At 63.2% G+C, this 56467-nt stretch carries 51 protein-coding genes and 1 tRNA gene; 32 read left to right on the top strand and 20 right to left on the bottom strand.

The window, feature by feature from the left end; translation table 11 throughout:
* The first annotated feature begins 98 nt into the window (after positions 1-98).
* Both rpoD and DYZ14_RS19840 read left to right on the top strand, forming a co-directional pair.
* A complete protein-coding gene (gene rpoD / locus DYZ14_RS19845; RefSeq protein WP_115671689.1) occupies positions 99-2153 on the top strand; it encodes an RNA polymerase sigma factor RpoD in 2055 nt (684 codons plus the stop codon).
* A gap of 136 nt (positions 2154-2289) precedes the next feature.
* Positions 2290-3114 (top strand): hypothetical protein, encoded by an 825-nt coding sequence (locus DYZ14_RS19840; protein WP_195950048.1) that lies wholly within the window; start codon positions 2290-2292, stop codon positions 3112-3114.
* On the opposite strand, the gene DYZ14_RS19835 is transcribed toward DYZ14_RS19840, so the two are convergent.
* Positions 3061-3465 carry a very short patch repair endonuclease gene (locus tag DYZ14_RS19835; RefSeq protein ID WP_232365612.1) on the bottom strand — a complete coding sequence of 135 codons (405 nt, stop codon included), beginning with the start codon at positions 3463-3465 and terminating at the stop codon, positions 3061-3063. The two genes, DYZ14_RS19840 and DYZ14_RS19835, sit on opposite strands and share 54 nt — an antisense overlap.
* A 32-nt stretch (positions 3466-3497) precedes the next feature.
* Positions 3498-4670, bottom strand: a complete 1173-nt coding sequence (locus DYZ14_RS19830; RefSeq protein WP_154722295.1) for a DNA cytosine methyltransferase — start codon at positions 4668-4670, stop codon at positions 3498-3500.
* A gap of 239 nt (positions 4671-4909) precedes the next feature.
* On the opposite strand from DYZ14_RS19830, the gene DYZ14_RS19825 reads away from it, so the two are divergent.
* Positions 4910-6046: a DUF930 domain-containing protein gene (locus DYZ14_RS19825; protein ID WP_232365614.1), complete on the top strand. Its 1137-nt coding sequence runs from the start codon at positions 4910-4912 to the stop codon at positions 6044-6046.
* 17 nt (positions 6047-6063) lie between these two features.
* On the opposite strand, the gene DYZ14_RS19820 is transcribed toward DYZ14_RS19825, so the two are convergent.
* Positions 6064-7212 carry an amidohydrolase gene (locus tag DYZ14_RS19820; RefSeq protein WP_154722293.1) on the bottom strand — a complete coding sequence of 383 codons (1149 nt, stop codon included), beginning with the start codon at positions 7210-7212 and terminating at the stop codon, positions 6064-6066.
* Between the two features lie 80 nt (positions 7213-7292).
* Positions 7293-7898 (bottom strand): LysE/ArgO family amino acid transporter, encoded by a 606-nt coding sequence (locus tag DYZ14_RS19815; protein ID WP_154722292.1) that lies wholly within the window; start codon positions 7896-7898, stop codon positions 7293-7295.
* Positions 7899-7991: 93 nt separating this feature from the next.
* Between DYZ14_RS19815 and DYZ14_RS19810 the strand changes: the two genes are divergently transcribed.
* Both DYZ14_RS19810 and DYZ14_RS19805 read left to right on the top strand, forming a co-directional pair.
* Positions 7992-8882: a LysR family transcriptional regulator ArgP gene (locus tag DYZ14_RS19810; protein ID WP_154722291.1), complete on the top strand. Its 891-nt coding sequence runs from the start codon at positions 7992-7994 to the stop codon at positions 8880-8882.
* Positions 8883-8965: 83 nt separating this feature from the next.
* Entirely contained in the window at positions 8966-9340 is a 375-nt protein-coding gene (locus DYZ14_RS19805; protein ID WP_154722290.1) for a nuclear transport factor 2 family protein, read from the top strand.
* Between the two features lie 24 nt (positions 9341-9364).
* Here DYZ14_RS19805 and DYZ14_RS19800 read toward each other — a convergent pair whose 3' ends face one another.
* Positions 9365-9841, bottom strand: coding sequence for a heme-degrading domain-containing protein (locus DYZ14_RS19800; protein ID WP_154722289.1), 477 nt, complete (start codon positions 9839-9841; stop codon positions 9365-9367).
* A gap of 192 nt (positions 9842-10033) precedes the next feature.
* Here DYZ14_RS19800 and DYZ14_RS19795 point away from each other — a divergent pair, with 192 nt between their 5' ends.
* Together DYZ14_RS19795 and DYZ14_RS19790 are read left to right on the top strand one after the other, a co-directional pair.
* A complete protein-coding gene (locus tag DYZ14_RS19795) occupies positions 10034-10456 on the top strand; it encodes a secondary thiamine-phosphate synthase enzyme YjbQ (protein WP_154722288.1) in 423 nt (140 codons plus the stop codon).
* A gap of 157 nt (positions 10457-10613) precedes the next feature.
* Positions 10614-10976: a hypothetical protein gene (locus tag DYZ14_RS19790; RefSeq protein WP_154722287.1), complete on the top strand. Its 363-nt coding sequence runs from the start codon at positions 10614-10616 to the stop codon at positions 10974-10976.
* 108 nt (positions 10977-11084) lie between these two features.
* Here DYZ14_RS19790 and DYZ14_RS19785 read toward each other — a convergent pair whose 3' ends face one another.
* Positions 11085-11822, bottom strand: coding sequence for an SIMPL domain-containing protein (locus DYZ14_RS19785; protein ID WP_154722286.1), 738 nt, complete (start codon positions 11820-11822; stop codon positions 11085-11087).
* A gap of 158 nt (positions 11823-11980) precedes the next feature.
* On the opposite strand from DYZ14_RS19785, the gene DYZ14_RS19780 reads away from it, so the two are divergent.
* From DYZ14_RS19780 to DYZ14_RS19765, 4 genes are all read left to right on the top strand, one after another.
* A tRNA-Ile gene (locus tag DYZ14_RS19780) sits at positions 11981-12056 on the top strand.
* A gap of 147 nt (positions 12057-12203) precedes the next feature.
* On the top strand, positions 12204-13910 hold the full coding sequence (locus tag DYZ14_RS19775) for a type I secretion system permease/ATPase (protein ID WP_154722285.1): 1707 nt from the start codon (positions 12204-12206) through the stop codon (positions 13908-13910).
* A complete protein-coding gene (locus tag DYZ14_RS19770; protein WP_210209310.1) occupies positions 13907-15220 on the top strand; it encodes an HlyD family type I secretion periplasmic adaptor subunit in 1314 nt (437 codons plus the stop codon). Before DYZ14_RS19775 ends, DYZ14_RS19770 begins: the two co-directional genes overlap by 4 nt.
* 33 nt (positions 15221-15253) lie before the next feature.
* A complete protein-coding gene (locus tag DYZ14_RS19765) occupies positions 15254-15934 on the top strand; it encodes an acyltransferase (RefSeq protein ID WP_154722284.1) in 681 nt (226 codons plus the stop codon).
* Between the two features lie 84 nt (positions 15935-16018).
* Here DYZ14_RS19765 and DYZ14_RS19760 read toward each other — a convergent pair whose 3' ends face one another.
* Positions 16019-16390, bottom strand: a complete 372-nt coding sequence (locus DYZ14_RS19760; RefSeq protein WP_154722283.1) for a hypothetical protein — start codon at positions 16388-16390, stop codon at positions 16019-16021.
* 211 nt (positions 16391-16601) lie between these two features.
* Between DYZ14_RS19760 and DYZ14_RS19755 the strand changes: the two genes are divergently transcribed.
* The 4 genes from DYZ14_RS19755 (at position 16602) to DYZ14_RS19740 (ending at position 22113) form a co-directional block, all read left to right on the top strand.
* Complete coding sequence (locus tag DYZ14_RS19755; RefSeq protein WP_195950046.1) at positions 16602-17717, top strand: PAS domain-containing sensor histidine kinase; 1116 nt, start codon at positions 16602-16604, stop codon at positions 17715-17717.
* 113 nt (positions 17718-17830) lie between these two features.
* Positions 17831-18538 (top strand): ABC transporter ATP-binding protein, encoded by a 708-nt coding sequence (locus tag DYZ14_RS19750; protein ID WP_154722282.1) that lies wholly within the window; start codon positions 17831-17833, stop codon positions 18536-18538.
* A 4-nt stretch (positions 18539-18542) separates the two neighbouring features.
* The gene (locus DYZ14_RS19745; protein ID WP_154722281.1) at positions 18543-20906 is read left to right on the top strand and encodes an ABC transporter permease; all 2364 of its coding nucleotides are present in this window, start codon (positions 18543-18545) and stop codon (positions 20904-20906) included.
* A 4-nt stretch (positions 20907-20910) separates the two neighbouring features.
* Positions 20911-22113, top strand: a complete 1203-nt coding sequence (locus tag DYZ14_RS19740) for an efflux RND transporter periplasmic adaptor subunit (RefSeq protein WP_154722280.1) — start codon at positions 20911-20913, stop codon at positions 22111-22113.
* Positions 22114-22174: 61 nt separating this feature from the next.
* Here the strand turns inward: DYZ14_RS19740 and DYZ14_RS19735 are convergent, their stop codons facing one another.
* Positions 22175-23431: an AGE family epimerase/isomerase gene (locus DYZ14_RS19735; RefSeq protein WP_154722279.1), complete on the bottom strand. Its 1257-nt coding sequence runs from the start codon at positions 23429-23431 to the stop codon at positions 22175-22177.
* A 194-nt stretch (positions 23432-23625) separates the two neighbouring features.
* Between DYZ14_RS19735 and metH the strand changes: the two genes are divergently transcribed.
* Entirely contained in the window at positions 23626-27393 is a 3768-nt protein-coding gene (gene metH / locus DYZ14_RS19730) for a methionine synthase (RefSeq protein ID WP_154722278.1), read from the top strand.
* Positions 27394-27624: 231 nt separating this feature from the next.
* Here the strand turns inward: metH and DYZ14_RS19725 are convergent, their stop codons facing one another.
* From DYZ14_RS19725 to DYZ14_RS19700, 6 genes are all read right to left on the bottom strand, one after another.
* Positions 27625-28788 carry a polyamine ABC transporter substrate-binding protein gene (locus tag DYZ14_RS19725; RefSeq protein WP_154722277.1) on the bottom strand — a complete coding sequence of 388 codons (1164 nt, stop codon included), beginning with the start codon at positions 28786-28788 and terminating at the stop codon, positions 27625-27627.
* A 148-nt stretch (positions 28789-28936) separates the two neighbouring features.
* Complete coding sequence (locus DYZ14_RS19720; protein ID WP_154722276.1) at positions 28937-29995, bottom strand: ABC transporter ATP-binding protein; 1059 nt, start codon at positions 29993-29995, stop codon at positions 28937-28939.
* Between the two features lie 10 nt (positions 29996-30005).
* On the bottom strand, positions 30006-30797 hold the full coding sequence (locus DYZ14_RS19715) for an ABC transporter permease (protein WP_154722275.1): 792 nt from the start codon (positions 30795-30797) through the stop codon (positions 30006-30008).
* Complete coding sequence (locus DYZ14_RS19710) at positions 30794-31669, bottom strand: ABC transporter permease (RefSeq protein ID WP_154722274.1); 876 nt, start codon at positions 31667-31669, stop codon at positions 30794-30796. Before DYZ14_RS19710 ends, DYZ14_RS19715 begins: the two co-directional genes overlap by 4 nt.
* 117 nt (positions 31670-31786) lie before the next feature.
* Positions 31787-32872, bottom strand: a complete 1086-nt coding sequence (locus DYZ14_RS19705; RefSeq protein WP_419178273.1) for an ABC transporter substrate-binding protein — start codon at positions 32870-32872, stop codon at positions 31787-31789.
* Positions 32873-33054: 182 nt separating this feature from the next.
* The gene (locus tag DYZ14_RS19700; RefSeq protein ID WP_154722273.1) at positions 33055-33927 is read right to left on the bottom strand and encodes a MurR/RpiR family transcriptional regulator; all 873 of its coding nucleotides are present in this window, start codon (positions 33925-33927) and stop codon (positions 33055-33057) included.
* A 183-nt stretch (positions 33928-34110) separates the two neighbouring features.
* On the opposite strand from DYZ14_RS19700, the gene DYZ14_RS19695 reads away from it, so the two are divergent.
* The 10 genes from DYZ14_RS19695 to DYZ14_RS19650 all read left to right on the top strand — a co-directional run bounded on the left by DYZ14_RS19695 (position 34111) and on the right by DYZ14_RS19650 (position 43876).
* Positions 34111-34893 (top strand): N-formylglutamate amidohydrolase, encoded by a 783-nt coding sequence (locus DYZ14_RS19695; RefSeq protein WP_154722272.1) that lies wholly within the window; start codon positions 34111-34113, stop codon positions 34891-34893.
* A 116-nt stretch (positions 34894-35009) separates the two neighbouring features.
* Positions 35010-35519: a TRAP transporter small permease subunit gene (locus DYZ14_RS19690; RefSeq protein WP_154722271.1), complete on the top strand. Its 510-nt coding sequence runs from the start codon at positions 35010-35012 to the stop codon at positions 35517-35519.
* Positions 35516-36841, top strand: a complete 1326-nt coding sequence (locus DYZ14_RS19685; RefSeq protein WP_154722270.1) for a TRAP transporter large permease — start codon at positions 35516-35518, stop codon at positions 36839-36841. The genes DYZ14_RS19690 and DYZ14_RS19685 overlap by 4 nt, the downstream gene beginning before the upstream one ends.
* 108 nt (positions 36842-36949) lie before the next feature.
* The gene (locus tag DYZ14_RS19680) at positions 36950-37996 is read left to right on the top strand and encodes a TRAP transporter substrate-binding protein (protein ID WP_154722269.1); all 1047 of its coding nucleotides are present in this window, start codon (positions 36950-36952) and stop codon (positions 37994-37996) included.
* 102 nt (positions 37997-38098) lie between these two features.
* Positions 38099-39469: a glutamine synthetase family protein gene (locus DYZ14_RS19675; protein WP_154722268.1), complete on the top strand. Its 1371-nt coding sequence runs from the start codon at positions 38099-38101 to the stop codon at positions 39467-39469.
* A 66-nt stretch (positions 39470-39535) separates the two neighbouring features.
* Positions 39536-39967: a helix-turn-helix domain-containing protein gene (locus DYZ14_RS19670; protein WP_154722267.1), complete on the top strand. Its 432-nt coding sequence runs from the start codon at positions 39536-39538 to the stop codon at positions 39965-39967.
* The gene (locus tag DYZ14_RS19665; protein WP_232365611.1) at positions 39954-40376 is read left to right on the top strand and encodes a type II toxin-antitoxin system VapC family toxin; all 423 of its coding nucleotides are present in this window, start codon (positions 39954-39956) and stop codon (positions 40374-40376) included. The genes DYZ14_RS19670 and DYZ14_RS19665 overlap by 14 nt, the downstream gene beginning before the upstream one ends.
* An 18-nt stretch (positions 40377-40394) precedes the next feature.
* Entirely contained in the window at positions 40395-41780 is a 1386-nt protein-coding gene (locus DYZ14_RS19660) for an aldehyde dehydrogenase family protein (protein ID WP_154722266.1), read from the top strand.
* Positions 41777-42922 carry an iron-containing alcohol dehydrogenase gene (locus DYZ14_RS19655; RefSeq protein ID WP_115669096.1) on the top strand — a complete coding sequence of 382 codons (1146 nt, stop codon included), beginning with the start codon at positions 41777-41779 and terminating at the stop codon, positions 42920-42922. The genes DYZ14_RS19660 and DYZ14_RS19655 overlap by 4 nt, the downstream gene beginning before the upstream one ends.
* A gap of 234 nt (positions 42923-43156) precedes the next feature.
* Positions 43157-43876, top strand: a complete 720-nt coding sequence (locus tag DYZ14_RS19650; protein WP_154722265.1) for a ParA family protein — start codon at positions 43157-43159, stop codon at positions 43874-43876.
* 100 nt (positions 43877-43976) lie between these two features.
* Here DYZ14_RS19650 and DYZ14_RS19645 read toward each other — a convergent pair whose 3' ends face one another.
* Complete coding sequence (locus DYZ14_RS19645) at positions 43977-45308, bottom strand: L,D-transpeptidase (RefSeq protein ID WP_154722298.1); 1332 nt, start codon at positions 45306-45308, stop codon at positions 43977-43979.
* Positions 45309-45487: 179 nt separating this feature from the next.
* On the opposite strand from DYZ14_RS19645, the gene DYZ14_RS19640 reads away from it, so the two are divergent.
* From DYZ14_RS19640 to DYZ14_RS19625, 4 genes are all read left to right on the top strand, one after another.
* Positions 45488-45970: a MarR family winged helix-turn-helix transcriptional regulator gene (locus DYZ14_RS19640; protein WP_154722264.1), complete on the top strand. Its 483-nt coding sequence runs from the start codon at positions 45488-45490 to the stop codon at positions 45968-45970.
* A complete protein-coding gene (locus tag DYZ14_RS19635; RefSeq protein WP_154722263.1) occupies positions 45967-46797 on the top strand; it encodes a DUF4432 family protein in 831 nt (276 codons plus the stop codon). The genes DYZ14_RS19640 and DYZ14_RS19635 overlap by 4 nt, the downstream gene beginning before the upstream one ends.
* A 92-nt stretch (positions 46798-46889) precedes the next feature.
* The gene (locus DYZ14_RS19630; RefSeq protein ID WP_154722262.1) at positions 46890-47228 is read left to right on the top strand and encodes a TIGR01244 family sulfur transferase; all 339 of its coding nucleotides are present in this window, start codon (positions 46890-46892) and stop codon (positions 47226-47228) included.
* A 69-nt stretch (positions 47229-47297) separates the two neighbouring features.
* Complete coding sequence (locus tag DYZ14_RS19625; RefSeq protein ID WP_028735589.1) at positions 47298-47639, top strand: RidA family protein; 342 nt, start codon at positions 47298-47300, stop codon at positions 47637-47639.
* 73 nt (positions 47640-47712) lie between these two features.
* Here DYZ14_RS19625 and DYZ14_RS19620 read toward each other — a convergent pair whose 3' ends face one another.
* The 4 genes from DYZ14_RS19620 to DYZ14_RS19605 all read right to left on the bottom strand — a co-directional run bounded on the left by DYZ14_RS19620 (position 47713) and on the right by DYZ14_RS19605 (position 52641).
* Entirely contained in the window at positions 47713-49365 is a 1653-nt protein-coding gene (locus DYZ14_RS19620; RefSeq protein WP_154722261.1) for a thiamine pyrophosphate-binding protein, read from the bottom strand.
* Complete coding sequence (locus DYZ14_RS19615) at positions 49362-50564, bottom strand: CaiB/BaiF CoA transferase family protein (RefSeq protein ID WP_154722260.1); 1203 nt, start codon at positions 50562-50564, stop codon at positions 49362-49364. Before DYZ14_RS19615 ends, DYZ14_RS19620 begins: the two co-directional genes overlap by 4 nt.
* An 11-nt stretch (positions 50565-50575) precedes the next feature.
* Positions 50576-51538 (bottom strand): DMT family transporter, encoded by a 963-nt coding sequence (locus DYZ14_RS19610; RefSeq protein WP_154722259.1) that lies wholly within the window; start codon positions 51536-51538, stop codon positions 50576-50578.
* A 152-nt stretch (positions 51539-51690) separates the two neighbouring features.
* A complete protein-coding gene (locus tag DYZ14_RS19605) occupies positions 51691-52641 on the bottom strand; it encodes an alpha/beta hydrolase (protein ID WP_154722258.1) in 951 nt (316 codons plus the stop codon).
* A 110-nt stretch (positions 52642-52751) separates the two neighbouring features.
* Between DYZ14_RS19605 and DYZ14_RS19600 the strand changes: the two genes are divergently transcribed.
* Both DYZ14_RS19600 and ettA read left to right on the top strand, forming a co-directional pair.
* Complete coding sequence (locus DYZ14_RS19600) at positions 52752-54539, top strand: hypothetical protein (RefSeq protein ID WP_154722257.1); 1788 nt, start codon at positions 52752-52754, stop codon at positions 54537-54539.
* A gap of 122 nt (positions 54540-54661) precedes the next feature.
* Positions 54662-56311 (top strand): energy-dependent translational throttle protein EttA, encoded by a 1650-nt coding sequence (gene ettA / locus DYZ14_RS19595; RefSeq protein WP_115669106.1) that lies wholly within the window; start codon positions 54662-54664, stop codon positions 56309-56311.
* A gap of 57 nt (positions 56312-56368) precedes the next feature.
* On the opposite strand, the gene DYZ14_RS19590 is transcribed toward ettA, so the two are convergent.
* On the bottom strand, positions 56369-56467 hold a 99-nt coding region (locus tag DYZ14_RS19590; RefSeq protein WP_154721963.1), incomplete at its 5' end, for an IS3 family transposase.

The raw sequence follows: 56467 nt of genomic DNA, 5'->3' as shown, positions 1-56467 counted from the left end.
AGGTCATTGACAGAAATCGTAGCGGGCAGGGGCCTTGCGGCCACTCTCCGCTTTGCATCGTGCGGACAAGATCAGACGTCAGGAAAGCGACGAAATAGATGGCATCCAAAGTCAAAGAAAACGAAGAAGCAGACAGCGAACGCGACGGCGCTACCGACGGTCCGCTTCTCGACCTTTCGGATGACGCGGTCAAAAAAATGATCAAGGCCGCCAAGAAGCGCGGCTATGTCACCATGGACGAACTGAACTCGGTCCTGCCGTCGGAGGAAGTCACCTCCGAGCAGATCGAGGACACCATGGCCATGCTCTCCGACATGGGTATCAACGTCATCGAGGACGAGGACGCCGAAGAGGCGGCTCCGGCCGAAGACGGCGACGACGACAGCGACGGTGAGAGCGAGGGCGGCGAACTTGCGCCGTCTCAGGGCACCCAGCTCGCGACCGCCAAGAAGAAAGAGCCGACCGACCGCACGGACGACCCGGTGCGCATGTATCTGCGCGAAATGGGCTCGGTCGAACTTCTGTCGCGCGAAGGCGAAATCGCCATCGCCAAGCGCATCGAAGCTGGCCGCGAGACGATGATCTCCGGCCTGTGCGAAAGCCCGCTGACCTTCCAGGCGTTGATCATCTGGCGCGACGAACTGAACGAAGGCACGACGCTTTTGCGCGAGATCATCGATCTCGAAACCACCTATTCCGGTCCCGAGGCCAAGGCTGCCCCGCAGTTCCAGAGCCCGGAAAAGATCGAGGCCGATCGCAAGGCGGCCGAGGAGAAGGAAAAGACCCGGCGCGCCCGCTCTCCGAGCGGTGACGACGACATCACGGATGTCGGCGGCGATGGTGCTCCGCCGGAAGAGGAGGAAGAGGACGAGGACGAATCGAACCTGTCGCTCGCCGCCATGGAAGCGGAACTCAGACCGCAGGTCATGGAGACCCTCGACACGATCGCCGACACCTACAAGAAGCTGCGCAAGCTGCAGGACCAGCAGGTCGAGGCTCGTCTCGCCTGCACCGGCACGCTGTCGTCCGGTCAGGAGCGCCGCTACAAGGAGCTCAAGGATCAGTTGATCACGGCGGTGAAGTCGCTGTCGCTCAACCAGAACCGCATCGACAGCCTCGTCGAGCAGCTCTACGACATCAACAAGCGTCTCGTGCAGAACGAAGGCCGCCTTTTGCGTCTGGCCGAATCCTACGGCGTCAAGCGCGATAGTTTCCTCGAACAGTACCAGGGCGCTGAACTCGACCCGAACTGGATGAAGTCGATCGGCAACCTCTCGGCCCGTGGCTGGAAGGACTTTGCCCGCGAGGAAAACCAGACGATCCGCGACATCCGCGGCGAGATCCAGAACCTTGCGACCGAGACCGGTATTTCGGTGACGGAATTCCGCCGCATCGTGCACATGGTGCAGAAGGGCGAACGGGAAGCCCGCATCGCCAAGAAGGAAATGGTCGAGGCCAATCTGCGTCTCGTCATCTCGATCGCCAAGAAGTACACGAACCGCGGCCTGCAGTTCCTCGACCTCATCCAGGAAGGCAATATCGGCCTGATGAAGGCGGTCGACAAGTTCGAGTATCGCCGCGGCTACAAGTTCTCGACCTATGCGACCTGGTGGATCCGCCAGGCGATCACCCGCTCGATCGCCGACCAGGCCCGCACGATCCGTATCCCGGTGCACATGATCGAGACGATCAACAAGATCGTCCGCACCTCGCGCCAGATGCTGCACGAGATCGGCCGCGAGCCGACGCCTGAAGAACTGGCCGAAAAGCTCGCCATGCCGCTCGAAAAGGTCCGCAAGGTCCTGAAGATCGCAAAGGAACCGATCTCGCTCGAAACCCCGGTGGGCGACGAAGAGGACAGCCACCTCGGCGACTTCATCGAGGACAAGAACGCGCTTTTGCCGATCGACGCCGCCATCCAGGCGAATTTGCGCGAGACGACGACCAGGGTTCTGGCATCGCTCACCCCGCGCGAGGAACGCGTGCTGCGCATGCGCTTCGGCATCGGCATGAACACCGACCACACGCTTGAAGAAGTCGGCCAGCAGTTCTCGGTCACCCGCGAACGTATCCGCCAGATCGAGGCCAAGGCGCTGCGTAAGCTCAAGCACCCGAGCCGGAGCCGCAAGCTGCGCTCGTTCCTGGACAGCTGAGACGGGAGTCGATGTGGAATCAATAAAGGCGGCCGAGAGGCCGCCTTTATTGTGTAGCTAGTCATCGAGCCTTCACGATAGACTTTCTGCGAGTTCGATTCGTTTGGCGGTGAGAATGTTTGGGCCAGGAATTCTAGTGCGCACGCTGTCTAAACCCTCTCGGACAGATGAGTTCGGACGGGCTTGGCAGTACCATTCTCGTAGCGATCACCATTCGAAGGTGGCCTGTTGGGGAATCGTATTCGATCTTATGCGTACATGTCCGTTGTTGCGCCGACATGTCGAGGCTGGATCCGTCTTTTTTGGCATTAACCACGAAATGCGTGATTTCGTGCAGGATCGTAAGAAGAATCTCGATCTGGTCCTTTGTACGGCCGGGCGGGATGAAAGGAAGAAAAAGCCTCTTTCGCTTGATGCTATGATGGTGGACTTAGGGATAACACTGAACGACGAGGAGATGCGGGAACTCGCAGCGCTTCCCTCATTGTCGCGGGCTCCGGTAGGCAGCGTCTTGATGGCCCTTGAGGCCAAAGCGTGTATGACGGCTCATCAGAAGGCTCTTCCGCGTCTCTATGATGAATTGAACTCATCTCACGCGACTGTCCACGGCTCCAACGATCAGGCTATTGCCGCCGGGTTTGCGATGGTGAACATGGCGAACGAATACCTCAGCCCTGACAGAAACAAGGGCACAGGTATAGAGCTCAGATGGAGCCGCCATGTTCAGCCGCGGAGCGCCCAGATCACCGTAGACAAGTTGCGGCAGTTGCCGAAGCGTAGCCGTCCAGGCGAGGTCGGATATGACGCGTTCGCGATCGTCGTCGTTCAGTGTAAGAACGACGGATCTCCCTTGGAGGTCGTGACGGAGTCGCCAGCGCCGCTCTCTGGCGACATCTTCAGTTATGCGTCAATGATCGACCGGCTGGCTCATACCTATGCCACGCGCTTCAAAGACATCTAGAAGACGTTTCCTCAGTTCGGGTTCGTCACCTGTTTCGCACTCCCACACGACAATCGCCGTCATTCCCAATGCTCTCAAAGATCGAATTGCTTTTGCGTCTCTTTTTCTGTTGCGAGCCAACTTATCAAGCCAGAATTCCTTGTTCGTCTTCGGTATGGTCGCCCTCACACAGGCCGTGTGTCGGTGCCAGAAACAGCCGTTGACAAAGACCGCCCATTTCTTGGTCCTGTTGGCGAAATCGGGCGACCCGGGCAAGGTCCTGACATTCTTACGGTATCTCTGACCCAGACTCCGCAGTGCTCTTCCGACAGCAAGCTCGGCGGAAGTGCCCTCACGTCGTATGCTGCGCATTTGAGAGCTCTTCAAGCCTGTCGCTTGCTCCGTCATTCGGCCGCAACTGCGAATGTATTGATATCGGAGTATGTGCTGGATTCCATATGCAGCAAGTGAGCGCGAAGCAGTTCCAAAAAACCGGGTTTGAAGCGCAATTTTGCTCGCTCGGCCCTGGAAAGAAAGCCTCTTGTAGCTCTTGCAGACAGTGCTTTTCCGGGAAACTTCAAGAACTCATGCAGCGGCGCCCGCGGTTCCCACACGGGGTGTGAGCCGATTTCGACCACATGACGCGTAGTCCCGTCAAAACGAGCCGCTCTTGGCCAACGTTTTTGGCCGTCGAAGCTTTTGTCTCGACTTGAATCGAAGTTCCGCGGTTGCAACAAGGATTCTCCGAGCCAGCGGGCAACGGGAACAGTGACGGCGTTGCCGACCAATGACCACCGAAGCGAGGCGCGGCCTATCTCTTCTGCCGGTTGTGTCCAGTCGGCATCGAACCCCTGAAGACGTTCCGCATCTCTGATCTCGGGAGTAACGACCTTGCCGCATGGCAGAAGAATTGCGGGAGGGGATGCTATTCCGACGGTCGAACCGTTTTTAAGCGTTGGAATGGCGTTCTCTGCCCAACCCAGCCCCCGCACACCTTCCGTCCAGTAGAACCCGTGAGCAGCGGAGGAAAGCGGCTGAACTTCGATACGAGCACTTACGTCATCTGCCAAAAGAACGTCTGCAGGGTCTACGTCAGTGGTCGTTGCAACGAATAGTACCCGCTCTCGCCTCTGAGGCAAAAACGAAAGGGAGTTGACTATTCGATATGCCCAACGGTATCCGCGCGCTTCAAATTCTTCGACCAAGGTGCGCATGGCCGCCCCAGAATCAAGCTGTAGCATGAACGGTACGTTTTCAAGGATGACCCAGCTCTTGTGATCAAGGTCAAGCAATCGGAAGACATGTCCGACAAGCCCGGACCGCTTTCCCGTAATTCCCGCTGTTTTCCCGGCTTGGCTCAAATCCTGACATGGAAAGCCAGCGACTAGAACGTCGGCTTCTCCTGGAAGTCCGTCGAGAGTTTCGACGTCGCCATGCAGGTCTGCATCAGGAAATCGTTTTTTTAGCACGGCACTGGCCGGATTCCAGATTTCGCATAGCAATGTGGTTCTTAAGCCTGCAGCCTGCAAACCCGCCTCAAGTCCTCCGACCCCTGCGAACAAACCCACGGTCTTCATCGTCTTTTTTCCTACCGCAACTCAATTGGCGATGACATGATCCCGCCTGCCCTGTATGGACTGAACGTTCTCACATTGTTCCGGATAAGGAAAGGCCCGGTGGGTTACTTTGAACGTCAACATATAGTTTTCCTCTGACGGAAATGCCTGCGGTCGGGCAAGGATCTCGCATCTGTCCCTTGATGGCGCCGTCTTTTGGGACCACATCAGCCGGAACTTTGGAAAGCCTTTTGATCCGCATGGAAAAGACATCGGCAAGACGTTGGAGAAAGCTGGGTGGGGGCCTTGTCGTCTCGATCCTGCTGCACCTCATGATCTTTGCGGTGCTGTTCATCGACATGCCGGAGCCGATAACCCAGCCCGAGCCGGAAGAAAGCGTGGCCGTCGAGATCGTGCCACCGCCGGAGGAGCAAGAGCCGGAGCCACCAAAGGCGGAGGAGGCTCAGCCAGAGCAGGAAGAGCCTTCGAAGGAACAGCAGGCGGACGCGCCGCCGCCGCCTCCACCGGAGAGCGTGCCTGCACCGCCCGAGCGACCGGCTGAGCAGCCGCCGGTGGAGCAGCCCCCAGCCGAGCAGCCACCGGAAGAGGCGGCGGCCGATGAGCCGGCGCCGTCGCTGCCCTTGCTCCGGCCGGTGTTCGAGTTTGGTGAGAAGGACAGCGGTCCGCGGCAGGATACGAGCGGCAACGCCGCGGAGGAGGCCGCCAAGCCCGCCGAGATCGCGCCGCAGGAGAATGCTGTGCCAGCTGAAGAGCCGGAGCCGGAGCCGCCTGCGGAAGAGGCGGTCGAGGAAGCCGATCAGCCGCCGGCCACGCCGCTGCCCGACGATATCGCCGTTCCGGAAATCGATGCCGCTTCGGCCGGGGACGAAAGCGACGGGGCGCAGCCGGCGCAGCAGTCTGACGATACGACCGTCGCCCTGACCCAGGACAGACCTGCGGAGAAACCTGAGCAGCCGGTCGAAACGCCTCAGGCTCCAGATGCAGCGGCGGACGAAGCGGTGCAGGCGAAGACCGAGCTGGACGAGGTGACAAAACTCTATTCGACCAGCCTGACCGGAGACAGCGCCGCGATGACGGCGATGGGGGATATTCCACGTCCGGACCGGGCCGATCAGCTGTGCGTCACCGAATTGCGCGAGCAGTTGCGAAACGCTACGCCTGCCTACCGGCCCGAGCTCCTGCCATCTTTCCAGCTCAAGGACGGCGATGTCCTCACGGTCAACAAGGCGGCGTTTCGTGCCAATGGGCAGTGGTTCAATCTGCGCTTTCGCTGCGAGATCGACCCCAATGCCACCCGCGTCCTGTCGTTCGCCTTCGAGGTCGGTGCAGCCATCCCGAAGCGCGACTGGAAACGCTATGGGTTTCCGGAGTTCTAAAGCGGCGGCGATAAGGCCTAACCGAGCAAGTCCCGCACCACGCGCATGAATACCCGCGCACCGATGGCGATCAGTTCGTCGGGAAAGTCGTAGTCCGGATTGTGCAGGGCGGGGTGGTTTTCGCCCGATCCGAGAAAAAACATGGCGGAAGGCGCAACGGCGCGGAAGCGGCCGAAATCCTCTGATGCCCGCATCGGCAGACTGCCCTTGTCATGACCGACGCCCTCGGCGTCGAGCGCGCGGGCGAGGTGGGCGACGGCTTCCGGCGCGTTCTCACAATGCAGGAAGATGTCGTCGTAGGCGATGTCGAGGTCGAGCCCTTCGGCATCTGCCGCCCTTCGGGCGAGTGCTTCGGCCTCGGCGCAGAATTCGGCCATGCTGTCGTCGACGAGGGTGCGCAGCGTCACCCAGATCTCGCCGTCACCGGGGGCGATGCCGAAGGCCCGTTCGCCAAGCGCGGCATGGGTGACGGTCGCCAGGCGGAAGCCGCGGTCGGGCGGCGCGCTGCGGGACAGGGCAGTCAGCGCCGGCATCAGGCTTGCCATCGCCGCCATCGGCGAGAGCCCGGTTTCCGGCTGGGAGGCATGGGCTGTCTTGCCGGAGAGCTTGATCTTCATGCCGCGCGAGGCGCAGTTGACCGGGCCGTCCGTCAAAGCGACGCGCCCCAGCGCAAGACCCGGCAGGTTGTGGAGCGAAAAGGCGAAGTCGGGACGGATTTCGGCAAAGCGCGAATCGGCGATCACGGCGGCGGCCCCCGCGCCATTCTCTTCCGCCGGCTGGAACAGCAGAACGACCCGGCCACGCTTCGGTGCTGCGCGCGACAGGCCGAGCCCTAGGGCCAGAAGGATGGTCGAATGGCCGTCATGGCCGCACAGATGACCCTTGCCGGCGATGGTGGAGGCATGGGCGACATGCGTCTTCTCCTCGATCGGCAGGGCGTCGATCTCGGAGCGGAACAGCAGGGTGGGGCCGGGTTCGGCTCCGTCGAACACCGCCGCGACGCCATGACCGCCCAGCCCCGTCAGGATGCGGGCGGGCTTCATGGGCCCCAGAAGATGGGCCACGCGGCGCGCGGTCTCCTCTTCCTCACCGGAGATTTCCGGATGGCGGTGGAGTTCGTGGCGGAAGTCGATGAGATCGACCATGTCGTGATTGGTGAGGAACATCAGGCGCATCCGGTGCAAGACGATACTGGCTCGAACCTACACCGGTTGCGATTGTCAGCACATCCCCGATCGGCGGCGGATCAACTGGTCCACACCAGACTGATTGCGATCGATCCCATGACCAGGGCGATCAGTCCGTCGAGGACCCGCCAGGCGGCGGGACGGGCGAAAAGCGGGCGCAGATAGCGCGCGCCATAGCCCAGGGAAAAGAAGAACAGGAAAGACGCGGTCGTCGCCCCAAGGCCGAAGGCCAGTCCTTGGCCGGGATATTGGGTGGAGATCGAGCCGAGCAGGACCACGGTGTCGAGATAGACATGCGGGTTGAGCCAGGTGAGCGCCAGGCAGGTGAAGAGCGCTGCGGCGAGGCCTTCCTGCGCTTCCCCTTCCGGCTTCAGCGCCGCATTGCCGCCGAGCGCTGCCCGCAGGCTACGAAGGCCGTAAAAGGCGAGGAAGGCGGCCCCGCCATAGCGCATGAGGGGCGTGAGCCAGGGCAGGGCGGCGATGGCCTTGCCGAGCCCGCCGACGCCGGCGGCGATCAGCGCCGCGTCGGAGGTCGCGCAAGCGAGGCAGATGGCAAGCACGTGGCTGCGCCGCAATCCCTGGCGCAGCACGAAGGCGTTCTGCGCCCCGATCGCGACGATCAGGCTGAGGCCGAGGAAGAAACCGGCGGTGGCGGCAGTCAGCATGGCAAGGCTCCGGGAAGGACTTCGCCTTGACTAGCGAGCGGTGGAAATTTAGAAAAGCTAATAATTCTGCACTTGCATTAGGGATTCTAATCGATGCTCGATTATGCGCTTCTCGACGCGCTGGTGTCTGTGGTGCGAACCGGCAGCTTCGAGCGGGCCGCCCGGCAGATCGGGGTCACGCCTTCGGCGATCTCACAGCGCGTCAAGTTGCTCGAAGAACGCGTCGGCTCGGTTCTCGTCATTCGCGGCCAGCCGTGTTCGGGGACTGAGGCCGGACTGCGGTTGGCGCGGCATGCCGAAGAGGTCGCGCTTCTGGAACGGACGCTGGCTCAGGATATGGGCCGCGAGGCGATCGATGGGCGGATGCCCACCATCCGCATCGCCGTGAACGCGGACAGTCTGGCGACCTGGTTCGTCACGGCGATGGCGGCGGTGCCGGATTGCCTGTTCGATCTGGTGCTCGACGATCAGGAACACAGTGCCGAATGGCTTCGGCGCGGCGAGGTCAGGGCGGCGGTCAGCGGCTCCGACGCGCCGGTGCGAGGCTGCGACTGCCGGCCGCTGGGGTCGCTGCGCTATATCGCGACCGCCAGCCCCGGCTTCATGGCTCGCTGGTTTGCCGACGGGATGACGGTGCAGAACTTTTCGCGGGCGCCGGCGCTGACCTTCAATGCCAAGGACATGCTCCAGGCCCGCTGGATCGAGAAGCATGTCGGCGAGGGGGTCGTGGCTCCGACCCACTGGCTGCCGTCGTCGCAGGCCTTCGTCGATGCGACGCAAGCCGGTCTTGGCTGGGGGCTCAATCCGGAGGTTTTGGTGGCGGACGCCATCGCTGCGGGGCGGCTTGTGCCGCTTCTGCCGGACGCGGCTTATGATGTGCCGCTCTTCTGGCACTTCAGCCGGTCGGTGGCTTCGGCCCTGAGCCCGCTCAACCATGCGGTCGGCGAGACGGCGCGAACGGCGCTGCGGCCGCACGGCCTTTGAGGGTGACGAGCCTTTCACCGCCATTGCCGATACGCGCGCCGTGCCCTAGATGCCTGGGAAGAATTTCATCAAGGGATATTTCCATGCCGATCCGACAACAGATGTCACTGGCGATTCAGGCGCTCAACCAGCGCGATTTTGCCGCCCTCGAAGCCCTTTTCGATGCCGATGCGGTGCTCGACATGCCGGACGGCCAGCGGGTGATCGGCTTGGCTTCGATCCGCGACACGCTGTCGGCCTACCTGCTGCGTCACGACGCGCGTTTCGCCAATGGCGTTGCCATGGCCGACGAGGCCGGTCTGCGCGGCGCCTATGACGGTACGATCGACGGCGGCGACCGGGAGGGTAAGTCGAATGCCGGCAAGGGCGGGCGGTTTTCGCTGCCTTGCGTGCTGGTCTTCGAAAGCGAGGACGATCACCTCACCCGGCTCAGCCTCTACCTGTCGACCGCGCTCTGATCACCCGGAGAATGGCCCCGGGGGCTATCGTTCTTCCGCCAGATAGTCCTCGAGCACCCTGATGATCAGCCCGTGGTCGTCTTCCGAAGCGAGACCCGACACGGTGATGGCCGCGACCACGCCGGTGCCGGCGACGCGCACCGGAAAGCTGCCGCCATGGCTGGCATAGTCGATCGGATCCAGCCCCAGTTCGGCGCAGATTTCGCGGCCCTTCAGCCTATAGTTTTCGCCCACCCGCATGGATGACTTGTGAAAGCGCAGCGCGACATTGCTCTTGCGGCGCGCCCATTCGTCATTGTCCGGTGACGAGCCGGGGAGAGCCGCATGGAACAGCACACGGTCCGCGGTGCGGATGTTGATGACCACGGGCAGGTCGCCGGCGCGGGCGGCACGCATCAGGTGCTCGCCAATCTCGATCGCGGTGATCTCGTCGAAGGCCTTGAATACCAGGGCTTCCTCCTGGCCTGCCAGGGTGTCGAGCAGGGTACGATCGTGCGTCATTCTTCTTGTCCTCATCCTTGGGTGTCAGTTGAGACTAGCGCCTGGCGCATGGTGCGGAAAGACCATGCCGATGTTTTGCGCCGGCCAGCCGACCGATGGTGCGATGCGGCCGGCGGCTCGCCCGACTTGACCTTCGCCGGACACCGGCGATAGTCGGCCTCCCGGTACCGACATGAGATGAAGGAGGTGGCGATGGTCTTGCGGCGGCTACAGATCAGGACCGACGGCCAGGGGCTTTACGAGTTCACCCGCGAGGCCGAGGCGTTTCTCAAGGAGGGCGACGGGGGTGAGGGCCTGCTCACGGTCTTCGTCCGTCACACCTCCTGTTCGCTGGTCGTCCAGGAAAATGCTGACCCCTCGGTGCAGAGGGACCTGAAGACCTTCTTCGCCAGGCTGGTGCCGCCGTCCAGCGATCCCGCCATGGATTGGATCGAGCACCGCCAGGAAGGGCCGGACGATATGCCGGCCCATATCAAGTCGGCCCTGACGCAGGTGTCGATCGGCATTCCCTTTTCCGGTGGTCGGCTGCTGCTCGGCACCTGGCAGGGGCTTTATCTCTTCGAACACCGCGACGCGGCCCACCGGCGCGAGATCGTCCTGCACATGGCCGGATGAGGCGGATGGTTGGAACCGGGCAAGCGCCGCGTCCATGAACGATTGCTGAATAAGCGGTTCGGTTCGCATTCAGACCACCGCTGGCACTCTCCTTTCAATCGCTGATGAGAGCGGGATTTTTGAACCGGCCAAGGCCGGAGAGCCAGAGGAGAGAACCATGACCGGATTGCTTGCAAAACTGGGCTTTGCCGCCCTCGTCACCTTCGCCACCACCGTCGGCACCGTGTCGACCGCCGCTGCCGGCTCGGATTTCGGTTGGGGCATCTATGTCGGCGGCGGCCCCGGCTATGACCGGGACGACCGCGATCGCCGCCACGGATGGGGCCATGAGCCGCGCCGCAATCGCCCTCAGGGCTGCTCGCCGCGTCGCGCCGTCGAAGAAGCGCGCTGGAGCGGCCTGCGCCGCGCCCGCGTCCACAATGTCACGCCGCGCCGCGTGGTCGTCGCCGGCTTCCGCCATGGCGAATTCGACCGCATGGTCTTTGCCAATGTGCGCGGTTGCCCGGTGATCCGCTACTGAGTGCGCCTAGGATGGAACAAGGAAAGGCCCGACGCACGGCGGGCCTTGTCATTTGGATCACACGGCGGGCTCGAGGAGCCCGTCTTGCGGGAGGGGCCTTCGCCGGATCTACTGCGCGATGCCATAAGTGATGTTGACGGTCACCGTATAGGCATTCTCGCCGGCGGCGATCGGGGCTGCATCCGCCATTTCCTTCGCCATGGCGGCGCGGTACATCGGCTGCGGCATCGGACGGGCAAAATTCTCGCTGATCTCGATCACGCGGCCGAGTTTGACGCCGGCGGCTTCGGTCAGCACTTTGGCCTTGTCCATCGCTTCGGCCACGGCCTTCTTGCGGGCTTCGGCGATCGCGGCGTCGGGATTGTCATTGGTGAAGCTGATGCCGCCGCCCTGGTTGACGCCGAGCTTGACCGCGGCATCGATCAGCGCGCCGAGTTGCGAAAGGTCGCGGACGCGCAGCGTCAGGCCGTTGGTGACCCGGTAGCCGACGATCACCGGCGCCTCGTAAGTGTCGTCGTCGGCCTTGTCCTGGCGATAGAGCGGATCGACGGAAAAATTCGACGTCTGGATGTCGCGATCGGCAATGGACTTGGCCTTGAGGTCTGCAATCACCTCGGCCATGGCTTGGCTATTGGCCTTCAGCGCCTCTGCCGCGGTCTCGGCCTCGCGCACGACGCTCAAGCTGAGCACGGCCATGTCGGGGGCGATCGCCGCCTCGCCTTCGCCCGAGACGATGATGGTCGCTTCGCGAATCTCCGGCTCCGCGGCGAGCGCGGAAAGCGGCAGAAGCAGAGCGCAGGAAAGCGTGGCGGCAAGCGCGAGCCTTTGGGTCTTCAGGTGTTTCATCGTGGTTCCTCGGATTGGCGTCCCTTACACTTGCCTTGATGACGGGTGATTGTGAAGCCATTGCGGCGAAGACTTGTCGCCTTCGGCGAATTGGGCTAGAGCGGTCGCTTCAAGGCGCGGGTGCCATTGCCCGCCGCCTGCGGCATCTCTGCCGGGCTGGGCCTGTAGCTCAATGGTTAGAGCCGGCGGCTCATAACCGCTTGGTTGGGGGTTCGAGTCCCTCCGGGCCCACCAATTTCACCCTTTTCGATCTCTGATTACCTGCATCCGGTCCCTGCCGCACGCCCGTCGTTGCAAAAATCCGCCCGTCGGTCGAACATGGGATTGACTAATATCAGCGGTTCGTCGGATGTGGCGGGGCGTAGAAAACACGGAGACCTCATGCGCCGGGCGCTTATCGGGACGGCCATCATCAGTCTGGTGCTCAACCTTCTCGGTTTGACCGGGCCGTTCTACATGCTGCAGGTCTATGATCGCGTCATCCCGTCGCAAAGCGTGCCGACGCTGGTCGCCCTTTCGATCTTCGCCCTTTTGCTGTTTGCCTTTTCCGGCCTGCTCGACGTGCTGCGGGTGCGGATTCTCGCCCGGTTTGCCGGCATCGTCGATGCCTCGCTGACCGAGCGCGTCTTTGGCGTGATCGCCGGCGCGCCGCTGAAGCTCAAGCTCGGGGGCGATATCCTGCGGCCGGCGCAGGATCTCGACCAGATCCGCCTGTTCCTCGCCGGGCCGGGGCCCGTCACCTTCTTCGATCTGCCCTGGTTGCCCGTCTATCTGGCCGCCTGCTTCTTCCTTCATCCGGCGATCGGCTGGCTGGCGACAGGGACGCTTGCGCTTCTGCTGGCGCTGAATTTTGCCGCCAGTTTTCAGACCCGCAAGCCGACCGCCGATCAGGCGGCCGAGCTCTCCGCCCGCAACGCGATCGGCGAGGATGCCAGCCGCAATGCCGAAATCCTCGTGGCGCTCGGCATGCATGCAAGGGCCGCCGGACGCTGGAACGAAGCGTCCGACGCCGCCGCCGAGGCGCAGCGACGCACGGGCGACATTGCCGGTTTCTATTCCGGTCTCTCCAAGACGATCCGCCAGGTGGTGCAGTCGGCCTCGCTCGGGCTCGGCGCCTATTTGGTGGTCGAAGGAAGCCTGAGCGGCGGCGCGATCATCGCGGGATCGATCATCGTCGCCCGCGCGCTGGCGCCGGTCGAGCAGCTGGTGGCCAACTGGCGCGGGCTGTTGTCGGCACAACAGTCGTGGAAGCGCCTGCAGCGGGCCTTCGTGACATTCCCACAGCCTGAGGAACGCACGGCCCTGCCGGCACCCAGCCGCAGCCTGAGCGTCGAGGGGCTCTATGTCGGCCCCCCGGCCGGCGGCCAGCGGCTGACCGTGCAGAACGTCTCGTTCCGGCTGGAGGCGGGCACGGTGCTCGGGATCATCGGGCCGAGCGCATCCGGCAAGTCCTCGCTGGTGCGCGCGATCACCGGCGCCTGGCCGGTGATGCGGGGCAAGGTCTGCCTCGACGGGGCGAGCCTCGACCAATGGTCGGCCGAAGCGCGCAGCCGCCATGTCGGCTACATGCCGCAGCTGTCGGATTTCTTCGCCGGAACGATCGCCGAGAACATTGCGCGGCTGGAACGCAATGCCGACCCTGCGGCAATCGTCGCGGCGGCAAAGGCGGCGGGTGCCCATGACATGATCGTCGGGCTGGCGGACGGCTACGAGACGCGGCTCGGCGCCGGCGGCGAGAGCCTGTCGGCCGGCCAGCGCCAGCGCGTCGCGCTCGCCAGGGCGCTCTATGGCGATCCGTTCCTGGTCGTGCTGGACGAGCCCAATTCCAATCTCGATGCCGAAGGCGAACAGGCGCTCGCCGCCGCGCTGCGCGGCATCAAGGCGCGCGGCGGCATCGCTATCGTCGTGGCCCATCGCGACAGCGTGCTGGCCGTGCTCGACCGGCTGCTGATCATGGACCAGGGGGCGGTCAAGGCCTTTGGCCCGCGCGACGAGATCATCAAGCTGTTGACCCAGGCGCGACCGGCGACGCAGCGCCCGCCGTCTGCGCCGGCGCTCACCGTTGTCGACAACGAGGGCCAGTCATGATGCCCGTCCAGCGCAACAAGGGCCTTGGCCGCTCGCTCGACCGGCATCTGTTCGCCGGGCTGCTCTCGGCCATCCTCTTTCTCACCGGCATCGGCGCCTGGGCCATGACCACCAGCCTTTCCGGTGCGGTCATCGCCACCGGCTTCCTGGTGGTCGAGGGCAATGTCAAGAAGGTCCAGCATCCCAAGGGCGGCGTGGTGGGAGAGCTGCTGGTCGGCGAGGGGCGGGCGGTGGATGCTGGCGAGATCCTGATCAAGCTCGACGACACGGTGATCCGCGCCAAGCTCGATGCGACCAAGGCGACGCTCGACCAGCTCTACGCCCGCAAGGCCCGCCTGCTGGCCGAGCTTGGCGATGCGGCGGCGGTCGAGGTGCCGGCCGCGCTCACCGGTCGGTTGCCGCCGGATGGCCGCGACGCGATCATGCAGGCCGAGCGGCGGCTGTTTGCCGATCGTCGTGCCGAGCGTGAGGGGCAGAAGGAGCGGCTGGACGGCCAGGCGGTTCAGCTCGAGGAACAGGTGTCGGGCCTTACCGTGCAGATGACGGCGAAGGAGGACGAGATCGAGCTGATCGGCCGGGAGGCGGAGGCCCAGGACACGCTCTATGCGAAGAACCTGACCTCGCTCAGCCAGGTCCTGGCGCTGAAGCGCGAGGCCGTGCGGCTGAACGGCGAGTTCGGCCAGCTGAAGGCCCAGATCGCCGCCACCAAGGCCCGCATTGAGGAGATCGGCCTGCAGAAGATCCAGGTCGACCAGGCCATGCGCGCCGAAGTCTCGACGGAATTGCGTGACCTCGAGACCCGCGAGGGCGAATTGCGCAGCGAAGAGATCGCCCTGATCGAAGACCTGCAACGGGTCGACATCCGTGCGCCGGTGGCAGGCGTCGTGCACAAGCTCGCGGTACATACCGCCGGCGGCGTGGTATCGCCGGCCGAAGCCCTGATGGAGATCGTGCCGCGCGAGGCGGAACTGGTGGTACGCGCCCAGGTGCGGCCCGACGACGTCGACCAACTCGCCGTCGGCCAGCCGGCCAGGGTGCGGTTCACCGCCTTCAACCGCAATACCACGCCCGAGTTCGACGGCAGACTGGTGCGCGTCTCCGCCGACCTCGAGGTCGATGAGCGTACCGGCGTTGCCTTCTACCGGGCCGACATCGGCGTGGACAAGACGGACGTGGCGCAGCATGCGGGCCTGGAACTGGTTCCCGGCATGCCGGCGGAAGCCTATGTGCTGACCGGCGACCGCAATGTCCTGTCCTGGCTGATGAAGCCCATCACCGATCACGCCGCCCGCGCCATGCGCGAGGAATGACGCGGCGGTAAACGGACGTCAGGAGGAGATGAGATGAAGCTGTCGTTCCTGTCCGGGCTCATTCGTGCCGCCAAGGCGCGCTGGTTCTTCCTGCTGGAAATGCCTGAGGGCAACCGGTTCGAGGACAAGGGGGCGGCCGGGCTGAAGGGGCGCGTGATCGTCAAGCGGGGAACCGGCAATACGATCACCATCGGAAGCGGCACCCGTTTCGATGGATCGATCGAAATCCTCGGCACCAAGAACACGGTGGTGATCGGCGACAACTGCCACTTCAAGGGTGACATCGTCGTCAAGGACCACGGCCAGACCGTGACTTTCGGCGACCATTCCACCTGCAAGAGCGTCTACATTCTCTGCCAGGAGGGTTGCAGCGTGCGGATCGGGCGATGGTGCATGCTGTCGCGCGACATCGAGATCCGCACCACCGATGCACATTCGCTCATCGATCGCCAGACGGGAAAGCGGCTCAACACGGCGGCGTCGATCTCCATCGGCGATCACGTCTGGGTGGGCGTGGGGGCGATCATCAACAAGGGGTCGCGCATCGCCGCGGACAGCGTTGTGGGCGCCATGGCCTTCGTCAACAGCGCTTTCGACGAGGAGGGCGTCGTCATTGCCGGCGTCCCTGCCAATATCGTCAGACGGGGTGTGACCTGGCATCGGGGGCGAAAGAAGGCGTTTTCATCCGCCGAAATGGATGCCTGGCGCGGGTAGGGCGTCCGTGCCCGAAGCAGGTTCGCGGCAACGCAATGTTCGGCCCCCTGGAGTGAAGGCCGAACACCGATCGCATTGCAAAGATCAGTTCGACCGGGAGAGCAGCGACTGGGCTTCCTCGAAACGGCGGCGGCGTTCCGGATTCTTCTCGTCTGCCGCATAGCATGTGCCGTTGAGGCAGAACTTGACGAGCTTGAACGGCGCGCTTGCCTTTTCGAACTGGCACTCGATCGTGTCGGTGATGCTTGCGGGCTCGGCATCCAGCTCGGTCGAATACGTCAGCCGCACGCCCGGCGGTGTCAGTTCCGGAAAGGACTGGACTACGCCAACCTTCACCGCGGTGGCCATTTCGAAATTGCGCGCAACCAGCGAGCAGGTTTCTTCCAGGCCGGGCGCCTGGGCGAAGGCCAGGGTTGGGGCGGCGATGAGGGCGGCGGTGAGCATAATGGTCTTCATAGTCCCTCCAAGGGCAAAAGGCTGAGATCCACCAAAGGCTTGCGCAAGGGACATTGTTCCCTTGCATGTTTAGTCTAGCGCCAATTGCCACGCATGTCCTGTTCTGAAATAATTGCAGCCCCAGGATTGGAGTGGCTGATGTATGGCGAATTCGACTGCGAATGAGGTTTGGCCTGCATCCCGCCCAGTTGTTGGGCCCGGCGATTTTCTGATGGTTGGCGGAGCGAGCGGCGAGGAGATTCGTCGCTTCGACTGGGCGGCGACCAGTCTCGGGCCGATCGATGGCTGGCCCGTTTCTCTAAAGACCACCATGCGCCTGGTGCTGTCGTCCAGACAGCCGATGTCTTTCTGGTGGGGCCCGGAACTCCTTCACTTCTACAATGACGCTTATGTGCCCATGCTCGGTCAGCGCGCCGGTAATGCGCTCGGACGACCGTTCAAGGAGGTCTGGGACGACGTTTGGGAGATGGTGTTGCCGTTCGTGCGCAGCGCGCTGTCCGGCGAGGCGACCTGGATGGAAGACATGCCGCTCACCATGATGCGCAACGGATATCCCGAACAGACTTACTTTACCTTCTCCTACAGCCCGCTCTACGGTGACGACGGCGCCGTCGAGGGCCTGCTCAACATCGTCACCGAAACGACCCGGGCTGTGGCTGACCGCGCTGCGCTGCATGTGGCTTACGAGCTGGCACAGGAGCACATTCGCGAGCGTGCGCGCCATGAGCGCGAACTCAAGCTCCTCAACGAGGAGCTTGCCCATCGGATGAAGAACACATTGGCGATGACGCAATCAATCGTCACGCAGACCTTGCGCAGCGCGGAATCGATGAGCGATGCGATAGCCACCGTGACAGCGCGAATCGGCGCCCTGTCCAAGGCCCAGGATATTCTCACCGGCACGCCGGGGACGACCGCGAGCTTTGAGGAAACCGTCATGGCTGCGCTTTTGCCGCACCGCGACAGGGACGACCGCTTCGTCGTTTCCGGAGGGGAGATCTACCTGACGGCACAACAGGCGCTCGGACTGTCGCTCGCCATCCACGAACTGGCGACCAACGCGACCAAATACGGCGCCTTGTCGCTGCCGGACGGGCGGATAGAGATCGGCTGGTCGGCCGGCGAAGACGGTTCTTTTTCCTTCAACTGGGTCGAGCGCGGCGGCCCGCCGGTGACGGCCCCTGTGCGCCGCGGCTTCGGCTCGCGCCTCACCGAGCGGATCGTTTCGGTGATCTTCTCCGGCGAGGGGCGTATGACGTTCGAGCCGACAGGCCTCATATTCCGGCTCGTCGGCCGGCTCGACATGTCCACCGACGTCCCCGAATAGCGCGGCTCGCCGCACCGCGCCGTCGGTTCGGTCGCCGGTTTCGGCTTTGACAATGATCAAGGCCAGGTCCTGTGGGGTTCTCTATCGTTGATCGAGTTTGACAGGGCCGCGCGATGGCAGACGTACTTTTTCAGGTGGACAATGTCACCAAGACCTATCGCACCGGCGATGTCGAGGTCTGGGCCCTTCGTGGCGTCGACCTGACGCTGGAGCGCGGGGAGATGGCGGTATTGCTCGGCCCCTCGGGCAGCGGCAAGTCGACGCTGCTCAACATCATGGGCGGGCTCGATCGGGCCAGCTCGGGCAGGGTCCGTTGTGCCGATCACGAGTTGACCGCGTTCTCCGAGCGGCAGCTGACGCAATTTCGCCGCGACCACATCGGCTTCGTCTTCCAGTTCTACAATCTGATCCCGAGCCTGACGGCCTATGAGAACGTCGCTCTGGTGACGGAGATCGCGGCCAATCCGATGGACCCGGGCGAGGCACTGGAGATGGTTGGGCTCAAGGACCGCATGGATCATTTCCCGGCGCAGCTGTCCGGCGGCGAGCAGCAACGCGTGGCGATCGCTCGCGCCATCGTCAAGCGGCCGGACGTGCTGCTTTGCGACGAGCCGACCGGGGCGCTCGATTCCAAGACCGGCGTGCTCGTGCTCGACGTGCTGTGCCGTGTCAACGCGGAATTCAACACGACCATGGGGATCATCACCCACAACGCCGCCATCCGCCAGATCGCCCATCGCGTCTTCTCCTTCCGCGACGGCCGGATCGAGGAGTCCTTCACCAATGCGGTGCGGCTGCCGCCCTCCGCCGTGAGCTGGTAGCGCCATGTCGATGCTCGACCGCAAGCTCTACCGCGACCTGCTCAGGCTCTGGGCCCAGGTGCTCGCGGTTGCGCTGGTCATGGCCTGCGGGGTTGCGACGATCATCATCGCCATCGGCTCCTACCGCTCGCTCGAGGAGACCCGCGATGTCTTCTACGAACGCTATCGGTTCGCCAATCTCTTCGCCGAGGCCAATCGCGCACCGCTGCACCTGCGCGACCGGATTGCCGCGATCGAGGGGATCGGCAGTGTCGAGCTTCGAATCGTCAAATATGTGCTGCTCGACATCGAGGGCATGGTCGAGCCGGCGACCGGCGTGGCCGTCTCCCTGCCGGATAGCGGTCAGCCGGGCGTCAATCGTCTCTATATTCGCAGCGGTCGCCTGCCCGAACCTGGGCGGGCCAACGAGGCCGCGGTGCTCGACAGCTTCGCCAAGGCGCATCGCCTGAAGGAAGGAAGCCGGTTTGCCGCCGTGATGAACGGCCGAAAGCAGATCCTGACCGTGACCGGCATCGTGCTGTCGCCGGAATATATCTACACGATCGGCCCCGGCGACATGGTACCGGATCCACGGCGCTTCGGCGTCTTCTACATGTCGCGCAAGGCCCTTGAAGGCATTTTCGACATGGGCGACGCCTTCAACAATGTCGTGCTGTCGACCTTGCGCGGCACGAACCTGGACGTGACGACAGCAGCGCTGGACGACTTGCTCGAGCAATATGGCGGACGCGGCGCCTATGGCCGTGAAGACCAGATTTCCGACACCTTTCTCGCCAACGAATTGGACCAGCTGAGGGCGATGGCGGCGGTCATTCCGCCAATCTTCCTGTTCGTCGCCGCCTTCCTGGTCAACATGATCCTGACGCGGCTGATCACGCTGGAGCGCGAGCAGATCGGGCTTTTGAAGGCGCTCGGCTACCGCGAGACGGAGGTGGCCTGGCACTATCTCAAGCTCACCATCGTCATTGCGCTGATCGGCGTCGCCATCGGTTTTCTGGCGGGAAACTGGACCGGGCGCGAGATGACCAGGCTCTATGCCCGCTTCTTTTCCTTTCCATTCCTGATTTTCCGCGAGAGCTTCGACCTCTATGCCATCTCGGCGGGGATCTGCGTCGCGGCCGCGTTTGCCGGGGCGATCCGGGCGATCTGGGCGGTCGTCGTCCTGCCGGCGGCCGTCGCCATGCAGCCTCCGGCCCCCTTGCGTTTTCGTTCGTTGTTCAAGCGCCGCGCGGGCGGGCCTCGATTCGTGTCGCAGCTCACCATCATGGCCTTCCGACAGATCATCAGGGCTCCGGTCCGCTCGTTCCTCACCTCGCTCGGTGTCTCCTTTTCGGTCGCGCTGCTGGTCGTGTCGTTGTTTACCACCGACGCCGTCAGCCATATGGTCGAAGAGATTTTCTTCCGCATGGAACGCCAGGACGCCAGCCTTTATTTCGATCAGGACCGGCCCATCGCCGCGCTCGATTCCGTGCGGCAGTTGCCGGGTGTACTGCGTGCCGAGCCTTTTCGGGCGATCTCGGTGACGGTGAGGAGCCGGCACAATGAGAAGGATCTGACGATCTTCGGCCTTAACTCCGAGACCGATCTCGGACGCATCATGGACGCCGACATGCGTCCGATCTCGCCGCCACCCAACGGCATTCTGCTGATCGGACGCGTCGCCGAGGAACTGGGCGTCAAGGTCGGGGACATGATCGAAGTGGAACTGGTCGAGCGCGACCATCGCAAGGTTTCGGTTCCTGTGACGGGCATAAGCCAGAGCCTGGTCGGCATTGACGCCCATATGCATATCGAGGCTCTCAACCGCCTGATCGGGGATGGGCGGCGGATTTCCGGTGCCCGTATTTCACTCGATTCATTGCAGCGGGACGCGTTGTTCGCCGAGGTCAAGAACACGCCGGCGCTCGCCTTCGTCATGCTGATCGGGCTGTCGCGGGAGCGGTTCAGGGCGACCATCGAGGAGAATATCGTGATGGTCCAGATCGTCTACACGACGCTGGCCGTCATCGTCGCCTTCGGCCTCATCTATAATTCGGCGCGCATCCAGCTTTCGGAACGCGCTCGGGAACTCGCCAGCCTGAGGGTGTTGGGCTTCACTCCGTCGGAAGTCTCCAGCGTGTTGATGACGGAGCTTGCCACCGTCATCCTCGCGGCGCAGCCGCTCGGCTGGCTGCTCGGATATTCCTTCGCCAGCCTTGTGGTCGATGGGATCGAGAGCCACCTGTTTCGCATACCGTTTTTTGTCAACGCTTCGACGTATGCCGTGGCGAGTCTCGTGGTCCTGGGGGCATCGCTTGCCTCGGCGCTGATCGTGCGCCGCAGGATCGATGAACTTGATCTCATCGCCGTACTGAAATCCAGGGAGTAGCCCGATGCAGGGAAAATGGTTCAAGCGTGTCATCGGTGTCGTCGCAGTCGGCGCGATGGTTGCCGGTTTTGCCTATGCGCTCAGGGAAAAGCCGCAGATGGTGGACGTGGGGGCGGTGACACGCGGACCGATGCGGGTCACGGTGTCGCAGGAGGGCGTGACGCGGGTGCGCGAAGTCTATGCGGTGTCGTCACCCATTGCCGGCCATCTCGCCCGCACCGTGCTCGACGAGGGCGACACGGTCAGGGCGGGCGTGACCGTGGTGGCGGCGATCCATCCGCTCGATCCGCCGCTGATCGACAGCCGCAGCCAGGCCGAGCTCATCGCCGCGCGCGATGCTGCGCGCGCTGCGGTATCGATGGCCGAGATCGACCTGAAGCGCCTGCAATCCGACTTGCAGTTCGCGCGCGACAACCTGCAGCGGGCGGAGGCGCTGGCCAAGACCAAATTCCTCGCTCAGAGCGCGCTGCAGAAGGCGGGCACCGACGTCGAAGTGCTGGAAGCGCAGATCGGTTCGGCGCAGGCCGCGATCGAGTTGCGCAGGGCAGAGCTTGCCAGCGCCGAGGCACGCCTTATCCCCCCGAACGATCCCAACCGGAAGCCTGACGCCAGTTGTTGCGTCTACCTGACCGCCCCGGTCGACGGCGTCATCCTCTCGGTTTTCGCCAGAAGCGAGCAACCGGTGGCGGTCGGAACCAAGATCGCCGAGATCGGCGATCCGGCCGATCTTGAAGTGACCGTCGATCTTCTGTCGTCGGATGCCGTGCGCGTTGCGACGGGTTCGAAGGCGGAGATCTTCGACTGGGGCGGCGAAAAGGCATTGTCGGCCAAGGTTCGTCGCATCGATCCGGCCGGTTTCACCAAGGTCTCGGCGCTGGGTATCGAGGAGCAGAGGGTCAATCTCGTTCTCGATCTGGAGGAAAACGATCCGCGTCTCGGCCATGGTTTCCGTGTCTATGCGCGGCTGACCTTGTGGCAGAGCGACGAGACGCTGCAACTGCCGATCAGCGCACTGTTCCGGGATGGCCGGCAGTGGAGCGTCTTTGTCGTTCGCGACGGTCGGGCGCAGCAGGTCGCCGTCGAGATCGGGCAGATGAACGACGAGACAGCCCAACTGCTGGGCGGGCTTGCCGAAGGAGAGCGGGTCATCCTGCATCCGAGCGACATGATCAGCGCAGGCACGCTGGTCGAGGAGCGCAAGGAATAGGTCAGCGGCCACTCCCGGCTGCAAGTTAGTCAGCAATACATCAACCGTGAACCAGGCGGGATCAGACGGCACCGCCGGTTTCGCCAATCACGCGGGTCAAGCTTCCGGTCGCCGGGAAGAGCGGGATGAGGCAGGCCTGGAGTGCGTGGTAGATGTCGCCCTTGCCGGGGAAGAGCGTGGTCGAGGGGACAAGATCCTCGGTCAGTTCCTCGTGCCAGCCGCCAAAGGCATGATCCAGGCTGTGATTGGCGATGAAACCCCAGATCCTGCGGTAGCTTTCCTCATGGAAGTCGCTCGGCAGATGCTGGTTGAGGAAGTGCGCGGCGGCGGCTCCCTCGCACAAGGGCCACCAGAGCTTCATCCTCTTGTCGGGCACGTTTTCCCAGTCGAGCGTGTAAAAGAAGCCGCCGCGGTCCTTGTCCCAGCCGAGCGACATGGACTGGAAGAACAGGCCGCGCGCCGCTTCCGGCATCCAGTCATGCTTCTTGTCGCCGAGCACCCACAACTGGAGCACCAGGCGGGCCCATTCCAGCCAGTGGCCGGGCGTGGTGCCGGCCGGGCGGAACATTTCGTTCGGGTGGTAGTAGATGCGGTCGAGCGTCCAGTTCTCGTCGAAATGCTCGGGCACGCGATAGCCCTGTTCGGCGGCACGGCGACGGATAACGAGGTCGGCAATGCTCGTCGCCATGTCGAGATAACGGCGCTCGCCGGTCACCTCGAAGGCGGCCATCAGCGCTTCTGTGAGGTGCATGTTGGAGTTCTGGCCGCGATAGCCGGGTACGGGCTGCCAGTCGGATGAGAACTCCTCGGCGATCGCGCCGTGGCGATCTTCCCAGAAGCGGGTCTCCAGTATTTCGGTGATGTCGGCGAGCATCCGGTCGGACAGCGGATGGCCGACGGTCTTTGCGGATGAGGCCGCCAAGAGCACGAAGGCGTGGCCGTAGCCCTGCTTCGAGGCGTCGGCCGCGCGATTGTCGTCGACCTGCCAGAAATAGCCGCCATGGGTTTCGTCGCGATGGCGGTTCCACAGGAACTGCATGCCGTGATCGACGATGTCGGCGGCACCGGGACGGCCGAACAGGTCACCGATGGCGAAGCAATGCACCATGCGGGCGCTGGCATGGATGCCACGCACCGGATTTTCGGTGGAGATCGGCTTGCCGTCACGCGTCAGATCGAAGAAACCGCCCTTCGGGTTGATGCTGCCATACTGGAAGAAATCGAACAGGCCGTTCGCCTGGTCCAGCAACCATTTGCGGTGATAGGGCCGGCCGGTCCAGTTCTCTGCCAGGGCCGAAGCTGGGGTGACCACGGACATGAAGTTCCTCCCGTCGTGCATCTAATCGTTTGAATGCAATAGCGGCAAATGCCTCGCTTGTCACCGAGGCTGAAGGTTTCGTCCACCGGTGGTGGTGCGCAGGGTAAATGGGGTGAGAATGTCATTCGTATGTTGACATAAACATATCTTTATGTGATTTCGCTGTATTGTCTTTTGTAAGGAAGGGGTAGGCCATGCTCGACACGCTGTTCGGTTCGCAAGTCACGAAGCGGGATGGGGCCGAGGTCATGCGGGCACTGCGCCAGGCGGCCAGCGAACGCATCCTCATCCTCGATGGCGCCATGGGCACGCAGATCCAGGGGCTGGGCCTTACCGAGGACGCCTTTCGCGGCCAGCGCTTCATCGGCTGTGCCTGTCACCAGCAGGGCAATAACGACCTCCTGATCCTCAGCCAGCCGGATGCGATCGAGGAAATCCACTTCCGCTATGCGATGGCCGGTGCCGACATCATCGAGACGAACACGTTTTCGTCCACCCGCATCGCCCAGGCCGACTACCAGATGGAAGACGCGGTCTACGACCTCAACCGCGACGGGGCGCTGGTCGCCCGCCGTGCCGCGATCCGGGCCGAGCGCGAGGACGGTCGACGCCGTTTCGTCGCCGGCGCCATCGGGCCTACCAACCGTACGGCCTCGATATCGCCCGATGTCAACAATCCCGGCTACCGCGCCGTCTCCTTCGACGATCTGCGCCTTGCCTATGGCGAGCAGATCGACGGTCTGATCGAGGGCGGCGCCGACATCATTCTGATCGAAACCATCTTCGACACGCTGAACGCCAAGGCGGCGATCTTCGCCTGCGAGGAGCGCTTTCTCGCCAAGGGCGTCCGCCTGCCGGTGATGATCTCCGGCACGATCACCGACCTGTCCGGCCGCACGCTGTCGGGCCAGACGCCGTCGGCCTTCTGGTATTCGGTGCGCCACGCCAACCCGTTCACCATCGGGCTGAACTGCGCGCTCGGCGCCGATGCCATGCGGCCGCATCTGCAGGAACTGTCGGGCGTCGCCGACACCTTCATCTGCGCCTATCCGAATGCCGGCCTGCCCAACGAGTTTGGCCAATATGACGAAAGCCCCAGGGACATGGCGCGCCAGATTTCAGGCTTTGCCGAGGAGGGACTGGTCAACGTGGTGGGCGGCTGCTGCGGCTCGACGCCCGAGCACATCCGGGCGATTGCCGAAGCTGTCGCCGGCAAGGCGCCGCGTCGTCCGGCCGAGCACCGGCCGTTCATGGCGCTGTCGGGCCTGGAGCCCTTCGTGCTGACCAAGGACATTCCCTTCGTCAATGTCGGCGAGCGCACCAATGTCACCGGCTCTGCCAAGTTTCGCAAGCTGATCACCGCCGGCGATTACTCGGCTGCTCTCGTGGTCGCCCGCGACCAGGTGGAGAATGGCGCGCAGATCATCGACATCAACATGGACGAAGGCCTGATCGACAGTGAAAAGGCCATGGTCGAGTTTCTCAACCTGATCGCCGCCGAGCCGGACATCGCCCGCGTGCCGGTGATGATCGACAGTTCCAAGTTCCCGATCATCGAGGCGGGACTCAAATGCGTGCAGGGCAAGGCGATCGTCAACTCTATCTCGATGAAGGAGGGCGAGGCAGCCTTCATCGCGCAGGCGAAACTGGTCCGCAATTACGGTGCCGCCGTCGTCGTCATGGCCTTCGACGAGAAAGGCCAGGCCGACACCTATGAGCGTAAGGTCGAGATCTGCGAGCGGGCCTACAAGCTCTTGACGGAACAGGCCGGCTTTGCCCCGGAAGACATCATCTTCGATCCCAACGTCTTTGCGGTCGCGACCGGCATCGAGGAGCACAACAATTACGGCGTCGACTTCATCGAGGCGACCCGCACGATCCGCCAGAAGATGCCGCTGGTGCATATCTCCGGCGGCGTTTCCAACCTGTCCTTCTCCTTCCGCGGCAACGAGCCGGTGCGCGAGGCGATGCATGCCGTCTTTCTCTACCACGCGATCCAGGCGGGCATGGACATGGGCATCGTCAATGCCGGCCAGTTGGCGGTTTACGAGAGCATCGACCCCGAACTGCGCGAGGCCTGCGAGGACGTCGTGCTCAACCGCCGCAGCGATGCCACCGAGCGCCTGCTCGAGATCGCCGAGCGCTACCGCGGCACCGGCGAGAAACAGGCCCGCACTCAGGACATGAGCTGGCGCGAACTGCCGGTCGAGAAGCGGCTGGAACATGCGCTGGTCAACGGCATTACCGAGTTCATCGAGGCCGACACGGAAGAGGCGCGGCTCAAGGCCGATCGTCCGCTGCATGTGATCGAAGGCCCGCTGATGGCCGGCATGAACGTGGTCGGCGACCTCTTTGGCGCCGGCAAGATGTTCCTGCCGCAGGTGGTCAAGTCGGCCCGCGTGATGAAGCAGGCGGTCGCCGTGCTGCTTCCCTACATGGAAGAGGAAAAGCGCGCCAATGGCGGCACCGGCGAGCGCGAGGCCGCCGGCAAGGTGCTGATGGCCACCGTCAAGGGCGACGTGCACGACATCGGCAAGAACATCGTCGGCGTCGTGCTCGCCTGCAACAATTACGAGATCATCGACCTCGGGGTCATGGTACCGGCCACGAAGATCTTCGAGGTGGCGCGTGAGCAGAAGGTCGACATCATCGGACTCTCGGGCCTCATCACCCCGTCGCTCGACGAAATGGTGCATGTCGCGGCGGAAATGGAGCGGCAGGGCTTTTCCATCCCGCTGCTGATCGGCGGGGCGACGACCAGCCGCGTGCACACGGCCGTCAAGGTGGCGCCGCAGTACAAGGCAGGGCAGGCGGTCTATGTGACCGACGCCAGCCGCGCCGTCGGCGTCGTCTCGGCGCTGCTGTCGCCGGACACCAGGCAGGACTACAGCGATGGCATCCGTGCCGAATATGCCAAGGTGGCCGAGGCTCATGCGAGGGCGGAAGCCGAAAAGCAGCGACTGCCGCTGGCGCGGGCCCGCGAAAACGCGGCCAGGCTCGACTGGTCGGCTTACCGACCGGTGAAGCCCGGCGTCAACGGAACGCAGGTGTTCGACGACTATGACCTGGAGGAACTCGCCCGCTATATCGACTGGACGCCGTTCTTCCAGACCTGGGAACTGAAGGGCCGCTATCCGGCGATCCTCGAGGACGAGAAACAGGGCGAGGCGGCGCGACAACTCTTCGCCGATGCGCAAGCCATGCTTTCCAAGATCATCGCGGAGAAGTGGTTCCGGCCGCGGGCGGTCATCGGCTTCTGGCCGGCCAATGCGGTTGGTGACGACATCCGCCTTTTCACCGACGAAAGCCGAAGCGAGGAGTTGGCGACCTTCTTCACCCTGCGCCAGCAATTGTCGAAGCGTGACGGACGGCCGAACGTCGCCCTATCGGACTTCGTCGCACCGGCCGACAGCGGCGTCCAGGACTATGTCGGCGGTTTCGTCGTGACCGCGGGCTTCGAGGAGATCGCCATCGCCGAACGCTTCGAGCGGGCCAATGACGATTACTCCTCCATCCTCGTGAAGGCGCTGGCCGACCGTTTCGCCGAGGCCTTTGCCGAGCGGATGCACGAGCGCGTGCGGCGCGAGTTCTGGGGCTATGTGCCCGATGAGAACTTCACGCCGGATGAACTGGCGGCCGAGGCCTATGCCGGCATCCGGCCGGCTCCCGGCTATCCCGCCCAGCCGGATCATACCGAGAAGGTCACGCTGTTCCGCCTCCTCGATGCCGAAGCCAAGACGGGCGTCAAGCTCACCGAAGGCATGGCCATGTGGCCCGGCTCCTCGGTGTCGGGCCTCTATATCGGCCATCCGGACAGCTATTATTTCGGCGTCGCCAAGGTCGAACGCGATCAGGTCGAGGACTATGCGCGGCGCAAGGGCATGGCTATTCGCGAGGTCGAGCGCTGGCTCGGGCCGGTGCTGAACTACGTGCCGCCGGCCAGTGGTGAAGAGACGGTCTGATCGCCGTCTCGCTTGCCGGCCAGCCATCGGGTTCAGTCGATTTGGGAAACGCTGTGCGCGTTCAGGAGTCGATTCAGCGCCTTCAGGCGCTGATTCAATTGCTTCCCGTATCGATTCAGGTGGGGCGGGTAAAGCATTGGCGCAGAATCGAAAAACGATCGCGCGCGTGCGGTTGTCCGGCTGCTCTCAACCCGGATGTCAAGCTTTGCTGCCTGCGCGCTGGCCGAGCCGTCAGGCCGCCTTGAAGCGCGCCATGAGGTCGGCGCGGCCGGGATCGGTCAGCGTCACCGCCGCGCCGAATTCCAGTGGGGTCAGGGCGGCTTCGTCCGGATAGATGATCCTGTTGGACCTGATCTCCTTCGGCAGAAGCTCCATGACCCGGCGATCGGTGGTCGGCGCGCCGTTGGTCATGTGCTCGCGGGCCGCCACGGCGGGGTCCAGCAGGAAGTCGAGCAGGGCATAGGCCGCCGCCTTGTTCGGCGCGGATTTCGGTATGGCGAAGTAGTCCGTCCAGATTTCGCCGCCATCACTTCCGAGGGTGAACTCGATCTCGGGCATGTCACGGTTCAATTGCAGGCCGTCATTGGTCCAGCACATGGTGAGCCATGCGTCACCGGCACGCATGGCGGCCTGATAGTCGCTGTCGATCGCCAGCAGATGCGGTTTGACCGCGAGCAGCAGTTCTTCCGCTTCTGCCAGTGCTGTCGGGTCGACGGAATTGAACGAGTGGCCGAGGGAGACGAGCGCGCTGCCGATGGTCGTCATCTGGTAGTCGTGTACCATTGTGCGCCCGCTGCCCTCGTTCATTGCCGTGGCGAAAAAGTCCTTCCAGCTGGAGATACCCGTTCTCAGCTCGCCGGTGTTGACGGCGATGCCGGTCGTTCCCCAGTTCTTCGGCACGGCATAGGTCCGGCCGGACACCTGGCCAGCCCAGGTGAAGAGCAGGTTCTGGCTGGCGGCGTCGTAATGCCTGAGACGGGCGAGGTCGAGTTCTTCGATCAGATCACGTTCCACATAGGTGGAAATCGTATGATTGGTCGGGACGAAGAGGTCCCAATTGGCGGTGCCGGTGCTCAACGCCCTCAACATCGTCTCGTTCGAACTGGTGACGCTCAGATCCACGGCAATCCCGGTTGCGGCGGTGAACGCTTCGAAGGTCGCCGGGTCGTGATAGTTCGGCCATGAGTTGAGATGGATGAGCCGTCCGGCGTCCTGTGCCGCGACTGGACCGACGAAGGGGTGGCCGCAGGCGCCGCCGAGAGCTGCGGTTGCAAGGCCGAGGCCCGTGACGCCGAGGAAGTGGCGCCGGCTGACCGAGCCGCGCTTCAACCGCATGAATTGGGCCATGAATTGCGTTGCAGAAACCGGCAGATCCTGTCCGTCGTGCTTCCCCATGCGTCGATCCTCACACATCCCGTCGAGCCGATCCTCATGTTTCCATGATTTTGTAAACAAAGTGGATCGCAGGCGTGCAAATCTCACGCGAGGGCATGCGTGTCCCGTGTCATGATCGGCGTAGCGTTATTGCCGCGTGACGGGCGCCTCACGCCTGGAGGATGATGAGATCGGCGGAATCGATCTTCAGCGCGACGGTATCGCCGATCGCCGGCGGCGCCATGTTCGGATCGTTGAACATGTCGAAGGACACGGTATTGCCGGCGACATCCATCCGCGTCCGGATCACCGAGCCGAGAAAATGGCTCGACACGACCTGGCCGGTCAGCGTTGTATTGCCGGTCGCTCCAGGCAAAATGGAGCCGGCTTCCGGGCGCATGGCCAGTTGCACCGCGCTGCCGGCGGCAAGGTCGATCTTCTCCGCGAGCACGATCATCTGGTCGCCGATCGCAACGGTGCTCTTTTGCGCGTCGACGACCTTCGCCTCGATCAGGTTCAGCGTGCCGACGAAGGAGGCGACGAAGCGGGTGGCCGGTCGGTTGTAGATCTCGAAGGGCGTGCCGATCTGGTCGGCACGGCCGGCATTCATCACGACGACGCGGTCCGAGATCGACAGGGCCTCTTCCTGGTCGTGGGTGACGAAGATCGTGGTGATCCCGAGCTGGCGCTGGATGTGGCGGATTTCCTCGCGCAACGACACGCGGATCTTGGCATCGAGCGCCGAGAGCGGTTCGTCGAGCAGCAGCACCTGCGGCTTCGGTGCAAGCGCCCGGGCGAGCGCCACGCGCTGCTGCTGGCCGCCCGACATCTGATAGGGGTAGCGGTCGGCGAGATGCTCCAGATGGATGAGCTTCAGCATTTCCGTGACACGCGCCTGGATTTCGTCCTTGGGCTTGCCCGCCACCTTCAAGCCGAAGGCGACGTTGTCGAATACGTTCATGTTGGGAAACAGCGCATAGGCCTGGAACACCATGCCGATATTGCGCTGGTTCGGCTTCAGACGCGACTGGTCCTTGCCGTCGATCGTGATCGTGCCGCCTGACGGGGTCTCGAAGCCGGCGACCATGCGCAGGATCGTCGTCTTGCCGCAGCCGGAGGGCCCGAGGAAGGACACGAATTCGCCCTTGTCGATCGACATGTCGAAGTCGTGGACGACTTTGACTGCGCCAAAGGACTTCTCGATATTCGTCAGGGTCAGGAATGCCATAAATTTGTCCTCAGGCGGGGCGTTGGGCGGTCTTTTGCAGGCGCGAGACGAGCTGGATCAGCACGAGGCAGCCCCAGGTGATGCCGAAGGCGATCACTGACAGTGCGAAGGGTTCATAGGCCTTGTTGGCGCCGATCCGTTGCAGGTAGGGACCGAAGGCCGGCCGGTCGAGCAGGGCGGCAAGGGTGAACTCGCCGATGACGATGGCAAAGGTCAGGAAGGCGCCCGACAGGACCGCCGGGATGACATTGGGCAGGATGACCCGCCCGAGAATGGTCACCCATCCGGCGCCCAGGCTCTGGGCCGCCTCGGTCAGCGTGGCGACATCGATGGTTCTCAGTCCAGTGTCGACCGCACGGTACATGTAGGGCAGGGCAAGGATGGTATAGCCGAAGGCGAGCAAGAGGTTGGTGCCCATCACCGATCCGGTCAGCGGCAGGAAGCTCGACGTGTTGTAGAGGCGGATATAGCCGAAGACGATGACGATGGCCGGAATGACGAGCGGCATCAATGTCAGGAACTCGACGTAAGGCCGGGCCCAGGGCATTTTCAACCTGACCCAGAAGGCGGTCGGCACGACCAGAACCACGCCGATGGCGATGGTGACCAGGGCCATGACCACGGAATAGGTGAAGGTCTGCTGGAACTGCGGGTCGGCGAGAACCTTGGCATAGGCGTCGAAGGAGTAGACGCCGCGACGCGCCTTCAGCGAGAATTCGAACAGGCCGCCGAGCGGCACGAAGAAATAGAGCAGGCCGAAGATAAGTGCGCCCCAGCCAGCGATGCGTGTCCACAAGCTCATTTCAGCCACCTTTCGGCGCGCACCCGCAGCCAGATATAGGCGATGTTGGCGATGGCGGTGACGACGATCATGCCGAAGGCCATGGCATAGCCGAGATGCGGATTGCCGAGCACGTCACCGCGGATCTGGGCGTAAAGCTGGATCGGCACGATATTGAGGCTCGATCCGGTGAGCGCGATCGCGGTCGCAACCGCGCCGAAGGCATTGGCAAACAAAAGGGCGAATGTGCCGAGGATCGACGGAAAGAGGATCGGCAGGGCGACCATGCGCCAGTATTGCAGGCCGGTCGCCCCCAGAACCTCGGCCGCCTCGCGCCATTCGCGCTTAAGGCCCTCGAGTGCCGGCGTTATGATCAGGATCATCAGCGGGATCTGGAAGAACAGATAGGTGATCGTCAGGCCCCAGAAGCTGAGGATGCTGAAACCGAGATCGCGCTGCAGGACGATGCCGAAATTATTGCGCAAGAGCGCGGTGACGAGGCCGACAGGACCGAAGGTCGCGAGGAAGGCGAAGGCAAGCGGCACGCCGGCAAAGTTCGAGGCGACGCCGGAAAAGGTCAGCAGCGGCGACTTGAACCAGCGCGGCACGGCGCCGAAGACGACGGCCGCCGCCATGCCGAAGCCGATCAGGCAGCCGAGTGCTGCGGAGGCGACGGAGATCTTCACCGAAATCCAGTAGCTCGACGGGATCGTGCCGGAATTGAGGTCCAGGATGTTCTGCAGCGTGAATGCACCGTCACGGGTCTGGAAGGCGCCGATGACGATGTGCATGGTCGGAAGCACCAGGAACATCACGACGAAGATCACAAAGGGCAACAGCCCCACCCATGTCAGCGGCAGGCGCAGTCGGGGCGCGTGAGGTTCCTGTTTCATGTTTGCGGGTCTTCGCTTGAGGGCATCGATGCAGGGCGCCCCGAGTATGGCCGGCGCTTCTGACTTGGCAAGCCCCGGCCCGAACGAGTCGGGCCGGGGCCTGATTGTTTCGAAGACTTACTGGACGTTGGCGCCGACAACGCTGTCCCAGCCGCCGGTCACGACGGTCTTGTTGGCGTTCTGCTCTTCGACGGTCGGGAAGATGGCGGCTTCATAGCTTTCAGCCGGCGGCAGGGCGTCCAGGAGTTCCTTCTGGATCTTGCCGGCCTTGGCCATGGCGTTGAAGCGGGCCGGGTGGCAGTAGCCCTTCAGCCACAGGTTCTGGCCTTCGTCGGAGTAGAGGTATTCCATCCACAGCTTGGCGGCGTTCGGATGGGGAGCAAAGGCGGAAATGCCCTGAACGTAAACGCCGGCGAGAACGCCGGTCTTCGGAACGACGACTTCGACCGGCGGGTTGCCGGCGAGCTCATCGCGCCATGCGAGCACGTTGTAGTCCCAGGCGATGGCGATCGGGGTGGCGCCCTGGGCGATCGTGCCGGCCTTGGCGATGACCGGAACGAAATTGCCGGCCTTGTTCAGCTCGGCGAAGTATTCGAGGCCGGCCTTGCCGGATTCCTCACCAGCCTTGGCACCCTTGTGCAGGCCGGCGGCGAGAACGCCGAGGATGGCCTGGTTGGAGGCGCGCGGGTCGCCGGCGAGCGCGACCTGGCCGGCATATTCCGGCTTCAGGAGGTCGGCCCAGTCGGCCGGGGTGTTCTTGACCAGGTCCTTGTTCACGACGAACGAGAGAACGCCGTAATAGTCGCCGTACCAATAGCCTTCGGCGTCCTTGATCGTGTCCGGGATCTCGTCCCAGGTGGAGACCTTGTAGGGCTGCAGCAGGCCTTCGGACTTCATCTGCGGGCCGAAGGCGAGACCGACGTCGACAACGTCCGGAGCCTGCGGGCCCTTGTTGTCCTTGTTGGCCTTGATGGCTTCGACTTCGTCGGCCGAGCCGGCATCCGGGTTCAGTTCGTTGACCTTGATTTCCGGATACTTCGCCTTGAAGCCGGCGATGACGTCGCCATAGCCGCACCAGCTGTGGGGCAGGGCGATCGTGGTCAGCATGCCTTCCTTCTTGGCGGCTTCGATCAGTTCGGCGCTCGGCTCGGCGAAGGCGAGCGAGGTGGAGGCGACGACCATTGCGGTCGACAGCGAGAGCATGCGACGAAGATAAGTGTTCACTGGATTTCTCCTTGTTGGTTCTACTGTACCGATGCGGACTGTTATTCAGCTTGCATGATAGTTATGTGACGGTCCCGGCTGGGGAAAATTCGCGATGAAAATCGTCGCGTCTGGATGCTCGGGACTCGTCTTCGTCTCTTCTCCACTCCCCCTGCTCTTGGTCAGTGCGGCTTGCGAAACAGCCGCGCCTGCTCGAAAAGCCCCTCCAGCGTGTTCATGCGTTCGCGGGTTTCGTCCCAGGCCGAACTTTGCACGGCCTCGATCAGTGCTTCTACCACGAACAATGTGACGACCGAGCTGTCCCATGCCGAGGGGGCCTCGATATCGATCCTGAAGCAGTGGCTGGCATGCTTGGCCACCGGCGAGCTCCAGGGGTCGGTGAAGAGAATGATCTCGACTCCGCTTGCCCTTGCCACCTCGGCGAGCGTCTCCATGTCGGCCTCGTAGCGGCGAATGTCGAAGATCACGAGCACGTCGCCGGCGCTCATGTTGAGCACATTCTGCGGCCAGGCGCTGGTATTGGACGACATCAGCGCCGTCTTCGGGCGGATGACCTGCATGTGGGTGAAGAAATACTCGGCCAGCGCACCGGTGATCCGCCCGCCGACGAAATAGACGTTTCGCTTGCGATCCGAGAGCAGTCGCGCCGCGCCATCGAAAGACCGCGTGTCGAGCGCGCTCAAGGTCTGGCGCATATTGTTCATCACCGCATCGGCGAAACGGTTGAGAATATGCGTGCCCGGTGCGTTGGATGCCCAGCGATCGTGCTTGGCGATCGGGTTGGAAAGGGTCGCTTCCAGTTCGTGGTGAAGATGGGCCTGGAATTCGGCATAGCCCTTGTAGCCGAGCTTTTGCACCATGCGCGCCACGGTCGGCGTCGAAACGCCGGCATTGTCGGCGACGGTGGTGATGGAGCCGAGACCGGAAACCGGATAATTGTCGAGCAGGCTCTCCGCGAGCTGCCGCTCAGCGCGCGTCAACCCATCGAAATGGGCACGGATCACGTCCGACACTGTCTTCGGCGTCTTGTTCAAACTCAGCTTTTCCCCTCGGACCGATCTTTCGCCGGTCTGTGGCCAAGTTAAACTTCTCTGTCACAATTCTGTCAATGCGCAATTTGAAGAGAAATTTTCAAGACCCCGTTGACAGGGCGTTAATCGTGAAGAATTCTCTTCGCAACGATAAAAGCTGCCGCAAAGGCGCCGGGGGAATTCCGCATGCTGATGAGGTCGGACATACTGACTGAGGCGGACGGCGAAGCCGTGGCCGTCGACAACGCCGAAGCGGCGGGCGCCTGCCTGTTCGTCTGCGAACACGCGTCCCGCCGCATGCCGGAGAGAGTGGGCGATCTCGGTCTGGATGCGCAGGCGCTTGCCAGCCACATCGCCTGGGACCCGGGCGCTTTGGCGGTGGCGCGCCGGCTTTCGTCCCTGCTCGACGGGACGCTTGTGCACCAACGCTTTTCCCGGCTCGTCTATGACTGCAACCGGCCGCCGGAATCCTCTGGCGCCATGCCGGAAAAGAGCGAAATCTACGACATTCCCGGCAACCGCGACCTTTCGCCCGCCGAGCGCTATGCCCGAACTGCCGCTCTCTACATTCCGTTCCACGACAGGATATCCACCATTCTCGCCGAGCGTCGTGCGCAATGCCGAGAGACGGTGGTGGTTACGGTCCACAGCTTCACGCCGATCTACATGGGCAAGCGGCGCGATGTCGAGATCGGTATATTGCACGATGCCGACAGTCGGCTGGCCGATCCGCTGCTGGGGGCCGCTGCCGGCGGACCTTATCGGGTTGCGCGCAACGAACCCTATGGACCGGAAGACGGTGTCACCCATAGCCTGAGGCTGCACGCATTGCCCTACGGCCATCGGAACGTGATGATCGAGATCAGAAACGATCTGATTGGCGACGAGGACGGTCAGCGGGTTGTCGCCGGCTATCTGGCGGAGCTGTTGCGCCGCGGCCTGGAGGCGAGCGCGCCCGAAGAAAACTGAGACGAAATCTGGCACGGTTTGAACAATAAGAGGGGAACGGATGCCGATTGAACGCGAGAGGATGACTGCGCCGCACCGCTTGGCGATGGGCCGCGTGATCGATGGGGGTGGCCGGTATGCCTGACGCCCTCAAGACCTATGTGCGGCTGGTCGATGGCTTCAACCGTCGCGTCGGGAGGATCGTCATGTATGGCATCTTCCTGCTCATGGGCATTCTGCTTTATTCGTCGATCTCCAAGTCCGTGTTCCTGCCGGCACACTGGACGCTGGAGATGGCGCAATTCGTCATGGCCGCCTATTTCCTGCTCGGCGGCGCCTATTCGCTGCAACTCGACAGCCATGTCCGCATGGACCTGCTCTATGGCAAGTGGTCGGCGAAGACCAAGGCGGTGGTCGACGTCGTGACCATCCTCATGCTGTTCGTCTATCTGTTCTTCATGCTCTATGGCGGCGTATCCAGCACGGCCTATGCGCTGAAATTCGGCGAAACCAGCTATTCGGCCTGGTCGCCCTACATGGCGCCGATCAAGATCATCATGGTGATCGGCATCTTTCTGACATTCCTTCAAGCGACATCGATCCTGATCAAGGACGTGGCCGTGGCGATCGGGAGGCCCATCGCATGAGCTATGAAATGATCGCACTTTTGATGTTCTCGTCGATGATGATGTCGATGCTGACCGGCCAGCGCGTGTTCGCCGCCATTGGCTTCGTCGGCGTCGTCGCGGCCGCGCTTCTGTGGGGCAATGGCGGTTTCGAACTCGGCTTCTCCGCCAATATGAAGCTGATGAAATGGTATGCGCTGCTGACGCTGCCGATGTTCATCTTCATGGGCTACATGCTGTCGGAATCGGGCATCGCCGAAGACCTCTACAAGGCCTTCCACGTCTGGTTCGGCGGCTTGCGCGGCGGCCTGGCGCTCGGCACGATCGGCCTCATGGTCGTGATTTCGGCGATGAACGGCTTGTCCGTCGCCGGCATGGCGATCGGCGCCACCATCGCGCTGCCGGAGCTGCTGCGCCGCGGCTATGACAAGATCATGGTGTCGGGTGTCATCCAGGCGGGCAGTTCGCTCGGCATTCTCGTGCCGCCGAGCGTCGTCATGGTGCTCTACGGCATGATCGCCCGCCAGCCGGTCGGTCAGCTGTGGCTCGCCGGCGTGTTCCCGGGCCTGCTGCTCGCTCTCCTGTTCGCGATCTACGTGGTGATCCGCTGCTGGATCAACCCGGCGCTCGGCCCGGCTCTGCCCAAGGAAGAGCGGGACATGCCCTTCGTCGAGAAACTGAAGCTGGCGCGGGCCGGCGTTCTGCCCTTTCTCATCTTCTTCCTGATGATGGGGCTCTTCCTGATGGGCGTGGTCAGCCTGGTCGAAAGCTCGGCTGTGGGCGCGCTCGGCGCACTGTTCGCCGCCTGGTTCAAGGGGCGCCTGACCTGGGAAATGTGGAACCGTGTTCTCGAGCAGACGCTCGGCATCACCTGCATGTTCATGTGGATCATCATGGCGGCCCTGTGCTTCGGCGCGGTGTTCGACGGGCTTGGCGCGGTGAAGGCGATCGAGGGCCTGCTGGTCGGCGAGATGGGTCTCGGTCCCTGGCAGATCCTGATCCTGATGCAGATTTCCTTCCTGATCATGGGCGCCTTCCTCGACGACACCGCCATGTTGGTGATCGTCGCGCCGCTCTACATCCCGCTGGTCGGCAAGCTTGGCTTCGACCTGGTCTGGTACGGCGTGCTCTACACGATCACCTGCCAGATCGCCTACATGACCCCGCCGTTCGGCTATAATCTCTTCCTCATGCGGGCCATGGCGCCGGCAGAGATTTCGCTGGTCGACATCTACCGTTCGATCGTGCCGTTCGTGCTCATCATGATCCTCGGCATGATCATCATCATGGCTTTCCCGCAGATTGCGCTGTGGTTGCCGCAGCATGTCTATGTGCGGGGGTGAGTGGAAAGCAACAATGCAAAGAGGTCCGATCAAACGGTCCCGTCTAAGTGCATGATCCCGCCGATGACCGGCGGGGCCAGTTCACACAAACAAAAGAGGGAAACAGACATGAACAGCAGAAGACATTTTCTGAAGAAAGCCGGCCTGGTCGCCGCCGCATCGCCGGTTGCGCTCGCCGCTCCTTACGTGAAGGCGCAGGACAAGAAGATCACCTGGCGTCTCCAGACCTACGCCGGCGCGGCGCTTGCCGAATTCGTCATCCGTCCGGCCGTCGACGCCTTCAACAAAGCGGCCAATGGCGAAATGGAAATCCAGCTCTACACGGCCGACCAACTGGTTCCCACGGGCGAACTGTTCCGCGCCATGCAGGCCGGCACGATCGACGCCGTGCAGTCGGACGACGATTCCATGAACTCGCCGGTCGACATCAAGGTGTTCGGCGGCTATTTCCCGTTCGCCTCGCGCTACAGCCTCGACGTGCCGACCCTGTTCTACGAATACGGTCTGGCCGAGATTTGGGATCAGGCCTACACGGAAGTGGGCGTCAAGTGGCTGTCCGCCGGTGCCTGGGACCCGTGCAACTTTGCCACCAACAAGCCGATCAAGGCGCTCGCCGACCTCAAGGGTCTACGGGTCTTCACCTTCCCGACCGCCGGCCAGTTCCTGTCGCAATTCGGCATCGTGCCGGTCACCATTCCGTTCGAGGACGTGCCGGTTGCCATGCAGACCGGCGAAATCGACGCGATCGCCTGGTCGGGCATCACGGAAGTGTTCACCTCCGGCTGGGTGGACGTGACCAAGTACTTCCTGACCAACAACGTCTCCGGCGGCTGGGCCGGCTCGTTCTTCGCCAATGCCGATCGTTGGGCCGAGGTGCCGGAGCACCTGAAGACGCTCTTCAACCTGTGCATGGACAGCTCGCACTATCACCGCCTGCATTGGTATTGGGGTGGCGAGGCCAAGCTGCGTGCCGAAGGCGGCCGTCTCGAACTCACCAGCATTCCGGATGCCGAGTGGAAGACGGTCGAGGATGCGGCACATGTCTTCTGGGAAGAAGTGGCCAAGCAGACGCCGCGCACGGCGAAGGTCGTCGAGATCCTCAAGAAGTACAATGCCGACATGGAAAAGGCCGGCAAGCCCTATCGTTACGGCTGATAGGCCTTCACGCATTCAAGGACCGGGGCAGTCTCTGCCCCGGTTCCCCTTATCGGCAACCCCGCCCAGATCGGCGCAGAGACCGCCCGACAGGATAGACAGATGACCGCGCAATATACGTTCGACGAGTTGAAGAAGGATGTCGCCGAGGGCCGCATCGATACCGTTCTCGCCTGCATGGTCGACATGCAGGGGCGCCTGATGGGCAAGCGCTTCCATGCGCAGTTCTTCGTCGACAGCGGCTTTAAGGAAACGCACAGCTGCAACTATTTGCTGGCGACCGACATGGAAATGGAAACCGTGCCGGGCTATGCGGCGACGAGCTGGGAAAAGGGCTATGGCGACTACGCCCTGAAGCCGGATCTTGGCACCCTGCGCCGGGTTCCCTGGCTCGAAGGCACGGCACTTGTGCTCTGCGACGTGCTGGACCACCACACCCACGAGGACATTCCGCATTCGCCGCGCGCCATCCTGAAAAAGCAGGTCAAGCGGCTGGAAGCCATGGGCCTGAAGGCCTTCATGGCGACGGAACTCGAATTCTTCCTGTTCGACCAGACCTATGACGACGCACGCGCGTCGGGTTATCGCGACCTTCAGTTGGCCTCCGGATACAACGAGGACTACCACATCTTCCAGACCACCAAGGAAGAGGATGTGATGCGGGCGATCCGCAACGGACTGCAGGGCGCCGGCATCCCGGTCGAGAACACCAAGGGCGAGGCGTCCGCCGGGCAGGGCGAGGTCAATGTGCGCTATGCCGACGCGCTGACCATGGCCGACCGTCATGTGATCATCAAGAATGCCTGCAAGGAAATCGCCTGGCAGCGCGGCAAGGCGATCACCTTCCTCGCCAAATGGCACTACAACGCGGCCGGCTCGTCCTCGCACATTCACCAGTCGCTCTGGAGCGTTGACGGCAAGACGCCGCTGTTTTTCGACGACAAGGGCGAACACGGCATGTCGGAGCTGATGAAGCACTACATGGCGGGCCTGTTGTCGCACGCCAGCGAGATCACCTATTTCCTCGCGCCCTATATCAACTCCTACAAGCGCTTCATGGCCGGCACGTTCGCGCCGACCAAGGCGATCTGGTCGAAGGACAATCGCACCGCCGGCTACCGGCTGTGCGGCGAGAACACCAAGGGCATCCGCGTCGAATGCCGCGTTGGCGGCTCTGACCTCAACCCCTATCTCGCTATGGCGGCCCTGCTGGCGGCCGGCATTGACGGGATCGAGAAGAAGATGGCGCTGGAGCCCGCCTTCACCGGCGATGCCTATGGCGCTAAGGACGTCCGCGAGATCCCGCGCACGCTGCGCTCGGCCGCCGTCGCCCTCAATGGATCGGCCATGCTGCGACAGGCGTTTGGTGACGATGTCGTGGAGCACTATGTGCGCGCCGCCGAATGGGAGCAGGAGGAGTATGATCGCAGGATTACGGATTGGGAGGTGGCGAGAGGCTTCGAGCGAGCGTAAATCGCAACGGTTTTGTTGCTGAAGTAGCCTGGTGATGATATTATCGCAACGAGCAGGAGGTGCCTCATGATCGATAGCGAATGGTTTTATCGCCAGCTTGACAGCAAGGGCCGATCGCTGCGCGACATGGCCCGGGCGCTTGGTTTGGATGCCAGCGCCGTGTCGCGGATGTTGCGCGGCGAACGCAAGATGAGCGCGGAGGAGCAGGATCGCATAGCGGATTATCTCGGCGCCTCACTCGTGGAAGTCGCGGCGCGGCGGCGAGGCGAGTTGTCGGGCTTTGCGGAGGAAGGGCAGGAGCCTTTTTCCGCCGAGACAGCGACATTGGGTAACTCCGTTTCCCGGCGGCAGGGCTCGGCTAGGTCTAAGGACGAACTCGGCCTGAGTTTTTATGATCGCGTACGCGGGTGCATGAAAGGAACAATGACAATTGTGCCGGGGGTTGATCTGACAGAGCCGGCAGACCCGGAATGGGCGAAAGTATATGATGACGACTGAAAGGTATCTGCTTGATACCTGCGCGCTTCTCTATCTCGCTCAGGATGAACCGATTTCGCAGGAGGTGCTTGAGGTATTGGACCTGATGCCTTCGCGCTCAGATAGGGTTGTGATTTCCGCTTTCACCGCCTGGGAGATCGGAATGCTGGTGGCGAAGAAGCGGGTGTCATTGGCGCGGCCGCCGGTGGAATGGTTCCGGCTCGCCTGCGCTCGCTTCGACGTGGAGGTATTGCGGCCGTCTGCGGACGTGCTTGTCGCTGCGTCCTTCCTGCCGCAGCCGCTGCACGGTGACCCCGCCGACCGCATTCTCATCGTGACCGCCCGCGAGCATGACTTGACGATCATTACCCGGGACCGCGCCATTCTGTCCTATGGCGCGCTTGGACATGTAAAAGTACTGGCCTGCTAGGCCTATCTGGAGAAGAAGATGACAATGATCAAATGTATTTCGCCGATCGACGGATCGGTCTATGCCGAGCGTCCGGCCATGTCACTGGAGGCCGCCAGCGAGGCGGTGGCGCGTGCGCGCAAGGCGCAGAAGGCCTGGGCGCGGCGTCCGCTCGAGGAGCGCGTCCAGCTCGTTCTGAAGGGTGTCGCGCGGCTCAATGAGATGGCCGACGAAGTCGTGCCGGAACTCGCCCACATGATGGGCCGGCCGGTGCGTTACGGCGGCGAATACAAGGGCTTCAATGAGCGCTCCAACTATGTCGCCTCGATCGCGGCCGATGCGCTTGGGCCGCTCGTCGTCGAAGACAGTGTGACCTTCGAGCGCCGCATCGAGCGCGAGCCGCACGGCGTCGTCCTCGTCATCGCGCCGTGGAACTATCCCTACATGACGGCGATCAACACGGTTGCGCCCGCCCTGATGGCCGGCAATACCGTCGTCATCAAGCACGCGACGCAGACGCTGCTGGTCGGCGAGCGCATGGTCCGGGCCTTCGTCGAGGCCGGCGTTCCCGACGACGTCTTCGTCAACCTGTTCCTCGATCACGCCACAACCTCGGCGCTGATCGCCACCGGCAAGTTCAACTTCATCAATTTCACCGGTTCGGTCGAAGGCGGCCGCTCCATCGAGCGGGCGGCGGCCGGCACGTTTGCCGGCATCGGCCTCGAACTCGGCGGCAAGGATCCGGGCTATGTGATGGAGGACGCCGATCTCGACGCCGCCGTCGACACGCTGATGGATGGTGCCACCTATAATTCCGGCCAGTGCTGCTGCGGCATCGAGCGCATCTATGTGAACGAGAACCTCTACGACGCATTCGTCGAGAAGTCGGTCGCCTGGGTGTCGAACTATAAGCTCGGCAATCCGCTCGATCCGGAAACCACGCTCGGTCCGATGGCACATCGCCGCTTCGCCGCGCATGTGCGCGAGCAGATCGCCGCCGCAGTCGCCAAGGGCGCCAAGGCGCTCGTCGATCCGAAGCTCTTTCCGCAGGACGACGGCCACGCCTATCTGATGCCGCAGATCCTGGTGAACGTCGATCACTCCATGTCCTTCATGAAGGACGAGACCTTCGGTCCGGCCGTCGGCATCATGAAGGTCAAGAACGACGAGGAAGCGCTCGCCCTGATGAACGACAGCCCCTATGGCCTGACGGCATCGCTGTGGACGCAGGATCCGGAGCGTGCCGCCCGCATCGGCCGAGAGATCGAGACGGGCACCGTGTTCATGAACCGCGCCGACTATCTCGATCCGGCATTGTGCTGGACCGGCTGCAAGGAGACCGGCAAGGGCGGTTCGCTCTCCGTCCTCGGCTTCCAGAACCTCACCCGTCCGAAATCCTACCACCTCAAGAAGGTCACGAAATGAACATCGTCGCAAACTGGAGCTATCCGACCGCCATCAAGATGGGACGCGGCAGGATCAAGGAACTGGCGGACGCCTGCAAGTCGCTCGGCATGAAGAAACCGCTTCTGGTCACCGACCGGGGTCTCGCGCCGATGCAGATCACCCAGGCGGCGCTTGATGTTCTGGAAGAAGCCGGTCTTGGTCGCGCGATTTTCGCCGACGTCGACCCGAACCCGAACGAGATCAACCTCGAAGCCGGCATCAAGGCCTACAAGGACGGCGGCCATGACGGTGTCGTCGCCTTCGGCGGCGGTTCGGGGCTGGATCTCGGCAAGTGCGTGGCCTTCATGGCCGGCCAGACCCGCCCGGTGTGGGACTTCGAAGACATCGGCGACTGGTGGACGCGGGCCAATTCCGACGGCATCGCGCCGATCGTCGCGGTCCCGACGACGGCTGGCACGGGCTCGGAGGTCGGCCGCGCCTCGGTCATCACCAATTCCAAGACCCATGTGAAGAAGATCATCTTCCATCCGAAGTTCTTGCCGGGCGTCGTGATCGCCGATCCGGAACTGACCGTCGGCATGCCGAAGATGATCACCGCTGGCACCGGCATGGACGCATTCGCCCATTGCCTCGAGGCCTATTCCTCGCCCTTCTACCATCCCATGAGCCAGGGTATCGCGCTCGAAGGCATGCGGCTGGTCAAGGAATACCTGCCGCGCGCCTATCATGACGGCACGGACATTGAAGCGCGCACCAACATGATGTCGGCCGCCGCCATGGGCGCCGTCGCCTTCCAGAAGGGGCTCGGCGCCATCCATTCGCTGTCGCACCCGATCGGCGCGGTCTACAATACCCATCACGGCATGACCAATGCCGTCGTCATGCCGCCGGTGCTCAAGTTCAATCGCTCGGCGATCGAGGAGAAGATCGCTCGCGCGGCGGCCTATCTCGGCATCTCGGGCGGTTTCGACGGCTTCTACGACTATGTCCTGTCGCTGCGCGCCGAACTGGGCGTACCGGAAAACCTGACGGCCATGGGCATCAAGTCCGATCGCGTCGATGAACTGACCGCCATGGCGATCGAGGATCCGAGCTGCGGCGGCAACCCGGTGAAGATGACGCTGGAGAATACAAAGGCCTTGTTCCTCGACTGCTTCTGAGGGCTTGCAAAACTTTCAATCATCAAGCCTGCGGCGCTGTCTGTGCCGCGGGCTTTTTTCTTTTGTGGATCAGGAGGATGAAGGTCGGGACTACCATTTTTGGGGAGGCTGGCGTCCGGCGCTCTTTCCGTTTTGTTAACCATAATTAGCAATGATGAATTTACCGGCACCATGAGCCAAGGGTGCCTGCGAGAGCGATCAGACGCTCGGCCCATAGCCTTTCGAGGAAAAAGCATGCCAGTCATCTCATTCGCTAATGCCAAGGGTGGTGCCGGCAAGACCACTGCGGCCCTTTTGCTTGCGACCGAACTCGCCCACCAGGGCTACCGCGTCGCCATCCTCGATGCCGATCCGCAGCGCTGGATCACCCAGTGGCACGAGCTTTCCGGACCGCAACACAATATCGAGGTGATTTCGCAGGTCTCGGTTGCGTCGATCCAGGGCCACCTGCGCGAATCGTCGCGCACCGCCGACTACACGATCATCGATCTCGCCGGGGCCAGGGATGCCATCGTCACGACGGCCATCGGTCTTTCCGATCATGTGATGATCCCGGTCCAGGGCTGCGCAATGGACGCCAAGGGTGCCGCGCAAATTCTCGACCTGATCAAGCTGATGGAAGAGACCGGCCGGCTGAAGATTGCCCATTCCGTGGTGCTCACACGGGTTGCCTCGATGGTAACGACGCGCGCCCTTCTGACCATCAAGGGTCTTCTCTCCGCTCGCGGCGTCAATGTCGTGGATACACCGATCGTCGAGCGTTCCGCTTTTCGCGAGATCTTCGACTGTGGCGGCACGCTCTACGACATGGATGCGTCACGGATCAGCAATCTCGACAAGGCACGCGAGAATGCCCAGGCCTTCGCCGGGGAAGTCCGACGCCTGCTGCCGGTCAAGGTCATTCGGAGCCAGGAGCCAAGGCGACTGTTCCGCATCGTTCGCGACGCTGCTTGATCCTCCCGATCCTCCCGAGCAGTGCGACAAAAGAGCCGCCAGATGATCGTCTGGCGGCTCTTTTGTATGCTCATGTGCGGAGGGTGAAGCTGGCGTGCGCTCAGTCGATGAATTCGACCGTCACGCCGGCCTTGGTCATCTTGGCGAGTTCGGTGGCGTCCCAGTTGGTCATGCGGATGCAGCCATGGCTCTGGGTGCGGCCGATCTTCGACGGTTCCGGCGTGCCGTGAATGCCGTAGGTCGGCTTGGAGAGCGCCATCCAGACCGTGCCGACCGGACCGTTCGGACCCGGCGGGATCGACAGGACCTTGTCGTTCGCGCCCTGCTGGAAATTGATCTTCGGATTGTAGGTATATCCGGGATCAAAGGCGATGCGTTCGACGGTGACGGTGCCCGAGGGCGACGGGGTGTCGGTAGAGCCGATGCTGGCCGGATAGGCGGCCACCAGGGCGCCGTCGGGGCCGTAGGCAAAGATCTGCTTCAGGCCCTTGTTGGCGACGATCCGTGCGACCTCGCCCTTCTTCGCCTGTCCGGGATCGACGACCTTGATGATGGTGCCCGGAATGGTGAAGTCGACACCCGGGTTGAGGGCGCGCAGATAGGCCTCGTCCATATGGAACTTCTCGGCCAGCATTTCGGCAGTCGAGGTGAATGACAGCGCCGGGAGTTGCGCCTTGTGGGCGTAGTCCTCGGGGATGGCCGCGACGTAAGGGCCGGCCGCGTCGCCGGGCGTGATGGTGTAGGACGTGATCGCCAGTCCGCCGGAGAGGCGGAGGCGCTCGAGGATGTCCTCGGCATTGTTCGGATCGATGGTCTCGCCGGTGATCTGCTGCCAGGCGACCAGCGCCTTGTTGACGTTCTGGCCCATCTTGCCGTCGATGACCCCGGGGGAGACGCCCTCCCGGTCGAGGAAGACCTGCAGCGCGGTGATTTCCAGTTGCGACAGATTGCTCTTCACCGGGATGTCGGGGGTGACCGTGCGGGTCGGGGCCTGTTCGGCGGGCGGTGCCATGTCCGGTCCACCGGAGGGCATGCCGGGCAGCGGTTCGTCGAGCGGCTGGCGATCGATCACGCCGGGGCCGGGGATGGCACCGGTGACAATGCCGTCATCCTCCCAGCCGGGTTGCGGCGCTCCGAAATCGTCGTAGGCGGCCGGAGCCCGGGCCTGGCGTTGCCGCGGGAAATAGGTCTCCGCCGGGATTTCCGTGGCAATGAGATTGCCGAATCGGTCGATGAGTACCCGGCGGCCCATATTGTCCCGGCTGATCACGACTTCGCCCTCTTCGGGCATGTAGTCGAGAAGATCACCCTCCGGGGAGACCAGCAGAACCTGGCTGTTGCGATAGCCATAGGGATCATTGGCAAGGGCGGGTGCGGCGACGGCCGCCAAAAGGGCGGCGACGGAGGCAACCATCACTCCAGCTTTGATCATATCGGCCACGATTCACTCCTTCTTTTCTGACTGAACCTACAACGCGCCAAATTTGACACTAGTGTGGAAAAGGTGAATTCATGGTGAATATTGTTTTAAAATCCGCTCGCTAGAAAGATTTGAAGCGGAGGAGGCGGGGCCGGCTGGGGCGGCCCTGTCCGAACATCATGAGGGGGGCGATGCAGAACGATTTCGAGATAGATCATTTCCTGCCGTATCGGCTTGATCGCGCGGCCGAGCGGATGAGTTCGCATTTCATGCGCTTCTGCGGCGAGAGCGAGGAGATTACCTGGGCGGAGTGGCAGGTCTTGTGGTCGCTCGGCGAGAAGGTGCATGCGACGGCAAAGGCAATCTGTGGCCATTCCGGACTGAGCAAGACCAAGATCAGCCGGGCGGTGAAGGCGCTTGAGGATCGCCGCTGGCTGGAACGCCATCGTGACCGCGCGGACCGCCGATTCGAGCTTCTGACCCTCACCCAGGCCGGCATGGACGGTTATCGGCGGCTCAAGCTTCGCGCCGGCGACTATCAGCGCTGGCTTGAGGGAAGTCTCGATTTGCCGTACCTCACAGCAATCGACGACGGATTGTCCGGCGTCGAGACGATGATCGCCAGCGGGCAGCTTCAATCGCTGCTGCCGCCGGTCGAGGAGCCTGCCGCATGATGAAATTCAATGGGTCCAAAGGGCCGGTGCTGTCGCTCGACGAGGGCTCGGTGCTCGATATCGCCGGCTGTGTGGTCGAGGGTGTCGATCTCGCTCCCGGCCGCGCCATTCCGGACGACGGCGATCCGCGCATCGATCACTCGCTCGAGGGTTTTCTGTTCACCTGCGGTCCCGACCATATTCGCCATCCTGAACCGATCGGAGGAGGCAAGGCCGGCTCATATCCGCTGCACGGCTCCTTCTCGTCCCATCCGGCGCGCGAGGTGGCGGTCTCGGGCGAAGGAAACGACCTCGAATGCCGTGCCGTCGTCGATGTGGTGCTGTCGGACGGCGGAAGCGCGCGTCTCGACCGCTGCTGGCGTATCAACGGGACGACAGGGGAGGTGAGCCTTTCCGATACCTTGACCAACACAGGCATGAAGGCTTTCCCGGCCTTCCTGATGTACCATATGAACCTCGGGGCAAGGCACTTCGACGACGGGGTGCGGCTCGAAGGCGCGATGCTCGACGGCGGCGGTTTTCCCTGGGCCTTCGGTGAGGGCGATGGCGGCGTGTTCTGCGTGCCGGCCGGCAAGGGCGGATGGGCCGAGGTCCGGCTCGGGCCGATCGCCGCGATCAGCGGCAAGACGCTGCTGGTGCGCTTCCGCACCGACACGCTGCCTTTTCTGCAGGTCTGGCGCAACCAGGCTTCTCCCGCCCATGTGCTCGGCATAGAGCCGGTCTCGCATCGATGGGAGCCGCGCGCCAAACTTGCCGAGCGCGGCGAACTCGTCGATCTCGCGCCGGGCGAAAGCCGCGAATACGGGCTCGCCTTCGCCTTCGTCTGACACTGTCATGGCCCGTGGAACGGGGCGGTCGGCAATTGACGACCGCGCATGCCCATCGTAGATGTTTGCCCCTCGCAAGCAGGGAGCACGCCATGAACATTTCGCAGATCAACGACGAATACTCCGTAACCGGCCAGATCTCGGTCGATGATCTCGACACGATCAAGGCGCTCGGCTTCAAGTCCATCGTCTGCCATCGGCCTGACGGCGAAGAGGCCGGCCAGCCGACCTTCGCCGAGATCGCTCAGCGCGCCGAAGAACTCGGCCTCAAGATCGCCCATGTTCCCGTCGGCCCGATGGGCGTCACGCCCGAGGCCATTTCCGGCATGGTCGATGCGCTCGACGATTTCGACCGGCCGATGCTCGGCTATTGCCGTTCGGGGGCGCGTTCGACCGCAGTTTACCAGAAGAGCCAGCACCTGCGCGGCTGAGCAAGCCGTCGCGGCTTTCGCTCGCCCTTTCGCCTTTCCGTCCCATCACGTCCAACAGGAGTATTTCTCATGACCATCAAGCGTATCGAGCCGGGCGCCCGCATGAGCGGCGCCGTCGTCCACGGCAACACCGTTTATCTGGCCGGCCAGGTCGGCGACGGCACCTCCGTCACCGAACAGTCGAAGTCGGCTCTGGCTGAAGTCGAACGCCTGCTGGCGCTGGCCGGCTCGGACAAGTCGAAGATCCTGCAGACGATCATCTACCTCTCCGACATGTCGACGTTCGGCGAAATGAACGCCGTCTGGGAAGCCTGGATCGACCCGAAGAACCCGCCGGCCCGCGCCACCAGCGAGGCAGCGCTTGCGACCCCGGACTACAAGGTCGAGTTCATCGTCACCGCGGCAATCTGATCACCTTCACTATCCGAAACAAGAAAAGGCCGGGATCGCTCCCGGCCTCTTTCCTCTTGATCTGAACGGCTTGTCAGATCTTCTCGCGAATCTGAGTCAAGGTCTTCATCGGCGTGATCGCTTCCGGATCGAGCTTGATCTCGATGATCGAGGGCTTGCCCGAGGCGCGCGCACGTTCGAAGGCACCTGCAAAATCTTCCGTCGCCTCGACCGTCTCGCCATGGCCGCCATAGGCGCGGGCGAAGGCGGCGAAGTCGGGGTTGGTGAGGTCGGTGGCGCTGACGCGGCCGGGATATTCCCGCTCCTGGTGCATGCGGATCGTGCCGTAGATGCCGTTGTTCACCAGGCAGACGATGATCGGCAGGTCATAGCGGATGGCGGTGGCGAATTCCTGGCCGTGCATCATGAAGCAGCCGTCCCCGGCGAAGCAGATGACTTCACGATCCGGATGCAGCGCCTTGGCGGCGACGGCGGCGGGCAGGCCGTAGCCCATCGAGCCCGACGTCGGGGCGGCCTGGGTGGCGAAGTCGCGGAAGCGATGGAAGCGGTGCACCCAGGTGGCGTAATTGCCCGCACCGTTGGTGAAAATAGTGTCCTCGGCCGTGTTGGCCTCGATCCAGTCCATGATCGGCCCCATGCGGACCGGGCCGGGGCCTTGGGTCGGCGGTGTCGACCACGAGAGATAGGCCGAATGCATTGCCTCGGTGCGGGCGGCCCAGATCGGCTGTTCCGGCGCCTTCAGCGCCTTCAGCGCGCCGACGAACTCGACCGGCGCGGCGCAGATGGCGAGGTCCGGGCGATAGACGCGGCCAAGCTCGGAGGGATCCGGATAGACATGCACCAGCGTCTGTGACGGGTAGGGGACGTCGAGCAGCGTGTAGCTGGAGGATGGCATTTCCGAGAAACGCCCGCCGATCAGCAGAACGAGGTCGGCCTCCTTGATCTCCCTTGACAGAGCCGGATTGATGCCGATGCCGACATCGCCGGCGTAGGATGGGTTCAGATGGTCGAACAGCATCTGGCGGCGGAAGGAGCAACCGATCGGCAGTTTCCAGCGATTGGCGAAGGTCTCGAACTCGGAAACGGCCTGCTTGGTCCAGCGCGTGCCGCCGAGAATGGCGATCGGGCGCTTGGCGGTGCTCAGCATCTCGCCCAGCCGCTCGATCTGCGACGGGCCGGGATGGGCTTCGACCGCCATGGCGGCCTTGGCGGCCGATGCCTCGACCTCGTCCACCAGCATGTCTTCCGGCAGCGACAGCACGACCGGACCGGGACGGCCGGAGGTGGCAATGGCAAAGGCGCGGGTGACGAATTCCGGGATGCGGCGGGCGTCGTCGATCTCGCCGACCCATTTGGCGAATTCGGTGAAGGCGCGGCGGTACTCAACCTCCTGGAAGGCCTCGCGTTCGCGCATGTCGCGGCCGACCTGGCCGATGAAAAGGATCATCGGGATCGAATCCTGGCGGGCGATGTGCAGGCCGGCGGAAGCATTGGTCGCACCCGGTCCGCGGGTCACCATGCAGATGCCGGGCTTGCCGGTCAGGCGTCCCCAGGCGTCCGCCATCATTGCGGCCCCGCCTTCCTGGCGGCAGACGAGGGTCTCGATGCCGCTGTCACGCAGCGCATCGAGAACTGCCAGATAGCTTTCGCCCGGCACGCAGGAGACGCGTTCGACGCCATTGGCCTTGAGCGCCTCGACGATCAGTTCCCCACCGGTCTTTTTCATCGGTCTCTCTCCCTTTCGATCTTAGCCAGTTCGGCGAGGATTTCTTCCTGGTGTTCTCCCACGCGCGGGCTCGGGCGCTCATAGCGCAGCGGCGTCTCGGACAGTACGATCGGCGTGCGGACACCCGGAATGACGTTGCCGTCGGCGTCCTCGAGTTCGATGCGCAGTTCGCGGGCCTTGACCTGCGGATCGTCGAACATTTCGGCGATCGAGTTGATCGGCCCGGCCGGAACGGCATTGGTCTCGCATGCGGTCAGCAGGTCGCGCTTGGCCCATTTTTCCGTCTCGGCGGTAACGATCCGGCGGACTTCCACCTTGTTGGCGACGCGGGCCTTGTTGGTGGCAAAGCGCTCGTCCTCGGCGATCGCGGCAATGCCGAGAATGGCGCAGAGGCGCTTGAACTGGCCGTCATTGCCGACCGCAAGGATCAAGTGGCCGTCGGCGGTGGGTACCACCTCGTAAGGGCTGATGTTCGGATGGGCGTTGCCGAGCCGGACCGGGGCCTTGCCCGAGATCAGGTAGTTGAGGTTCTGGTTGGCCAGCACGCCGGACATCACGTCGAGCAGCGCCATGTCGACGAACTGGCCTTCGCCCGTCTTCATCACATGGATCAGCGCGGCCTGGATGGCGGTGACGGCATAGATGCCGGTGAAGATGTCGGCGATCGCCACGCCCGCCTTCATCGGCTGGCCGTCCGGCTCGCCGGTGATCGACATGAAGCCGGACATGCCCTGGACGATGTAGTCATAACCGGCGAATTCGGCGTATGGCCCGTTCTGGCCGAAGCCGGTGATCGAGCAGTAGACGAGCTTCGGATTGACCGCCTTCAGGCTTTCATAATCGAGCACGTATTTCTTCAGGCCGCCGAGCTTGAAGTTCTCGATCACCACGTCGGAGGTCGCGGCGAGGCGTCGGACGATCTCCTGGCCTTCCTCGCTCTTCAGGTCGACGGCGATCGAGCGCTTGTTGCGATTGGTCGAGTGATAATAGGCGGCCGACAGGTTCTCGCCGTCCTTGCCCTCGACGAAGGGCGGGCCCCAGGCGCGGGTGTCGTCTCCGCCCTCCGGATGTTCCACCTTGATGACGTCGGCGCCCATGTCGGCGAGCATCTGTCCCGCCCACGGGCCAGCCAGAACGCGGGCGAGTTCAAGGACACGGATGCCGGCAAGCGGCGGTTTCTTCGGTTGCGTATCGGTCATGGAATGTCCTGTCATGGCGCAAGCGTGGCGTTCTCGGAGACCGGCTTCGAGGAGAAGCGGCGCTCCCGCCAGATGATGAAGAGGCCGGAGCCGATGATGATGGCGATGCCCAGCCATTTGATCGGATCGGGGAATTCGCGGAAGACCAGCCAGCCGAAGATCGTCGTGGTGACGATCTCTAGATATTGCAGCGGCGCGAGCGTCGAGGCCGGCGCCGAACGATAGGCATAGACGCCGAATATGCCGGAGATCGCAGCAGCAAAGCCCACGCCGGTCATCCACACCATGCTGGTGAGATCGGGCAGGCTCGGCGCGAAGGTCGCCGGCATGCTCCGGCCGAGGAGTGCGATCGCCGCCAGCGAAATCACGAGCCCCCAGAACCCGGTTTCGATCTGCATCGACCAGGGGTCCTCGCGATGGGCGAGCCTGCGGGTGAGGATGGCGAAGATGGCGACGCAGAGGGCCGAGACGGCCGGCAGAAGGGCGATGAAGCCGACCTGCTCGAAGGTCGGCTGGATGATCAGGAGTGCTCCGGCGAATCCCACAGCGCAGGCGCTGTAGCGGCGCCAGCCTATGGTTTCCTTGAGAAATATGCTCGACAGGATCGTCAGGATGATCGGCTCGATGAAGAAGATCGCCAGGGCGTCCGCGACCGACATGACCGAGAGCGCGGTCACGTAGCAGACCATCGAGAGTGCGATCAGGCCGCCGCGGGCGATATGGGAGCCGGTATTGGCCATGGAGAAGCGCGGCAAGCGCCTGCGCCAGACGAAGATCGGCAGCATGAACACCATCTGGAGCAGGAACCGCACCGCGGTGATCTCCATAGGTGAGGTGGTTTCGGTGGCGAGCTTGGAGAAGATGTCGATGAAGGGCGCGATCAGCACCGCGGCGACCATCAGCAGCAGGCCGATCGTCACATCCGGGGACGGGGCGGGCAGGGCCGGCGCGGATTGTCCGGGTGGGGTGGTCATCGCTGCCTTGCTCTTTTGCGGTGCGGCCCGCCTACAGCTTTGCGCCTGCGGTGCTTCGGACAAATTACGTTGAACTATCTATAACTTCGCGCCGAGCCGGAAGCACTTGAATTTCTCTCATGGGATCATTCCGTTTCGGCATTGCGAGCGCCTCAGGCATCAAATGTCGCGGCAGACGCGGTCACTGTGTCGCACCATCCGACGAAATCGGCGGTGGCCTCTTCACGTCCGATTTCATTCAGGGTTTCGTGGCGCATGTCGGGATAGATCCGCGTCGTGACCGCCGAAAAACCAAGCCGGGCGAGCCGCCGGCTCAGCCATTGGACGGCCTTGGCATTGTCGGTCGCGGGATCCTGTCCGCCGCCGACCAGATGGATCGGCCTCGCCTTTGGCAGCCGGTTCAATTGCTCGATCGACGCACCGCGAAAGGTCAGCGCAAACACGTCGCGCCACATCGAGACGCTGGCGTCGAAGCCGCACAGCGGGTCGTTCACGTAGGCGTCGACCTCTTGTGGATCACGCGACAGCCAGTCGGCGTCGGTCCGGCGGTTGGCTATGCGCTTTCCCCAGGCCAGGAAGGTGGCGCGGGGCAGGATCTGGCTCGGCACGTCGGAGCCCTTGAGCATGCGCTCGATCGCCAGCACCGCCAGGGCCAGCCGTCCGGCGGGGCCGGGATGGAGATTGGAATTCCACACCGCCAGCGCATCGAAGGCGTCGGGATGATCCGTCGCGGTGTTGAGCGCGATGAGGCCACCCATGGAATGACCGAACAGGATGACCGGCAGGCCGGGATATTGCCCGGCCGCGAAGTCTCGGAGCGCCAGCGTATCGGCGATCACCAGCCTCCAGCCCTCGCGCCTGGCAAAGCGTCCGGGCGGCGCGTCGGACGCCGTGGTTTCTCCGTGGCCGCGGTGGTCATGGGAAAAGACGTGGTAGCCCGCGGCCGACAGCGCCTCGGCGAATCGGCGGTAGCGGCGTGAATGTTCCGCAAGGCCGTGGCAGACCACCAGTATGCCCCTGGCCGGCGAAGTCGCCGGCTGATGGCGGTAGCTCAGTTCCGCGCCCGTGACGGTTGCGATCCGCCGACTGGTTTCGAATGCCATTCCCGTCCTCCTTGGCTTGGGGGCAAGGGTTTAATGGCATCGGCCCCTGTCGCAAAGGAAATCTTTAGACAGGTCGGTCAGGATGCGCGCGAACCAAAGGGGAAAATATGATGAACGGCACGAGAGGCGTCGTGGCGGACCGGACAGCATGGCCGCTCGGTCCCTTCCTGCTGTTTCTGGCCGTCCTTTCCGGCCTGATTGCGCTCGACATGGCCGATGGCAGTTCGATCGTCGCCGACATCGACGACCAGATGCGTTATCTGCAGCTTCGCCATCTGGTGGACTCCGGCGCATGGTTCGACATGCGGCTGCCGATGATCACCATGCCGGAAGTCTATGTCTCGCCCTGGTCGAGGCTCGTCGATCTGCCCTATGTCCTGCTCGCCTGGCTGTTCGGACTGTTCGTTGCGCCTGAGGACGCTCTGAAGTTCGCGATGCTCGCCTGGCCGCCGATCCTGTTCCTGCCGTTCGCCGTCCTTTCCTTCGAGACGATGCGGCGGCTCAATGGTGGTCGGGAGATGAAGCCGATCGGGCTGATGGCAGCGGTGATCGCCATGGCGGTGGCGGCAAGCGAGTTCGCGCCCGGCCGGATCGATCATCACAATGTCCAACTGGTGCTGATGGTCACCATGCTCTGGGGGCTCGCCGCATGGTCGTCCGCAGGTGCGGTGGCCGTCGGCCTATCCGCAACCCTTTCCGTCGTCGTCGGTCTCGAATGCCTGCCCTTCGTCGTCATCGCCTTTGGCGGGATGGTTGTCGCCTATGGCCTCGGCTGGCCGGGGGCTGCGGATTTCCTGCGTCGCGCCAGCGCCTCCATGTTTGTCACCACGATCTTCTCGTCGCTCGCCTTTGCCGGGCCGACGGGGATGGCATCGGTCCAATGCGATGCATTCTCCGCTCCCTATATCACCGCGATGGCCGGATTTTCGGCTGTTCTCTGGGGGGCGGTGCGCTTTCTGCCGGAGCGGACTCGCCCCCTCCCGCGTTTCCTGCTGCTGGGCGTCCTTGGGCTGATGGGCTGTGCGACGCTGGCCTTGGCCTTTCCGCTGTGCCTTTCCGGCCCCTATCAGATGATCGATCCGGTATCGAGGGCGCTCTGGCTCGACCGAGTGGTCCAGGAGCACGATATCCTTTATTTCCGTCAGCAGGGACGGATCGGGCTGATCATGCTGATCGTGCTTTCCGCACTCGGCCTGGTCGCCTGGCGAAGTCTGCCGCTTGCGCGGGAAGTCGGGGGAAACTGGCCGGGTTATCTGGTGGCATGGCTCGTTGCGCTGTCGTCGCTGGTGCTCACCGTGGCTCTGATCCGCTATATCCGCTTTCCCGCTTCGCTGATGGCGCTTTTCATTCCCGCCGTCGTCGATAGTCTTGTCTCCGGCCGGACGACCAGAACGGCGGGGCAGAGACTGGCCTGGCTGGTGCCGGGCGTCCTGGCGGCCCTCGCGCCGATCCTGATCTTTCTCATTGTGCCGCAGGAAGCGACCCGCATGGACGCCGTCCATCTGATGTCCGCGGATGATTGCCGCGACGAGGATTTCTCCGTGCTTCAAGGTCTTGCGCCCGGCATCGTCATGGCACCCATCGGCCTGTCCCTCAATCTGATCGAGCGGTCGCCGGCGGGCATCTCCGTGGCGGCGGTTCCCTTCCATCGGGCCTCGCCCGGTATCCGGCGGAGCCTGCTTGCCTTCACCACACAGGACCCCGACGTGCGTCGCTCAGCGCTTGAACCGTTCGATTATGTGGCGATCTGCCGTTTTCCGCTTGATCCGGCACAAGAGACGGCACCGCTCTTTGCCGCTTTGGCTTCCGGCGGCTCCTGGCCAGGCCTGGTGCCGGTCGCCGGTCCGACCGAAACCCGGCTCCAGCTCTTCTCGATCGACCACGCCGCGTTGAACTGATGCAAATGCGGCCTGGCCGGACGAGAAAAGCGGCCCCTCGACAGCCATGCGCATTGCCCCGTGCGGCGCTTTCGCCTACATAGCGGCAAAATCCCTTTACGCCTGCGGAGCAATTCAACACGATGGCACGCCAGTTCATCTATCACATGTCGGGACTGAACAAGTCTTACGGCGCCAAGAAGATCCTCGAAAACGTCAATCTGTCCTTCTATCCGGATGCCAAGATCGGCATTCTCGGCCCGAACGGAGCGGGTAAGTCGACCGTGCTGCGCATCATCGCCGGCAAGGACAAGGAGTTCACCGGGGAAGCCTGGCTCGCCGAAGGCGCGACCGTCGGCTATCTGGAGCAGGAGCCGCACCTCGACCCGACCAAGACCGCCTTCGAGAACGTCATGGAAGGCGTGGCCGACAAGCAGGCCGTGCTCGACCGCTACAACGAACTGATGATGAACTATTCCGACGAGACGGCGGATGAAGGCGCCAAGCTCCAGGACATCATCGACAGCCAGAACCTCTGGGACCTGGAACAGCAGGTCGAAATGGCGATGGAAGCCCTGCGCTGCCCGCCGAAGGATGCCGACGTGACCCTGCTTTCGGGCGGTGAGCGTCGTCGTATCGCGCTCTGCCGCCTGCTGCTGTCACAGCCGGACCTGCTGCTGCTCGACGAACCGACCAACCATCTGGACGCCGAGACGATCGCCTGGCTGGAAAAGCACCTGCGCGACTATCCCGGCGCCGTGATGATGATCACCCACGACCGCTACTTCCTCGACAACGTCACGGGCTGGATCCTCGAGCTCGACCGTGGTCGCGGCATCCCCTACGAAGGTAACTACTCCGCCTACCTCGCCGCCAAGGCCAAGCGCATGCAGCAGGAAAGCCGCGAGGAAGCCGGTCGGCAGAAGGCGCTGTCGCGCGAGCAGGAATGGATCGCCTCCAGCCCGAAGGCCCGTCAGGCCAAGTCGAAGGCCCGTATCAAGGCCTATGAACAGCTGGTGGATGCCGCCGAGAACATCCGGCCCGGCGACGCGCAGATCATCATCCCGGTCTCCGAGCGTCTCGGCAACGTGGTCATCGAACTGGAAGGCATCACCAAGGGCTTCGAAGGCCGCACGCTGATCAAGGACCTGTCGATCAAGCTGCCGCCGGGTGGCATCGTCGGCGTCATCGGCCCGAACGGCGCCGGCAAGTCGACGCTGTTCAAGATGATCACCGGCCAGGAGAAGCCGGATGCCGGCACGATCCGCATCGGTGACACCGTGCATCTCGGTTATGTCGACCAGAGCCGTGATGCGCTCGACGGCAACAAGACCGTCTGGGAGGAAATCTCCGGCGGCGCCGAAGTCATCAAGCTCGGCAAGTTCGACATGAACTCCAGAGCCTATTGCGGCGCGTTCAACTTCAAGGGCGGCGACCAGCAGCAGAAGGTCGGCAATCTCTCAGGTGGTCAGCGCAACCGCGTTCACCTCGCCAAAATGCTGAAGGCCGGCGGCAACGTCCTGCTGCTCGACGAACCGACCAACGACCTCGACACCGAAACGCTGGGGGCGCTCGAAAGCGCGCTGGAAGCCTTCGCCGGCTGCGCGATCATTATTTCGCACGATCGCATGTTCCTCGACCGCCTGGCGACCCACATCCTGGCTTTCGAGGGCGACGGCCACGTCGAATGGTTCGAAGGCAACTTCGAAGACTACGAAGAGGACAAGGTCCGCCGGCTCGGCCCCGATGCCCTCAACCCGGGCAGCCAGGCTTACAAGCGCCTGACGCGCTAAGCCTCAAACCCTCACAGAAACCCCGGTTCGTGAACTGACCCCATAAATTTGGACGGTTCATTGGCTGGAATGATTTAAGGGCTGGGTCCTGTATTGCACAGGGCTCAGCCCTTTCAGTTTCATCCGGATTCGATCATTGTTGTAGTAGCGGATGTA

The organism is Ciceribacter sp. T2.26MG-112.2 (assembly GCF_900492205.1).
GTDB classification, from domain to species: domain Bacteria; phylum Pseudomonadota; class Alphaproteobacteria; order Rhizobiales; family Rhizobiaceae; genus Allorhizobium; species Allorhizobium naphthalenivorans_A.
This window is presented reverse-complemented; position numbering and strand designations above follow the sequence as displayed.

Bases quoted from the DNA above. Each gene is read 5' to 3' on its own strand.
- DYZ14_RS19605 (WP_154722258.1), bottom strand. From the start codon at position 52,641: ATGGCATTCGAAACCAGTCGGCGGATCGCAACCGTCACGGGCGCGGAA.
- DYZ14_RS19645 (WP_154722298.1), bottom strand. From the start codon at position 45,308: ATGATCAAAGCTGGAGTGATGGTTGCCTCCGTCGCCGCCCTTTTGGCG.
- DYZ14_RS19785 (WP_154722286.1), bottom strand. From the start codon at position 11,822: ATGAAACACCTGAAGACCCAAAGGCTCGCGCTTGCCGCCACGCTTTCC.
- metH (WP_154722278.1), top strand. From the start codon at position 23,626: ATGCTCGACACGCTGTTCGGTTCGCAAGTCACGAAGCGGGATGGGGCC.
- DYZ14_RS19615 (WP_154722260.1), bottom strand. From the start codon at position 50,564: ATGACCGATACGCAACCGAAGAAACCGCCGCTTGCCGGCATCCGTGTC.
- DYZ14_RS19685 (WP_154722270.1), top strand. From the start codon at position 35,516: ATGAGCTATGAAATGATCGCACTTTTGATGTTCTCGTCGATGATGATG.
- DYZ14_RS19820 (WP_154722293.1), bottom strand. From the start codon at position 7,212: ATGTTCCTCACCAATCACGACATGGTCGATCTCATCGACTTCCGCCAC.
- DYZ14_RS19710 (WP_154722274.1), bottom strand. From the start codon at position 31,669: ATGAAACAGGAACCTCACGCGCCCCGACTGCGCCTGCCGCTGACATGG.
- DYZ14_RS19740 (WP_154722280.1), top strand. From the start codon at position 20,911: ATGCAGGGAAAATGGTTCAAGCGTGTCATCGGTGTCGTCGCAGTCGGC.
- DYZ14_RS19745 (WP_154722281.1), top strand. From the start codon at position 18,543: ATGTCGATGCTCGACCGCAAGCTCTACCGCGACCTGCTCAGGCTCTGG.
- DYZ14_RS19715 (WP_154722275.1), bottom strand. From the start codon at position 30,797: ATGAGCTTGTGGACACGCATCGCTGGCTGGGGCGCACTTATCTTCGGC.
- DYZ14_RS19655 (WP_115669096.1), top strand. From the start codon at position 41,777: ATGAACATCGTCGCAAACTGGAGCTATCCGACCGCCATCAAGATGGGA.
- DYZ14_RS19695 (WP_154722272.1), top strand. From the start codon at position 34,111: ATGCTGATGAGGTCGGACATACTGACTGAGGCGGACGGCGAAGCCGTG.
- DYZ14_RS19635 (WP_154722263.1), top strand. From the start codon at position 45,967: ATGATGAAATTCAATGGGTCCAAAGGGCCGGTGCTGTCGCTCGACGAG.
- DYZ14_RS19630 (WP_154722262.1), top strand. From the start codon at position 46,890: ATGAACATTTCGCAGATCAACGACGAATACTCCGTAACCGGCCAGATC.
- DYZ14_RS19825 (WP_232365614.1), top strand. From the start codon at position 4,910: ATGGAAAAGACATCGGCAAGACGTTGGAGAAAGCTGGGTGGGGGCCTT.
- DYZ14_RS19805 (WP_154722290.1), top strand. From the start codon at position 8,966: ATGCCGATCCGACAACAGATGTCACTGGCGATTCAGGCGCTCAACCAG.
- DYZ14_RS19690 (WP_154722271.1), top strand. From the start codon at position 35,010: ATGCCTGACGCCCTCAAGACCTATGTGCGGCTGGTCGATGGCTTCAAC.
- DYZ14_RS19795 (WP_154722288.1), top strand. From the start codon at position 10,034: ATGGTCTTGCGGCGGCTACAGATCAGGACCGACGGCCAGGGGCTTTAC.
- DYZ14_RS19675 (WP_154722268.1), top strand. From the start codon at position 38,099: ATGACCGCGCAATATACGTTCGACGAGTTGAAGAAGGATGTCGCCGAG.
- DYZ14_RS19640 (WP_154722264.1), top strand. From the start codon at position 45,488: ATGCAGAACGATTTCGAGATAGATCATTTCCTGCCGTATCGGCTTGAT.
- DYZ14_RS19800 (WP_154722289.1), bottom strand. From the start codon at position 9,841: ATGACGCACGATCGTACCCTGCTCGACACCCTGGCAGGCCAGGAGGAA.
- DYZ14_RS19670 (WP_154722267.1), top strand. From the start codon at position 39,536: ATGATCGATAGCGAATGGTTTTATCGCCAGCTTGACAGCAAGGGCCGA.
- DYZ14_RS19760 (WP_154722283.1), bottom strand. From the start codon at position 16,390: ATGAAGACCATTATGCTCACCGCCGCCCTCATCGCCGCCCCAACCCTG.
- DYZ14_RS19790 (WP_154722287.1), top strand. From the start codon at position 10,614: ATGACCGGATTGCTTGCAAAACTGGGCTTTGCCGCCCTCGTCACCTTC.
- DYZ14_RS19620 (WP_154722261.1), bottom strand. From the start codon at position 49,365: ATGAAAAAGACCGGTGGGGAACTGATCGTCGAGGCGCTCAAGGCCAAT.
- DYZ14_RS19755 (WP_195950046.1), top strand. From the start codon at position 16,602: ATGGTTGGCGGAGCGAGCGGCGAGGAGATTCGTCGCTTCGACTGGGCG.
- DYZ14_RS19625 (WP_028735589.1), top strand. From the start codon at position 47,298: ATGACCATCAAGCGTATCGAGCCGGGCGCCCGCATGAGCGGCGCCGTC.
- DYZ14_RS19830 (WP_154722295.1), bottom strand. From the start codon at position 4,670: ATGAAGACCGTGGGTTTGTTCGCAGGGGTCGGAGGACTTGAGGCGGGT.
- rpoD (WP_115671689.1), top strand. From the start codon at position 99: ATGGCATCCAAAGTCAAAGAAAACGAAGAAGCAGACAGCGAACGCGAC.
- DYZ14_RS19750 (WP_154722282.1), top strand. From the start codon at position 17,831: ATGGCAGACGTACTTTTTCAGGTGGACAATGTCACCAAGACCTATCGC.
- DYZ14_RS19720 (WP_154722276.1), bottom strand. From the start codon at position 29,995: ATGGCATTCCTGACCCTGACGAATATCGAGAAGTCCTTTGGCGCAGTC.
- DYZ14_RS19680 (WP_154722269.1), top strand. From the start codon at position 36,950: ATGAACAGCAGAAGACATTTTCTGAAGAAAGCCGGCCTGGTCGCCGCC.
- DYZ14_RS19815 (WP_154722292.1), bottom strand. From the start codon at position 7,898: ATGCTGACTGCCGCCACCGCCGGTTTCTTCCTCGGCCTCAGCCTGATC.
- DYZ14_RS19660 (WP_154722266.1), top strand. From the start codon at position 40,395: ATGACAATGATCAAATGTATTTCGCCGATCGACGGATCGGTCTATGCC.
- DYZ14_RS19770 (WP_210209310.1), top strand. From the start codon at position 13,907: ATGATGCCCGTCCAGCGCAACAAGGGCCTTGGCCGCTCGCTCGACCGG.
- DYZ14_RS19765 (WP_154722284.1), top strand. From the start codon at position 15,254: ATGAAGCTGTCGTTCCTGTCCGGGCTCATTCGTGCCGCCAAGGCGCGC.
- DYZ14_RS19665 (WP_232365611.1), top strand. From the start codon at position 39,954: ATGATGACGACTGAAAGGTATCTGCTTGATACCTGCGCGCTTCTCTAT.
- DYZ14_RS19650 (WP_154722265.1), top strand. From the start codon at position 43,157: ATGCCAGTCATCTCATTCGCTAATGCCAAGGGTGGTGCCGGCAAGACC.
- DYZ14_RS19725 (WP_154722277.1), bottom strand. From the start codon at position 28,788: ATGGGGAAGCACGACGGACAGGATCTGCCGGTTTCTGCAACGCAATTC.
- ettA (WP_115669106.1), top strand. From the start codon at position 54,662: ATGGCACGCCAGTTCATCTATCACATGTCGGGACTGAACAAGTCTTAC.
- DYZ14_RS19600 (WP_154722257.1), top strand. From the start codon at position 52,752: ATGAACGGCACGAGAGGCGTCGTGGCGGACCGGACAGCATGGCCGCTC.
- DYZ14_RS19705 (WP_419178273.1), bottom strand. From the start codon at position 32,872: ATGCTCTCGCTGTCGACCGCAATGGTCGTCGCCTCCACCTCGCTCGCC.
- DYZ14_RS19775 (WP_154722285.1), top strand. From the start codon at position 12,204: ATGCGCCGGGCGCTTATCGGGACGGCCATCATCAGTCTGGTGCTCAAC.
- DYZ14_RS19610 (WP_154722259.1), bottom strand. From the start codon at position 51,538: ATGACCACCCCACCCGGACAATCCGCGCCGGCCCTGCCCGCCCCGTCC.
- DYZ14_RS19810 (WP_154722291.1), top strand. From the start codon at position 7,992: ATGCTCGATTATGCGCTTCTCGACGCGCTGGTGTCTGTGGTGCGAACC.
- DYZ14_RS19735 (WP_154722279.1), bottom strand. From the start codon at position 23,431: ATGTCCGTGGTCACCCCAGCTTCGGCCCTGGCAGAGAACTGGACCGGC.
- DYZ14_RS19835 (WP_232365612.1), bottom strand. From the start codon at position 3,465: ATGCGCAGCATACGACGTGAGGGCACTTCCGCCGAGCTTGCTGTCGGA.